This window comes from Streptomyces sp. NPDC002889, from assembly GCF_042888425.1.
Classification (GTDB): Bacteria; Actinomycetota; Actinomycetes; order Streptomycetales; family Streptomycetaceae; genus Streptomyces.
Genome location: NZ_JBIAPT010000003.1, coordinates 110,433 through 168,103, shown reverse-complemented (window position 1 = coordinate 168,103; position 57,671 = coordinate 110,433). Strand labels below are relative to the sequence as shown.

49 protein-coding genes (2 of these 49 cut by a window edge) are annotated in these 57,671 nt (G+C 70.4%); 32 read left to right on the top strand and 17 right to left on the bottom strand.

All coding sequences use genetic code 11. The features are described from left to right. A protein-coding gene (locus ACFYWI_RS05765) for a winged helix-turn-helix transcriptional regulator (protein ID WP_389225656.1) crosses the window boundary here: on the top strand, window positions 1-558 show its 3' portion. Its footprint begins 81 nt before the window's first position; the window shows 558 of its 639 coding nt (coding positions 82-639); the start codon falls outside the window, past its left edge; its stop codon occupies window positions 556-558. A gap of 103 nt (window positions 559-661) precedes the next feature. Continuing rightward, window positions 662-1,300 carry a uridine kinase gene (locus ACFYWI_RS05760; RefSeq protein ID WP_389225653.1) on the top strand — a complete coding sequence of 213 codons (639 nt, stop codon included), beginning with the start codon at window positions 662-664 and terminating at the stop codon, window positions 1,298-1,300. Window positions 1,301-1,310: 10 nt separating this feature from the next. Here ACFYWI_RS05760 and ACFYWI_RS05755 read toward each other — a convergent pair whose 3' ends face one another. From ACFYWI_RS05755 to ACFYWI_RS05735, 5 genes are all read right to left on the bottom strand, one after another. Continuing rightward, on the bottom strand, window positions 1,311-2,195 hold the full coding sequence (locus ACFYWI_RS05755) for a carbohydrate kinase family protein (RefSeq protein WP_389225650.1): 885 nt from the start codon (window positions 2,193-2,195) through the stop codon (window positions 1,311-1,313). Further along, entirely contained in the window at window positions 2,192-3,097 is a 906-nt protein-coding gene (locus ACFYWI_RS05750) for a pseudouridine-5'-phosphate glycosidase (protein ID WP_389225647.1), read from the bottom strand. Before ACFYWI_RS05750 ends, ACFYWI_RS05755 begins: the two co-directional genes overlap by 4 nt. 296 nt (window positions 3,098-3,393) lie before the next feature. Further along, window positions 3,394-4,668 carry an MFS transporter gene (locus tag ACFYWI_RS05745; protein WP_389225644.1) on the bottom strand — a complete coding sequence of 425 codons (1,275 nt, stop codon included), beginning with the start codon at window positions 4,666-4,668 and terminating at the stop codon, window positions 3,394-3,396. 89 nt (window positions 4,669-4,757) lie between these two features. Beyond that, window positions 4,758-5,288, bottom strand: a complete 531-nt coding sequence (locus ACFYWI_RS05740; RefSeq protein ID WP_389225641.1) for a methylated-DNA--[protein]-cysteine S-methyltransferase — start codon at window positions 5,286-5,288, stop codon at window positions 4,758-4,760. Continuing rightward, window positions 5,285-6,247: a glycerophosphodiester phosphodiesterase gene (locus tag ACFYWI_RS05735; protein WP_389225638.1), complete on the bottom strand. Its 963-nt coding sequence runs from the start codon at window positions 6,245-6,247 to the stop codon at window positions 5,285-5,287. Before ACFYWI_RS05735 ends, ACFYWI_RS05740 begins: the two co-directional genes overlap by 4 nt. A gap of 261 nt (window positions 6,248-6,508) precedes the next feature. Between ACFYWI_RS05735 and ACFYWI_RS05730 the strand changes: the two genes are divergently transcribed. The 6 genes from ACFYWI_RS05730 to ACFYWI_RS05705 all read left to right on the top strand — a co-directional run bounded on the left by ACFYWI_RS05730 (window position 6,509) and on the right by ACFYWI_RS05705 (window position 14,855). Beyond that, on the top strand, window positions 6,509-7,384 hold the full coding sequence (locus ACFYWI_RS05730; RefSeq protein WP_389225635.1) for an MHYT domain-containing protein: 876 nt from the start codon (window positions 6,509-6,511) through the stop codon (window positions 7,382-7,384). Window positions 7,385-7,465: 81 nt separating this feature from the next. Further along, window positions 7,466-9,583 (top strand): excinuclease ABC subunit UvrB, encoded by a 2,118-nt coding sequence (gene uvrB, locus ACFYWI_RS05725; protein WP_389225632.1) that lies wholly within the window; start codon window positions 7,466-7,468, stop codon window positions 9,581-9,583. Between the two features lie 132 nt (window positions 9,584-9,715). Beyond that, window positions 9,716-10,294, top strand: a complete 579-nt coding sequence (locus tag ACFYWI_RS05720; RefSeq protein WP_389225629.1) for a TerD family protein — start codon at window positions 9,716-9,718, stop codon at window positions 10,292-10,294. 155 nt (window positions 10,295-10,449) lie between these two features. Continuing rightward, window positions 10,450-12,444, top strand: coding sequence for a TerD family protein (locus ACFYWI_RS05715; RefSeq protein WP_389225626.1), 1,995 nt, complete (start codon window positions 10,450-10,452; stop codon window positions 12,442-12,444). Window positions 12,445-12,700: 256 nt separating this feature from the next. Next, the gene (locus ACFYWI_RS05710; RefSeq protein WP_389225623.1) at window positions 12,701-13,714 is read left to right on the top strand and encodes a TerC family protein; all 1,014 of its coding nucleotides are present in this window, start codon (window positions 12,701-12,703) and stop codon (window positions 13,712-13,714) included. Window positions 13,715-14,138: 424 nt separating this feature from the next. Then, window positions 14,139-14,855 carry an alpha/beta hydrolase gene (locus ACFYWI_RS05705; RefSeq protein ID WP_389225620.1) on the top strand — a complete coding sequence of 239 codons (717 nt, stop codon included), beginning with the start codon at window positions 14,139-14,141 and terminating at the stop codon, window positions 14,853-14,855. Between the two features lie 27 nt (window positions 14,856-14,882). Here ACFYWI_RS05705 and ACFYWI_RS05700 read toward each other — a convergent pair whose 3' ends face one another. Next, window positions 14,883-15,539 carry an MBL fold metallo-hydrolase gene (locus ACFYWI_RS05700; protein ID WP_389225617.1) on the bottom strand — a complete coding sequence of 219 codons (657 nt, stop codon included), beginning with the start codon at window positions 15,537-15,539 and terminating at the stop codon, window positions 14,883-14,885. A 9-nt stretch (window positions 15,540-15,548) separates the two neighbouring features. Continuing rightward, entirely contained in the window at window positions 15,549-16,238 is a 690-nt protein-coding gene (locus tag ACFYWI_RS05695; protein WP_389225614.1) for a maleylpyruvate isomerase family mycothiol-dependent enzyme, read from the bottom strand. Between the two features lie 194 nt (window positions 16,239-16,432). Between ACFYWI_RS05695 and uvrA the strand changes: the two genes are divergently transcribed. After that, window positions 16,433-19,429 carry an excinuclease ABC subunit UvrA gene (uvrA, locus tag ACFYWI_RS05690; protein ID WP_389225611.1) on the top strand — a complete coding sequence of 999 codons (2,997 nt, stop codon included), beginning with the start codon at window positions 16,433-16,435 and terminating at the stop codon, window positions 19,427-19,429. Between the two features lie 186 nt (window positions 19,430-19,615). On the opposite strand, the gene ACFYWI_RS05685 is transcribed toward uvrA, so the two are convergent. Further along, complete coding sequence (locus ACFYWI_RS05685; protein WP_389225607.1) at window positions 19,616-20,521, bottom strand: carbohydrate kinase; 906 nt, start codon at window positions 20,519-20,521, stop codon at window positions 19,616-19,618. 184 nt (window positions 20,522-20,705) lie between these two features. On the opposite strand from ACFYWI_RS05685, the gene ACFYWI_RS05680 reads away from it, so the two are divergent. Continuing rightward, on the top strand, window positions 20,706-21,134 hold the full coding sequence (locus ACFYWI_RS05680) for a Rieske (2Fe-2S) protein (protein ID WP_389225604.1): 429 nt from the start codon (window positions 20,706-20,708) through the stop codon (window positions 21,132-21,134). 94 nt (window positions 21,135-21,228) lie between these two features. Here the strand turns inward: ACFYWI_RS05680 and ACFYWI_RS05675 are convergent, their stop codons facing one another. Beyond that, window positions 21,229-22,161, bottom strand: a complete 933-nt coding sequence (locus tag ACFYWI_RS05675) for a hypothetical protein (protein WP_389225601.1) — start codon at window positions 22,159-22,161, stop codon at window positions 21,229-21,231. 253 nt (window positions 22,162-22,414) lie between these two features. On the opposite strand from ACFYWI_RS05675, the gene uvrC reads away from it, so the two are divergent. The 15 genes from uvrC to ACFYWI_RS05600 all read left to right on the top strand — a co-directional run bounded on the left by uvrC (window position 22,415) and on the right by ACFYWI_RS05600 (window position 40,717). Beyond that, window positions 22,415-24,394: an excinuclease ABC subunit UvrC gene (gene uvrC / locus ACFYWI_RS05670; protein WP_389225598.1), complete on the top strand. Its 1,980-nt coding sequence runs from the start codon at window positions 22,415-22,417 to the stop codon at window positions 24,392-24,394. Further along, window positions 24,391-25,332 carry an RNase adapter RapZ gene (gene rapZ, locus ACFYWI_RS05665; RefSeq protein WP_389225595.1) on the top strand — a complete coding sequence of 314 codons (942 nt, stop codon included), beginning with the start codon at window positions 24,391-24,393 and terminating at the stop codon, window positions 25,330-25,332. Before uvrC ends, rapZ begins: the two co-directional genes overlap by 4 nt. Then, window positions 25,329-26,390 carry a uridine diphosphate-N-acetylglucosamine-binding protein YvcK gene (gene yvcK, locus ACFYWI_RS05660; RefSeq protein WP_389225593.1) on the top strand — a complete coding sequence of 354 codons (1,062 nt, stop codon included), beginning with the start codon at window positions 25,329-25,331 and terminating at the stop codon, window positions 26,388-26,390. The genes rapZ and yvcK overlap by 4 nt, the downstream gene beginning before the upstream one ends. Then, on the top strand, window positions 26,381-27,370 hold the full coding sequence (gene whiA, locus ACFYWI_RS05655; RefSeq protein WP_389225590.1) for a DNA-binding protein WhiA: 990 nt from the start codon (window positions 26,381-26,383) through the stop codon (window positions 27,368-27,370). The genes yvcK and whiA overlap by 10 nt, the downstream gene beginning before the upstream one ends. Window positions 27,371-27,526: 156 nt before the next feature. Then, window positions 27,527-30,475: a M14 family zinc carboxypeptidase gene (locus ACFYWI_RS05650; RefSeq protein WP_389225587.1), complete on the top strand. Its 2,949-nt coding sequence runs from the start codon at window positions 27,527-27,529 to the stop codon at window positions 30,473-30,475. A 220-nt stretch (window positions 30,476-30,695) separates the two neighbouring features. Beyond that, window positions 30,696-31,700, top strand: coding sequence for a type I glyceraldehyde-3-phosphate dehydrogenase (gap, locus tag ACFYWI_RS05645; RefSeq protein WP_389225584.1), 1,005 nt, complete (start codon window positions 30,696-30,698; stop codon window positions 31,698-31,700). Window positions 31,701-31,817: 117 nt separating this feature from the next. Beyond that, window positions 31,818-33,029 carry a phosphoglycerate kinase gene (locus ACFYWI_RS05640; protein WP_389225581.1) on the top strand — a complete coding sequence of 404 codons (1,212 nt, stop codon included), beginning with the start codon at window positions 31,818-31,820 and terminating at the stop codon, window positions 33,027-33,029. Between the two features lie 7 nt (window positions 33,030-33,036). Then, entirely contained in the window at window positions 33,037-33,813 is a 777-nt protein-coding gene (gene tpiA / locus ACFYWI_RS05635; RefSeq protein WP_389225578.1) for a triose-phosphate isomerase, read from the top strand. A gap of 161 nt (window positions 33,814-33,974) precedes the next feature. After that, window positions 33,975-34,211, top strand: a complete 237-nt coding sequence (gene secG / locus ACFYWI_RS05630; protein ID WP_389225575.1) for a preprotein translocase subunit SecG — start codon at window positions 33,975-33,977, stop codon at window positions 34,209-34,211. A gap of 135 nt (window positions 34,212-34,346) precedes the next feature. Further along, the gene (locus ACFYWI_RS05625; protein WP_003976875.1) at window positions 34,347-34,682 is read left to right on the top strand and encodes an RNA polymerase-binding protein RbpA; all 336 of its coding nucleotides are present in this window, start codon (window positions 34,347-34,349) and stop codon (window positions 34,680-34,682) included. 124 nt (window positions 34,683-34,806) lie between these two features. Next, window positions 34,807-36,018: an MFS transporter gene (locus ACFYWI_RS05620; protein WP_389225572.1), complete on the top strand. Its 1,212-nt coding sequence runs from the start codon at window positions 34,807-34,809 to the stop codon at window positions 36,016-36,018. A gap of 55 nt (window positions 36,019-36,073) precedes the next feature. Then, on the top strand, window positions 36,074-37,747 hold the full coding sequence (gene pgi / locus ACFYWI_RS05615) for a glucose-6-phosphate isomerase (protein ID WP_389226289.1): 1,674 nt from the start codon (window positions 36,074-36,076) through the stop codon (window positions 37,745-37,747). A 14-nt stretch (window positions 37,748-37,761) separates the two neighbouring features. Then, complete coding sequence (locus tag ACFYWI_RS05610) at window positions 37,762-38,277, top strand: PH domain-containing protein (protein ID WP_389225569.1); 516 nt, start codon at window positions 37,762-37,764, stop codon at window positions 38,275-38,277. Further along, window positions 38,274-39,818 carry a PH domain-containing protein gene (locus ACFYWI_RS05605; protein ID WP_389225566.1) on the top strand — a complete coding sequence of 515 codons (1,545 nt, stop codon included), beginning with the start codon at window positions 38,274-38,276 and terminating at the stop codon, window positions 39,816-39,818. Before ACFYWI_RS05610 ends, ACFYWI_RS05605 begins: the two co-directional genes overlap by 4 nt. Window positions 39,819-39,874: 56 nt before the next feature. Further along, on the top strand, window positions 39,875-40,717 hold the full coding sequence (locus tag ACFYWI_RS05600; RefSeq protein ID WP_389225563.1) for a poly-gamma-glutamate hydrolase family protein: 843 nt from the start codon (window positions 39,875-39,877) through the stop codon (window positions 40,715-40,717). Between the two features lie 82 nt (window positions 40,718-40,799). On the opposite strand, the gene pgl is transcribed toward ACFYWI_RS05600, so the two are convergent. From pgl to tkt, 5 genes are read right to left on the bottom strand one after another with little or no spacing between them, the layout of a single operon-like run. Next, complete coding sequence (gene pgl, locus ACFYWI_RS05595) at window positions 40,800-41,582, bottom strand: 6-phosphogluconolactonase (RefSeq protein WP_389225560.1); 783 nt, start codon at window positions 41,580-41,582, stop codon at window positions 40,800-40,802. Further along, window positions 41,579-42,613, bottom strand: a complete 1,035-nt coding sequence (gene opcA / locus ACFYWI_RS05590; RefSeq protein ID WP_389225557.1) for a glucose-6-phosphate dehydrogenase assembly protein OpcA — start codon at window positions 42,611-42,613, stop codon at window positions 41,579-41,581. Before opcA ends, pgl begins: the two co-directional genes overlap by 4 nt. Beyond that, complete coding sequence (gene zwf / locus ACFYWI_RS05585) at window positions 42,610-44,142, bottom strand: glucose-6-phosphate dehydrogenase (RefSeq protein ID WP_389225554.1); 1,533 nt, start codon at window positions 44,140-44,142, stop codon at window positions 42,610-42,612. Before zwf ends, opcA begins: the two co-directional genes overlap by 4 nt. A gap of 5 nt (window positions 44,143-44,147) precedes the next feature. After that, window positions 44,148-45,266 carry a transaldolase gene (tal, locus tag ACFYWI_RS05580; protein ID WP_389225551.1) on the bottom strand — a complete coding sequence of 373 codons (1,119 nt, stop codon included), beginning with the start codon at window positions 45,264-45,266 and terminating at the stop codon, window positions 44,148-44,150. Window positions 45,267-45,300: 34 nt separating this feature from the next. Then, window positions 45,301-47,403, bottom strand: a complete 2,103-nt coding sequence (gene tkt, locus ACFYWI_RS05575) for a transketolase (protein WP_389225548.1) — start codon at window positions 47,401-47,403, stop codon at window positions 45,301-45,303. Between the two features lie 406 nt (window positions 47,404-47,809). Here tkt and ACFYWI_RS05570 point away from each other — a divergent pair, with 406 nt between their 5' ends. The 3 genes from ACFYWI_RS05570 to ACFYWI_RS05560 all read left to right on the top strand — a co-directional run bounded on the left by ACFYWI_RS05570 (window position 47,810) and on the right by ACFYWI_RS05560 (window position 50,367). Beyond that, entirely contained in the window at window positions 47,810-48,757 is a 948-nt protein-coding gene (locus ACFYWI_RS05570) for a heme o synthase (protein ID WP_389225545.1), read from the top strand. 73 nt (window positions 48,758-48,830) lie between these two features. Continuing rightward, window positions 48,831-49,175, top strand: coding sequence for a hypothetical protein (locus ACFYWI_RS05565; RefSeq protein ID WP_389225542.1), 345 nt, complete (start codon window positions 48,831-48,833; stop codon window positions 49,173-49,175). Between the two features lie 67 nt (window positions 49,176-49,242). Continuing rightward, window positions 49,243-50,367 (top strand): amidohydrolase family protein, encoded by a 1,125-nt coding sequence (locus ACFYWI_RS05560; RefSeq protein WP_389225539.1) that lies wholly within the window; start codon window positions 49,243-49,245, stop codon window positions 50,365-50,367. A gap of 58 nt (window positions 50,368-50,425) precedes the next feature. Here the strand turns inward: ACFYWI_RS05560 and ACFYWI_RS05555 are convergent, their stop codons facing one another. From ACFYWI_RS05555 to ACFYWI_RS05545, 3 genes are all read right to left on the bottom strand, one after another. Continuing rightward, window positions 50,426-51,415, bottom strand: coding sequence for a heme A synthase (locus tag ACFYWI_RS05555; protein WP_389225537.1), 990 nt, complete (start codon window positions 51,413-51,415; stop codon window positions 50,426-50,428). Window positions 51,416-51,724: 309 nt separating this feature from the next. Beyond that, window positions 51,725-52,507, bottom strand: a complete 783-nt coding sequence (locus ACFYWI_RS05550) for an ABC transporter permease (RefSeq protein WP_389225534.1) — start codon at window positions 52,505-52,507, stop codon at window positions 51,725-51,727. Next, window positions 52,507-53,430, bottom strand: a complete 924-nt coding sequence (locus ACFYWI_RS05545) for an ABC transporter ATP-binding protein (RefSeq protein WP_389225531.1) — start codon at window positions 53,428-53,430, stop codon at window positions 52,507-52,509. The genes ACFYWI_RS05550 and ACFYWI_RS05545 overlap by 1 nt, the downstream gene beginning before the upstream one ends. 639 nt (window positions 53,431-54,069) lie before the next feature. Between ACFYWI_RS05545 and ACFYWI_RS05540 the strand changes: the two genes are divergently transcribed. From ACFYWI_RS05540 to ACFYWI_RS05525, 4 genes are all read left to right on the top strand, one after another. Beyond that, entirely contained in the window at window positions 54,070-54,795 is a 726-nt protein-coding gene (locus ACFYWI_RS05540) for a helix-turn-helix transcriptional regulator (protein WP_389225528.1), read from the top strand. After that, window positions 54,792-56,213 carry a Fe-S cluster assembly protein SufB gene (gene sufB / locus ACFYWI_RS05535; RefSeq protein WP_389225525.1) on the top strand — a complete coding sequence of 474 codons (1,422 nt, stop codon included), beginning with the start codon at window positions 54,792-54,794 and terminating at the stop codon, window positions 56,211-56,213. Before ACFYWI_RS05540 ends, sufB begins: the two co-directional genes overlap by 4 nt. A 155-nt stretch (window positions 56,214-56,368) precedes the next feature. Next, entirely contained in the window at window positions 56,369-57,550 is a 1,182-nt protein-coding gene (sufD, locus tag ACFYWI_RS05530; protein WP_389225522.1) for a Fe-S cluster assembly protein SufD, read from the top strand. Beyond that, window positions 57,550-57,671, top strand: partial view of a bifunctional 3-phenylpropionate/cinnamic acid dioxygenase ferredoxin subunit gene (locus ACFYWI_RS05525; RefSeq protein ID WP_389225519.1) — the 5' portion only. Its footprint extends 196 nt past the window's final position; the window shows 122 of its 318 coding nt (coding positions 1-122); its start codon is at window positions 57,550-57,552; its stop codon lies off the right edge, out of view. The genes sufD and ACFYWI_RS05525 overlap by 1 nt, the downstream gene beginning before the upstream one ends.

Here is a 57,671-nt window from a genome sequence, read left to right as displayed (position 1 = left end):
ACACTGCTTGTCGTCCGCGAGCTGCTGGCCGGCCCCCGCCGTTACACCGACCTCCACGCCGACCTGCCCGGCGTCAGCACGGACGTCCTGGCGTCGCGGCTGAAGGACATGGAACGGGACGGGCTGGCCACGCGCCGCCGGCTCCCGCCGCCCTCGGCCGCCACCGTGTACGAACTCACCCGACGGGGAGCCCGGTTGCTGCCCGTGCTCGCGGCACTGGCGGACTGGGGCGCGCCCGAGCTCGCCGAGCGCCGGCCCACCGACGCCGTGCGGGCGCACTGGTTCGCGATCCCGCTGCTGCGCGCACTGGACGCACCGCAGCGCACGGGCGTGGTGGAGGTGCGGCTCGACGAAGGCGTCTTCCACGTACGGCTGGGAAGCCCCGGCTACGGCGAGGGACCCGACTACGGCGACGGTCCGGCCGCCGCTCCGGACGCCTGCCTCACCCTCGACGCCGACACCTGTATCGCTCTGGGCAGCGGCGAGTTGGCGCTGGCCGACGGGGTGCGGGCCGGGCGCGTCAAGGTGGAGGGGGACGCGACCGTCCTCGGCCTCTGAGCGCTCCCCTGCGACTGCGGGTGCCTGACGGCACGAGGCGGGCCGGCCGGCCTCGCCGGTGACGACGAGGACGGCCCGGGGCCGGTCGGGCGATGATGGGCGTGTGCGACTCGAAGCGATCACCTGGGAGCGGCTGACCGAAGCCCTGGCCGACCGGGTCCTTCGGACCGAGGCCGAGGACGGCAGCCCCTGGCTGCGCATCGGAATCGACGGCGCACCCGCCGCTCGGCCCGGAGAGCTCGCCGACCGGGTCGCGGACGCGCTGCGGCTGCGCGGGCGCGGGGCGCTGGTGGCCGGTACGGAGGGGTTTCTGCGGCCCGCGTCGCTGCGGTACGAGTACGGGCGCGAGGACCCGGACTCGTACTACAGCGGCTGGTTCGACACGGGCGCGCTGTGGCGGGAGGTCTTCGCCCCGCTGGAGGCGGGAGGTACGGGGCGGGTGCTGCCCGACCTGTGGGACCCGGCGAGCGACCGCGCGACCCGTTCCCCGCACGTCGGACTCCCGCCCGGCGGAGCGCTGTTGCTGCACGGGCCGTTTCTGCTGGGGCACTGGTTCCCCTTCGACCTGACCGTGCATCTGCGCCTGTCACCCGACGCACTCGAGCGCCGCACGGACGAGCGGGAACGCTGGACGCTCCCCGCCTTCGCCCGCTACGAGCAGGAGGTCGGCCCGCAGGATGCGGCGGATGTGCTCGTACGGGCCGAGGATCCCCGCCACCCCGCATGGGGCGGCCTGCGCTGACCTGTGCCCCTCACGGCCGGCCGCCGATCACCGTCACCGCCTGCGCTCCGGCCAGGCAGCCCTCCTGCGCCGCCGTACGGGCGTCCGCCCCCGCCAGGCGGGCGGCGAGGAACGCCCCCGTGAACGCGTCGCCCGCGCCGGTCGTGTCCACCGCGTCGGTCGGGTGCGGCGCAATGCGCGCCGTGACCTGGCCGGACTCGGCCACCAGGGCGCCCTGGCCGCCGAGTGTCACCACGGTCAGCGGCACATGGCGGCTCAGCTTGGCCGCCGCGTCGGCCGGGTCCGGCAGTCCGGTGAGGAGCCGGGCCTCGTCCGCGTTGGGGAAGAGGGTGTCCGCACCCTCGAGGGCCGACAGCATGCGCTCGGTGCCCAGTTCGGCGATGAAGCCCGCCGAGGCGGGGTCCACGCTGACCGGGATGTTCCTCTCCCGCGCAGACTCCCTCGCCAGTGCGGCCACCGCCCGGCTGGTGTCCGAGAACAGGAGATAGCCGGACAGATGCAGTGCGCCGACTCCGTCCAGCAGCGAGGCGGACCAGTCGTCGGCTCCCAGGCGCAGCACCGCGCCGCTGTCGGTGAGAAACGTCCGCTCGGCGGTCGCGTCGACGAGCGCGATGACCGTGCCTGTGGGGGCGCCGTCGTCGGGCACGAGATGCGGGCGCACCCCGGCCTCCCGTAGCTGTTGCGCGTGCCAGGCCAGGTCGCCGTCACCGACCCGGGCGAGCAGCCGCACGTCCCGGCAGCCGTGATGGGCCGCCCAGCAGCCCACGTTGGCGCCGGCGCCGCCGGGCAGGATGCGGATACGGGCCGCAGTGTCCGTACCCCGCACGAGCGGTGTGCGGTGTCGCGCCACCACATCGGTGACGACGTCCCCGACGATGAGAAGGCCGCCCGTCATCCGTACGCCGCCGCGATCTGCGCCGCCAGCCGCACATTGCCGCGCACCGCCGCCAGATTTGCCTCCAGGGAGGCGCCTTCGGTGTGCCGCATCAGATGGTCGAGGAGGAAGGGGGTGACCGCCTGGCCGGTGATGCCCCGCTCCCGGCACGCGGCGAGGGCCTCGCCGAGGACCCGGTCGTGCAGTTGCGGATCCAACTGCTCCTCCCGCGGTACCGGGTTGGCGATGATCAGCGCGGACTCCGGGCCGCCCAGCGCCTCCTGGGCCCGGATCACCGCCGCCGCCTCCTGGGGCGTGCGGACCGTCCAGTCGACCGGCTCGCCGGACGAGGTCAGATAGAAGCCGGGGAAGCGGTCGGTGCCGTACCCGAGGACGCCGACTCCGAGCGTTTCGAGACGCTGCAAGGTGGCCGGTACGTCCAGGATCGACTTCACGCCCGCGCACACCACCGCGATCCGGGTCTGTGCGAGCAGCCCCAGATCCGCCGACTCGTCCTGCGTCTGGGTCCATTCGCGGTGCACACCGCCGAGCCCGCCGGTGGCGAACACCCGGATCCCGGCGCGCGCCGCCAAGAACGCCGTCGCCGACACGGTCGTCGCCCCGCTCACCCCGGCCGCAAGCGCCGGCGCAAGGTCGCGGTGACCGAGCTTGCGTATGTCGTCGTCCCCGGCGATCCGCTCCAACTGGCCTTTGTCCAGGCCGATATGGGCCTGTCCGTCCAGTACGGCGATGGTCGCGGGCACGGCGCCCCCGTCCCGTACCAGCGCCTGAAGCTCTTCGGCGACGGCCAGATTGCGCGGGCGCGGCAGCCCGTGCGCGATGATCGTCGACTCCAGGGCGACGACTGGGCGGCGTGCGGCCAGTGCTTCTCGTACTTCGTCGGTGATGTGGGTCAGCAGCATGTCCCCATCCCTGGCACGGGACCGGCGTGCCCAAACGTCCGCCGGACACCGCCAGGTCCGGACGCGGGCGGCCTCGCGGGGGAGGGCGGGCGGCACAGCACACCGCCGGGGCCCCTGTCGCGTCCTCGCCGGTCCTGGTCCGCCGGCGGCGAGAGCGGCCATGCGGTCCTCGTCGGCACGTGGCCGGGCGCGCCGGAGATCGGCACCGGGCGACAGATCACCGAATGCCTCATGCGGCCGGCTTCGGGGCCGCCGACGACAGACGCACGCAGCTGGGCGGGGCGCGGCTCCCCGTCTCAGTCCCGCTTCAGCGCCCGGCGGACCGTGAGCGCCGCCATCGGGATCAGCAGGCACGCGCCGATCAGGTTCAGCCGGCCGTAGCTCGCCTGGGCGACGATGAGGCCGGCCGCCGCGCCGCCGAGGCCCGCCGCGGTGTTGCTCGTCAGGTCCGACAGGCCCTGGACCGCCGCCCGGGCCGGCTGAGGCACGGAGTCGGTGAGCAGCGTCGAGCCGGCCACCAGGCCCGCCGACCAGCCCAGGCCCAGCAGGAACAGGCCGAACGCGGTCCGGGCGTGGCTCGGCCCGGCCGTGCCGGCCAGTACCGCGGCCGCGCAGAGCAGGCCCGCGGCCAGACCGATCACCGACAGTCGCCCGACGCGGTCCGCAAGCCAGCCCATCAGCGGCGAGAACGCGTACATGCCCGCGATATGGCCGCTGATCACCAGGCCGATCAGCTGGATGTCCGCGCCGTGGTGACTGAGTGCCACCGGGGTCATCGACATGATCGACACCATCGCGGTGTGCGAGACGGCGACCGTGACCAGAGCGAGCCGGGCCAGGGGCGAGTCGCGCACGGCCTTGACTCCGGCCCGCAGCGAGCGCCCCTGCGAGGAGCCGTCGGCCGGGGACAGGGCCCGGGCCGTCAGCAGCGGGTCGGGGCGCAGCAGGATCTGGACCAGTACCGCCGAGACGACGAATACCCCGGCCGCCCACAGGAACGGGCCCGCGGCCGCCGGAATGCCGAGACCGGACACGCTGCGGCCCGCGGGCGCCGCGATGTTGGGGCCGAGCACCGCTCCGATCGTGGTCGCCCAGACCACGGTGGAGATGGCCCGGCCGCGCCGTTCGGGCTCGGCGAGGTCGGCGGCGGCGAAGCGGGCCTGGAGGTTCGCCGACGAGGCTCCGCCGAACGCGGCCATGCCCACCAGCAGGAGCGGGAAACTGCCGACGACGGCGGCCACGACGACCACGCCCGCACCCAGCGCCCCGATCAGGTACGCGAGGACCAGCCCGGGGCGCCGGCCGCGGGCCGTCATCAGCGCGGCCAGCGGCATCGACAGCAGCGCGGTGCCGGCCACGGTCGCGGTCGGGGCCAGACCGGACAGCGCCTCGGTGCCGCTCACCTCCTGGGCCAGCACCGTGGCGAGCGCGACCCCGGTCGCGACACCGAGTCCGCCGAGGATCTGGCTCGCGATCAGAACGGCGTTGATCCGTCGGCGCAGCGCGGGCAGCCCGGTGGCCGTCACCGCAACGGCGCCGGGTATGTCAGGTGCGTCAGGGCTGATGGTCACTGGCGAAGTGTGCCAGCCCGTACTCCCGTACGAAACCGGCTTACGGGCGCATCGGACCGCCCCTCTGAGGTGGCGGCCGGGACCGTCCCTCAGAAGAGCGGCTGGGGCAGCACGCCTTCCAGTGCCAGCAGCTGCCGCTTGGTCTCCAGGCCGCCGCCGAACCCGCCGAGCCCCCCGGCCGTCTCCACCACCCGGTGGCACGGCACCACGACCGGCAGCGGATTGGACCCCATCGCCGCGCCCACCGCCTGCGCCGCACGCGGCTGGCCCACGCGGGCCGCCAGGTCCCCGTACCCGACCACCGTCCCGTAGGGCACGGTCTCCCGCAGCTCCCGCAGCACCTGGCGGTTGAAGCCGCCGGACAGCGACCAGTCCAGGACCAGGTCGAAATCCCGTCGGCCGCCCGCGAAGTACGCCGTGAGCTGGCGTATCGGTTCGGCCAGCAGCCCCGCCGGGTCCTCGGACCCCGCCCCGCCGAGACGGCCCGAAATCCGCTCGAGCGCCTTGTTCCGCACCGCCGCGTCGGCATGGAAGACCACGCTCACCAGACCCTCGTCGGTCGCGGCGAGCAGCAGCGGCCCGATGTCCGTGCCGATCGTGGTCCACTCGAAGCTGTTCATGCGGACCACGGTACGACCGGCCGCTGACAGTCCAGGGCCGGCCCCGGGGCCGGCCGGGCCGGTACCGGGACCGCGCAGCACCCGCCCAGTGCGTCCTGCACGACATCCGGGTTGTTGGTGATGATCCCGTCCACCCCGAACCCCGCCACGCGCACCGCGCCCGCCGCGTCGTTCACCGTCCAGGTGCTGACCCGCAGCGGCGTGCCGTGCGGGCTCTTGAGCGCGTGCACCGCGGCCACGTACTCGGCGTTCAGCGAGGTGTGCGACGGGTTGATCTGGTCCGTGAACGCCGCGTACGACGTCAGGTCCGCGACCGGCGGTGTACCGAGGAACCCGGTGATGATGTCGGGCCGCCGCGCGTGCACCGCCCGCACGCTGTGCGCGTCGAAGCTCTGGACGACCAGCCGCTGCCTGACATGCCACGGATCGAGCCAGCCCGCCTCGCCCAGCACCCGCAGGGTGTCCTGCTCGATGCCCGGGTAGAGCTCGGGCTTCTTGATCTCCAGGAGCAGCTTCTGGCCGTTGTCGTCGACCCGGTTCAGATACTCCTTGAGCGTCGGCACCCGGGCGCCCGCCCACTGGGCCCCGCGCCAGCTGCCCGCGTCGAGGGTCGTGATCTCCGCGGCGGTGAAGTTCCCGACCTTCCACGGGGCACGGTCGGGGAAGAGCTGTTCCACGTCGGTCGTCCGTGCGAGTGAATCGTCGTGCACGACGACGAGCTCGCCGTCCCTGGTGCGCTGGACGTCGTTCTCGACCCAGACGAAGCCCATCTCGTGGGCGAGGTCGACCGCCGCGAGGGTGTTCTCCGGGGCATAGGCGGACGCGCCGCGGTGGGCGATGACCTGCGGGCCGCAGAGCCGTGCGGCGGCCCGCTCGGTGCCCGTGGCGCCGCCGGGCACGAGCAGCGCGCTGCATCCGAGGGCGGTGGCGGCCAACGCTGCGACGGGGCGTGGGTACACGGGGATTCCTCACGTCGGCGGATCACGGACGGGCCGAGGGTGACAGCTGTCGGTCAACGAGTGACGGGGGAAGTATGGCCATAGCGTGAACGCACCCGCCCGGAACGCGATTCGTGTCAGACTCCGTGTCGACAAATCTCTGCTCAGACGTTTGCGTGGACCCTTGCGGGCCGTAGCCTCGCCCCGAACCGGACGTTCCATCAGGAGCCGCAAGGGATTACAGGGATCGCAGGGGATCACCCGGGACGAAGGGCATGGGTCATGCAGGGCACTGTGGACGGATTCAGCTACGGGCTGGTCACGCCCGTGGCGGCGTTTCTCATGGCATGCCTCGGCGGGGCGCTCGGCCTGCGCTGCACCACCAGGTCGCTGCGCAACGGAAACTCCTTCAAGCCGGGGTGGCTCGCCCTCGGCGCGACCGCCATAGGCTCCGGCATCTGGACGATGCATTTCATCGCGATGATGGGGTTCAGCGTCGAGGAGGCGGCGGTCGGCTACGACGGACCCACCACCTTCGCCAGCCTCGCCGTCGCCGTGGTCATGGTCGGCATCGGGATCTTCATCGTCGGATACCGGGGCGCGACCGGCATGGCACTCGTCACGGGCGGCACGATCACCGGACTCGGCGTCGCCTCCATGCACTACCTGGGGATGGCCGGCATGCGGCTGCAGGGGCGTCTCGAGTACGACACCCCGACCGTCGCGCTCTCCGTGGTGATCGCCGTCGTCGCCGCCACCCTGGCGCTGTGGGCCGCCGTATCGGTGCACGGCTTCCTGGCGAGCCTCGGCGCCAGCCTGGTCATGGGCGTCGCGGTCAGTGGCATGCACTACACGGGCATGGCCGCCGTCAGCGTCCATCTGCACGGTGCGGCCGGCTCCGGCCAGGGCGGTGACTCGGCCGCCGCGATCCTCGCGCCCGTGCTCGTCGGCCCCGCCGTCTTCCTGCTCCTCGCCGCGGTCGTGCTGATGTTCGACCCCCTGCTGGTCCTGGGCGAGCCCGACCGGCTGCGGCCGGGGGACCGTGCCCGGCCCGGGGTGCCCGCGCAACGGGAAAGGACGGCGTCGTACCCGAGGGCCGCCGCCTGGGCGGCCGGCCGCGGCCCGCGCCCCGGAAGCCGGGGCTCCGGCGACGCGTGAGCCCACCCCCGGCAGGCCCCGGGCACGGTTGTCCGAAGCCGTTCACCCCCGGTTGTCAGTGGTGGGTCGTACGGTTGTTGCATGCGGCCCGTTTCCAAGATCGAACGTACGGTGGCGCCCTTCGAGGTCGTCAGTCACTACCAGCCCAGCGGCGACCAGCCGACAGCCATCGCCGACCTGGAGCGGCGTATCCGCGCAGGTGAGAAGGATGTCGTCCTGCTCGGCGCGACCGGCACCGGCAAGTCGGCGACCACCGCCTGGATGATCGAGAAGCTTCAGCGACCCACCCTGGTGATGGCGCCGAACAAGACCCTGGCCGCCCAGCTGGCGAACGAATTCCGCGAGCTGCTGCCGAACAACGCGGTCGAGTACTTCGTCTCGTACTACGACTACTACCAGCCCGAGGCGTACGTCCCGCAGTCCGACACCTACATCGAGAAGGACTCCTCGATCAACGAGGAGGTGGAGCGCCTGCGCCACTCGGCGACGAACTCCCTGCTGACACGGCGGGACGTCGTCGTGGTCGCCTCCGTCTCGTGCATCTACGGTCTGGGCACGCCGCAGGAGTACGTCGACCGGATGACCCAGCTCAACGTCGGCGACGAGATCGACCGCGACCAGCTGCTGCGCCGCTTCGTCGACATGCAGTACACGCGCAACGACATGGCGTTCCAGCGCGGCACCTTCCGGGTCCGCGGCGACACCATCGAGATCATCCCGGTCTACGAGGAGCTCGCCGTCCGCATCGAGATGTTCGGCGACGAGATCGAGGCGCTGTCCACCCTCCACCCGCTCACCGGCGAGATCCTCAGCGAGGACCAGTCGCTGTACGTCTTCCCGGCCAGCCACTATGTGGCGGGCCCGGAGCGCATGGAGCGGGCGGTCAACGGCATCGAGACCGAGCTCGAGCAGCGTCTCGCCGAGCTGGACAAGCAGGGCAAGCTCCTGGAGTCCCAGCGGCTGCGCATGCGCACCACGTACGACATCGAGATGATGCGCCAGATCGGCTCGTGCTCCGGCATCGAGAACTACTCGATGCACTTCGACGACCGCCTGCCCGGCTCGCCGCCCAACACCCTCCTCGACTACTTCCCCGAGGACTTCCTGCTCGTCATCGACGAGTCCCACGTCACCGTGCCGCAGATCGGCGCGATGTACGAGGGCGACGCCTCCCGCAAGCGAACCCTGGTCGACCACGGCTTCCGGCTGCCTTCGGCGCTCGACAACCGCCCGCTGAAGTGGGAGGAGTTCCAGAAGCGGATCGGTCAGACCGTCTATCTGTCCGCCACTCCCGGCACCTACGAGCTCTCCCGCGGGGACGGCTTCGTGGAACAGATCATCCGTCCCACCGGCCTGATCGACCCCGAGGTCGTGGTCAAGCCCACCGAGGGCCAGATCGACGACCTCGTGCACGAGATCCGTCTGCGCGCGGAGAAGGACGAACGCGTCCTGGTCACCACCCTCACCAAGAAGATGGCCGAGGACCTGACGGACTACTTCCTGGAACTGGGCATCCAGGTCCGCTACTTGCACAGCGACGTCGACACCCTGCGGCGGGTCGAGCTGCTGCGCGAACTGCGCGCCGGCGAGTACGACGTCCTGGTCGGCATCAACCTGCTGCGCGAGGGCCTCGACCTGCCCGAGGTGTCGCTGGTGGCCATCCTCGACGCCGACAAGGAAGGCTTCCTGCGGTCCGGCACCTCGCTGATCCAGACGATCGGCCGCGCGGCGCGCAATGTCTCCGGCCAGGTCCATATGTACGCGGACAAGATCACCGCGGCGATGGAGAAGGCCATCGAGGAGACCAACCGCCGCCGCGAGAAGCAGATCGCCTACAACACCGAGAAGGGCATCGACCCTCAGCCGCTCCGTAAGAAGATCAACGACATCGTCGCCACCATCGCGCGCGAGGAGATCGACACCGAGGAGCTGCTCGGCTCCGGCTACCGCCAGGTCAGGGAGGGCAAGCCCGGCAAGGGCGCCAAGGCCCCGGTCCCGGCCCTGGGCGGCGCCGGCAAGAAGGGCGAGGTGCTGAGCAACCGTCCAGCGGCCGAACTGGCCGGGATCATCGAAGAGATGACAGAGCGGATGCGGGCCGCGGCCGCGGAGCTCCAGTTCGAGGTGGCCGCACGGCTGCGCGACGAGGTGAGCGAATTGAAGAAGGAACTGCGGCAGATGAAGGAGGCGGGGCTTGCCTGAGCACCGTGCACCTGGTGTGTTGCAAGACCGACACAAAAAACTGCCAACTCTGCTGCTCCGTTCGTGGGACTGCGTAGGGTGCTGAGCAACCGCACATATGGGCGGCAGCACATTCGAAGAAGGGGACAGCGCGTGACCGTCAACATGACCAAGGGTCAGGCCATCAGCCTGCAGAAGAGCGACGGGGGCACCCTCACCGCGGTGCGGATGGGGCTCGGCTGGCAGGCGGCCGCGCGCCGCGGTCTGTTCGGCTCGCGCACCCGCGAGATCGACCTCGACGCGTCGGCGGTGCTGTTCGCCGACAAGCAGCCGGTGGACGTGGTTTTCTTCCGCCACCTCGTCAGTGACGACGGCTCGGTCAAGCACACCGGTGACAACCTGGTCGGCGGTGCCGGCTCCGGCGGCGACGACGAGGCGATCCTCGTCGACCTGCAGCGGGTTCCGGTCCACATCGACCAGATCGTCTTCACGGTGAACTCCTTCACCGGCCAGACGTTCCAGGAGGTGCAGAACGCCTTCTGCCGCATCGTCGACGAGACCAACGGCCAGGAGCTCGCCCGCTACACGCTGGACGGCGGCGGCCAGTACACCGCGCAGATCATGGCGAAGGTGCACCGTGCCGGCGGTGGCTGGCAGATGACGGCCCTCGGCAACCCGGCCAACGGCCGTACGTTCCAGGACCTGATGCCGGCGATCCTGCCGCACCTGTAGGCACGGCCCGCACGGACGGACACGCAGCTCCCGGGGGCACGGCCGCCGGGAGCTGCACCGTGTACCACGCACTCGCACCACCGCGCACCGCCGTACCACGCACCACGCACCGCCAACGACGCACCGCAAGCGCACAGCACCGAGGGGACAGAGCGATGACGGCCGAGCTGGTCCAGGGGCAGAACCACCCCCTGCCCGACACCCGCCTGCAGATCCGGGTTTCGGCGGGCCATCCAGTCGTGGCCTGCGCCACCTGCTCCGACGCCGAGGGGGCCGTACGCGACGACGCGATCGCCCACCCCGGTGCGACCTCGCTCCCGGGGATCGACGTGCCCGGACAGGCCACGGAAGCGCCGCGGTTCACCGTCGACCTGGACGCGGTGCCCGATGCCGTTCACCAGCTGAATGTGCTGCTCGCGCTCCCCGAGGGAACCGGTGGACCGGTCCACTTCGGCGCCACCGCCGCACCCTTCGTCGCCGTCATGGGCCCGGACGGCGCCGAGCTGGCCAGCTTCACGATCACCGGACTGGACACCGAGACCGCGGTGGTGGCGGTCGAGCTGTACCGCCGCCAGGGCGCATGGAAGGTGCGGGCCGTAGGACAGGGATACGCGGGCGGACTCGCCGCGCTGCTGAGGGACCAGGGCATGGCCCAGGCCGACCTGATCGCGGCCGCCGTCCAGGAGACGGCAGCGCCCCGCGCGACCCGCACCGAACCGGCCAGGCTGCGTACGAGCGCCGGCGACGGCGCCCATGCCGGCCCCGCCGCCACGCCAGGGCCCGACCACTCGGCGCCGGACGCCACACTCGCCGACGGCCGCACGCTCCCGGAGGGCCTTTCGGTCGCCGGAGCGCAGGCCGCCACCGTCGGCGGCGCCACCGGGCCCCAGCAGAGCCCCACCCCGGACGCCCCGCAGACGCCCAGCGGCCCCATCAACTACGCGCACCCGCGCCGGCAGTCCGCCGCACCCCCGCCGCCGCCCCCGGTCCCGCAGCCCGGTGAAGGCGGCCGCCCGCCCGTGCCCGTGGCCGGCGACGCCACCGGCTGGTCCATGGAAGAGCGCCTGTACAACCAGGTCTGGGGCATGTTCGAGGACCTGGCCCGTAGCGTCGCGGCGTACCGCAGCGCCGTCGAATTCGCCGAGTCCCGCATGGAGCAGGAGCTCGACACGGTCCTGTCCGACCCGCGCAGCCGGATCGGCGGCGCGGGGGACGCCGCCCGCGAGGCCGCTCGCGCCAAGTGCGAGCAGCTGACCGACCAGGCGCGTCAGGTACTCGACCGCGATCTGGCCCAGCTCACCGCCGAGTCCGAGGTCGTCGAGCCCGCGCTGCCGCCCGCCTTCGCCCGCTGGGACAACCCCGCCTGGCACGCCTACCGGGTTCCCATGGAGACCCCCATGGCGCTGCGCATCGGTGACGTCCATCTGCCCGAGAGCCCCGAGCTGCGCATTCCCTGCCTGGTCCGGCTCCCGCTGGAACGCGGGCTGTGGGTCGACAGCGGACGGGGCGGTTCGGACGCCGCGATCACGATGGACGAGGCGCAACTGCGCCGGCTGGCCGTCGACAGCGCGGTCGCGCACGCGGCCAGGCTGCTCGCGGTGTACCCGCCCGGCGAGTTCTCGGTGCATGTCATCGACCCGGCGGGCTCGGCGGCCGCCTCGTTCGCCCCGTTGGTCGAGTCCGGGGTGCTCGCCGCGCCGCCGGCCGTCGGTGCCCAGGGCGTCACCGACGTACTGGGCAGGCTCACCCAGCGCGTGGACCTGGTGTCGATGGCGGTGCGCGGCGGCGCGGCCGACTCGCTGCCGCCCGGGTTCGACACCGGTGAGCACCTGTTGATCGTCAATGACTTCCCGCACGGCTTCGACGACCGCGCGGTCACGCAGCTGCGCTATCTCGCCGACGAGGGCCCGGCCGTCGGTGTCCATCTCCTGATGGTCGCCGACCGCGAGGACGCGAGCGCGTACGGCCCGGTGCTCGACCCGCTGTGGCGCTCCCTGCTGCGCCTCACTCCGGTTCCCGACGACCACCTGGCCGACCCCTGGGTGCGGCACGCCTGGACGTACGAGCCGCCGGCCGTGCCGCCGGGCAGTGCGGTGCTGCGTCAGGTTCTGAACCAGGTGACCGCCGCCCGCCGGTCCTGGGACCGTTGAGCCCCGCCCTTCCCCATCTCTCCGCTGACCTGCACATTTGAGGAGCGCTTTACCTCTACCTTTACCTTTCATGGGACTTCCCTGTATTGTCCTTTGCACGGAGGGGAGTACTCCCGACTCGCGACGTGCCCGTCAGTACGGACGACAGAGAAGTCCCGGGGCGTCGGCCCGTGGTGCGGCTGTGCGGCTGCCCGGGTGGAAGAGACCTCCGGCAGCGGCGACGCTGATCCAGTAGCCGTACGACGCCGGAGGCGCAGTGGACGTTTCATGGACCCTGTGGGTACTGACCATTCTCGGTCTGAGTGCCCTGATCGCGGTCGACTTCTTCATCGGGCGCAAGCCGCATGACGTGTCGATGAAGGAAGCCGGTATCTGGTCCGTCGTCTGGATCGTGCTGGCCGCGCTCTTCGGCCTCGGCCTGCTGTTCTTCGGCGAGAGCCAGGCATCGGGCGAATTCTTCGCGGGCTTCATCACCGAGAAGTCGCTGAGCGTCGACAACCTCTTCGTCTTCGTCCTGATCATGGCGAAGTTCGCGGTGCCCTCCCACCTCCAGCAGCGGGTGCTGCTGATCGGCGTGCTGATCGCCCTCGTTCTGCGTGCGATCTTCATCGCCGCGGGCGCCGCGGTCCTCGCCAACTTCTCCTGGGTCTTCTACATCTTCGGCGCGTTCCTCATCTACACCGCCTGGAAGCTCATCCAGGACGCGCGCTCGGACGACGAGGAGGAGGAGTTCGAGGAGAACAGGCTCCTCAAGTCCGTCGAGAAGAGGTTCGGCGTCGCCGACCGGTACCACGGCACCAAACTCTTCATCCGCAGCAACGGCAAGCGCGTCATGACTCCGTTGATGGTGGTCATGCTCGCGATCGGCACCACCGATGTGCTCTTCGCGCTGGACTCCATTCCGGCGATCTTCGGCCTGACCCAGGACCCGTACATCGTCTTCACCGCCAACGCCTTCGCGCTCATGGGGCTGCGGCAGCTGTACTTCCTCATCGGCGGACTGCTCAAGAAGCTGGTCCACCTCAGCTACGGCCTGTCGGTGATTCTCGGATTCATCGGAGTGAAGCTCGTGCTGCACGCTCTGCACGAGAGCGGGGTGCACGTCCCCGAGATCTCCATCCCGTTCTCGCTGGCGTTCATCTGCGGCGTGCTGGTCATCACGACGATCACCAGCCTGATCGCCTCCAGGAAGCAGGCCGATCGGGAAGCGGCCGAGCAGGCCCGCAAGGCCGCCGGGGTGGCCGAGGGGAAGGACAGCGTCGGCGCCTGACCGGGCGTCATGGCAGAGCATGCCCGACCGGCGGGTGCGCAACGGCAGGTCCGTTGCGCACCCGACGGTGCGTTTTGCGCCATGGTTCCGTGAACGACTCCGTGGACCGCCGACGCCGACAGCGCGGTGTCGGCGTCGATGGCCCAAGAACACCACCTGCCGACGAACACCGCTTCGGGTTCTCCCGCCGGGACTGCCGTCCGGCAGCGGCAGTACGGGCGTCCCCTCGCCGCCGTCGACCGACGGCCCCCTCGCGCACCGACGGAGCGGACTCCTCCTCCGACCGGGCGCGGGGCATCCCCCGCGGCGCATATCGGGCGCCCTGCACCGGGACCGGCCAAGCGGCCTCCCGCACCGTCTACCGTTGCGTCCGTACCACGCAGCACCCACAGCCCCCACCCGAGCGAGGACGGCACCCCTACGCATGAGTCGGCAACATCCCGGGCCCGCCGCCCCCGCCCTGCACATCGACCGGACCGCCCAGCCGCCGCGCGCCGCGATCCTGCTGCTGCACGGCGGCCGCGCCGACGCCGTCGAGCCGCCCTCGGCCCTGAACCTGCCCGGTGTGCGGATGCGCCCCTTCGCACGGGCCATCACCCGCGCCACGGCAGGCCACGACATCGTCATCGGCCGGGTCCGCTACGGTCACCGGGGCTGGAACGGCGAACGTGCCGACGCCGGCCGTGACGCGCTGCGCGCCCTGGACGAACTGGCCCTGGTGACCGGTCCCGTGCCCACACTCCTGGTCGGCCACTCGATGGGTGGCAGGGCCGCCCTGCATGCCGCGGGTCATCCGCTGGTGACCGGCGCGGTGGGGCTCGCACCCTGGTGTCCCGCCGAGGAACCGGTGGAGCATCTGACGGGCCGGCGCCTCGTGCTGCTGCACGGCGACCGGGACCGGGTGACCGACCCTCGCGAGACCTGGGCGTTCGCCGCCCGGGCACGTACCGTCGGCGCCGAGGTGTGCGCGCTGCGGATGTCCGGCGGTGATCACGCCATGCTGCGTCGCGCCGCCCAGTGGCACACGATCACCACCCAGGTGGTGACGGGACTGCTGGGGTTGGGGCCGCTGCCGCCGACGGTGGCGAAGAGCTTCGCCGCACAGGCCGGGGCGGGAGTCACGGACGCCGCGGGCGGCTGAGACCGCGGCGTCCGTCCGGGCTGTTGCCTACCAGCCGCGTTCGCGCCACTGCGGCAGATGCGGGCGCTCCTCGCCCAGCGTGGTGTCCTTGCCGTGGCCCGGGTAGACCCAGGTCTCGTCCGGAAGCACGTCGAAGAGCTTCTTCTCGACCCCGTCGATGAGGCTGGCGAAGGCCTCCGCGTCCTTACGGGTGTTGCCGACGCCGCCGGGGAACAGGCAGTCGCCGGTGAAGACATGCGGGTGACCGTGGGGGTCGTCGTAGACGAGCGCGATCGACCCCGGGGTGTGGCCGACCAGATGACGGGCGGTCAGTTCGACCCGCCCCACCGTGATCGTGTCCCCGTCCTCGACCGGGACATCGGTCGGAACGGGGATCCCCTCGGCGTCGTAACGCCCGGCGTACGTACGCGCACCCGTCGCCCGGACCACCTCGGCAAGCGCCTGCCAGTGGTCGGCGTGCCGGTGCGTGGTGACCACGGATGCGATGGAGTCGTCGCCGATGAGCCGCAGCAGCGTTTCGGGCTCGGCCGCCGCATCGATCAGCAGCTGCTCACCGGTGGCCCGGCAGCGCAGCAGATAGGCGTTGTTGTCCATCGGTCCGACCGCGACCTTGGAGACCATCAGGTCCGTCAGTTCGTGTACGTCCGCAGCGCCGCCGACCTTCACCACTCCGCTGTACGTCATGGGCTCAGCCTATAGCGGGGGCAGCGCGGGCAACGGGCCTCCCGTGACCTCCAGAGCCGAGCCGTCGCGGCGGCCGGCGAGCCAGCCGAGGAGCTCGGACGCTGTGCCCGTGACCACGACCGCCGCGCCGTCGGCGCCGCCTCCCGTGGTCCAGAACTGCCCGTCGTCGGTGGCCAGGCCGGTCGAGGGGACGTCCTTGTGCCCGCCGAACCGCTCGGCGAGGAAGTCGATCTCGCGCTCGGTGAACTCCTTCGGCAGGTCCTCCAGCTCGTAGCCGATGTCCAGGTCCACGTGGTGCAGCTCGACCTCGACGAGGCGGCGGAAGGGGATGCGGGCCGCCGCGTCCTTAACGCCGTTGCGGAGCTCGACCGTCCGTGACCAGTCGGCGGCCTCGGCGCCGGCCGCCTGGAAGCGGGCGGCGGACTCGCGTACGTCGGAGAGCTGGTCGGCGAGGGGCCGGGGGGCGTCGCGCTCGATGTCGGCGTCGCGGGCCTCGGCGCTCTCGTACATCGGGCGCCCCCCGAGAATATTGACGACGGCGTCAGCGTTACGGGCTAGGTGGGCAAGGACATGGCCTCGGCTCCAGCCCGGCAGCCGTGACGGTCCGCCGATGGCGGCGTTGTCCAGTCGGGCGGCTGCGGAGAGCAGTCGGTCGGTGGCTTCGCGTACGGTTTCAAGGTCGCGCTGGGGATCGATCATGGCGCCGAGGTTAGCTTCGCCACTCGATCGGGTGAAGGTGGCAGCGCACATCCGCAATTCGAATGTGCGTGCTATACGCTCGGTGGAGGCATCCTTGAAAGTCAGACACTCATCGTCTGGCGGCCCCCCATAGGCAGGAACTGTCCGGGACGGGGGCTGTGCCCCCGCTTCTCTGAAGAAAGGTGCGGACCGGCGTGGCCGACCGTCTCATCGTTCGTGGCGCTCGAGAGCACAATCTGAAAAACATCTCGCTCGACCTCCCCCGCGACTCGCTCATCGTGTTCACGGGGCTCTCGGGGTCGGGCAAGTCCTCGCTCGCCTTCGACACGATCTTCGCCGAGGGTCAGCGCCGGTACGTCGAGTCCCTGTCCTCGTACGCCAGGCAGTTCCTGGGCCAGATGGACAAGCCCGACGTGGACTTCATCGAGGGTCTGTCCCCGGCTGTCTCCATCGACCAGAAGTCGACCTCGCGCAACCCGCGCTCGACGGTCGGCACCATCACCGAGGTCTACGACTACCTCCGTCTGCTGTTCGCCCGTATCGGCAAGCCGCACTGCCCCGAGTGCGCCCGGCCGATCTCGCGCCAGTCGCCGCAGGCCATCGTCGACAAGGTGCTCGAGCTGCCCGAGGGCAGCCGCTTCCAGGTGCTCTCACCGCTCGTGCGCGAGCGCAAGGGCGAGTTCGTCGACCTCTTCGCCGATCTGCAGACCAAGGGCTACAGCCGGGCGCGGGTCGACGGACAGACCGTCCAGCTCGCCGAGGCGCCGCGGCTGAAGAAGCAGGAGAAGCACACCATCGACGTGGTCGTCGACCGCCTCACCGTCAAGGACGGCGCCAAGCGCCGGCTGACCGACTCGGTCGAGACCGCCCTCGGCCTCTCTGGCGGCATGGTCGTGCTCGACTTCGTCGACCTCCCCGAGGACGATCCCGAGCGCGAGCGGATGTACTCGGAGCATCTGTACTGCCCGTACGACGACCTGTCCTTCGAGGAGCTGGAGCCGCGCTCCTTCTCCTTCAATTCGCCCTTCGGCGCCTGTCCCGACTGCACCGGCATCGGCACGCGGATGGAGGTGGACCCCGAGCTGATCGTCCCGGACGAGCAGAGGTCCCTCGACGAGGGCGCGATCCACCCCTGGTCGCACGGCCACACCAAGGAATACTTCGGGCGGCTGATCGGCGGGCTCGCCCAGGCGCTCGGGTTCAGTACCGACATGCCGTGGGCGGGACTGCCGCAGCGTGCCAAGAAGGCCCTGTTGCACGGGCACAAGACCCAGGTCGAGGTCCGCTACCGCAATCGGTACGGGCGGGAGCGTGCCTACACCACCCCGGCCTTCGAAGGGGCCGTGCAGTTCGTCAAGCGGCGGCACTCCGAGGCCGAGAGCGACTCCAGCAGGGAGCGCTTCGAGGGCTATATGCGCGAGGTGCCCTGCCCGACCTGTCAGGGCACCCGGCTGAAGCCGATCGTGCTCGCGGTCACCGTGATGGAGAGGTCCATCGCCGATGTCGCCGCAATGTCGATCAGCGAATGCGCGGACTTCCTCGGCCGCCTCAAGCTCAACGCCCGCGACAAGAAGATCGCCGAGCGCGTGCTCAAGGAGGTCAACGAGCGCCTGAGGTTCCTGGTCGACGTAGGCCTGGACTATCTCTCGCTGAACCGTGCGGCCGGCACCCTCTCCGGAGGCGAGGCACAGCGCATCCGGCTCGCCACCCAGATCGGCTCCGGCCTGGTCGGTGTGCTGTACGTGCTCGACGAGCCGTCCATCGGCCTGCACCAGCGCGACAACCACCGGCTCATCGAGACCCTCGTGCGACTGCGTGACATGGGCAACACGCTCATCGTCGTCGAGCACGACGAGGACACCATCAAGGTCGCCGACTGGGTCGTCGACATCGGCCCCGGCGCGGGTGAGCACGGCGGCAAGGTCGTCCATTCCGGGCCCCTGAAGCAGTTGCTGACCAACAAGGAGTCGTTGACCGGGCAGTACCTGTCCGGCAAGAAGGCGATCCCGACGCCGGACCTCCGCAGGCCCGTGGACCCCTCGCGGCAGCTCACCGTCCACGGCGCCCGTGAGAACAACCTGCGGGACATCGACGTGTCCTTCCCGCTCGGTGTGCTCACCGCGGTCACCGGTGTCTCCGGCTCCGGAAAGTCGACGCTGGTCAACGACATCCTCTACACCCACCTGGCGCGCGAGCTCAACGGCGCCAAGTCGGTGCCGGGCCGCCACACCCGGGTCGACGGCGACGACCTCGTCGACAAGGTGGTCCACGTCGACCAGTCGCCCATCGGCCGTACGCCCCGGTCCAACCCCGCGACGTACACCGGAGTCTTCGATCATGTCCGCAAGCTGTTCGCGGAGACGATGGAGGCCAAGGTCCGCGGCTATATGCCCGGCCGGTTCTCCTTCAACGTCAAGGGCGGCCGCTGTGAGAACTGCTCCGGCGACGGCACCATCAAGATCGAGATGAACTTCCTGCCGGACGTGTACGTCCCCTGCGAGGTCTGCCACGGGGCGCGCTACAACCGGGAGACCCTGGAGGTCCACTACAAGGGCAAGTCCATCGCAGAGGTGCTGGACATGCCGATCGAGGAGGCGCTGCACTTCTTCGAGGCCGTGCCGACGATCTCCCGCCATCTGCGGACGCTCAACGAAGTGGGGCTCGGCTATGTCAGGCTCGGCCAGTCCGCGCCGACGCTGTCCGGCGGTGAGGCCCAGCGGGTGAAGCTGGCCTCGGAGCTCCAGAAGCGCTCCACGGGCCGTACGGTCTACGTCCTGGACGAGCCGACCACCGGTCTGCACTTCGAGGACATCAGCAAGCTGATCACGGTGCTGTCCAACCTGGTCGACAAGGGCAACACGGTGATCGTGATCGAGCACAACCTGGACGTCATCAAGACGGCGGACTGGGTCGTGGACATGGGCCCGGAGGGCGGCAGCGGCGGTGGCCTGGTCATCGCCGAAGGCAGCCCCGAGCAGGTCGCGGGCGTCCCGGCCAGCCACACCGGCAAGTTCCTCCGGGACATCCTGGACACGGACCGCATCAGTGACTCGGTCGCGGTCCCCGCGGCCCGGAAGCCGGTGAAGAAGGCCGCGGCCAAGAAGACGGTCGCGGCGAACGCGACGGCGTCGAAGAAGACGGCGACGGCCCGCGCGGGGACGGCCCGCACGACGAGGGCCCGCAAGGCCTGACCGGCGGGTCGGCCCGGCCCTGCTTCTCGTACGCCCGTGCGCACCATGGGACTCCCGCGGCGCGCACGGGCGCTCGGCATCCTCGGCCGGTTGGCGGTCCTGGTCCGCCGGCCGACCGGCGAGCAGGCCGGCGCCTCGCAGCGGACGGGCATCGCTCTCCCACGCCGGCAGGATCCGGACCGGGCGTTAAGCCAGCTCCGCCGCGTACGGCGGTTCCGCTCCCGTACGGGAGCAGGTCACGGCCGCCGCGCGGGCGGCGAAGTCCAGGACCTGGGTCCAGGCCGCCGCGTCCAGTGATGACAGGGCGGCCGGGGACAGGGCGTCCCGCGCCGCGAGGCCGTACAGCAGGGCCGCGTTCACCGTGTCGCCCGCGCCTATCGTGTCCGCGACCGTCACCGGGGTCGCCGGGACCGAGACCTCCAGGCCGGCCCGCGTCCGTACGGTCAGTCCGGCGCCGCCCCGCGTCAGCACCACCGCGGCCGGTCCGTCGGGAACGCCGCCGAGCCAGGTGGCGTCGTCCTCGGACAGCTTCAGCAGCGACACATACGGCAGCCAGCCCGTGAACCGCGCCCGATAGGCCTCCGGGTCCTGGATCAGACCGGCCCTGATGTTCGGGTCGAGCAGGGTGAAGACCCCACGCCCGGCCTCCCGCCGCAGCAGCGCCTCGTACGCGCTCGCGCCCGGCTCCAGCACCAGCGAACAGGTGCCGAGTGCCAGCGCCCGTGCCGAGTCCGGCAGTGCGTCCGGCAACTGGAAGAGACGATCCGCGCTGCCCTGCGCGTAGAAGCCGTACCCGGCGGAGCCGTCCGAGCCGATCGCGGCGACCGCCAGCGTTGTCGGCTCCGGGCCGCGCTGTACCAGGGAGGTATCGACGCCCACCGCACGCAGCCCGGCCAGCAGCGCCTCGCCGAAGCCGTCCGTGGAGACCCGCGAGCAGAAGGCGACATCCGCACCCAGCCTGCCCAGCGCGAGCGCCGTGTTGTACGGGCCCCCGCCCCGGCGCGGCAGCAGCAACGCCAGCGGCGCGCCCCCCTCGGGGACCGCCCCCTGCGGGACCAGGTCGATCAAGGATTCTCCGGCGACGACGAACACGGCCCGAAAGTAACCCATGGCCTGGTGAGGTGTAACCCACGGCCCCGGGGGCGAAGGGGAGCCCGCCCGGAGGGCCGCCGATCTCCGCCGGTATCGTCAGATCTGTCACCGACACGTGCACGCGACACGCACCCCGACGCACCGCGACACGCACCGCCCCCGACGCCTGAACCGTGGAGTTTCCATGCCCGGCCAGCCAGCCGCCCGCCGTACCGTGCTGAAAGGCGCCGCGCTCGCCGGGGCCGCCGGTCTGGGCGTGGCGGCCTGCTCCACCGAGTCCAAGGTGGGTCACGCCCGGATCCCCACCCCGACCGCGCCCGTGGACCTCGGCGCGGCCGACGCCGTCCCGGTCGGCGGGGCCAGGCTCTACCGCGAACAGCGCCTGGTCGTGAGCTGCCCGGCCAAGGGCCGGTACAAGGCGTTCAGCGCGCAGTGCACCCACGCCGGCTGCGTGCTCGACAAGATCGAGGGCAACGAGGGCAACTGCCCCTGCCACGGCAGCCGCTTCGATGTGACGACTGGCAAGGCACTCAAGGGCCCGGCGACCGTGCCGCTGCCCGAGGTGCCGATCAAGGCGGAGGGCGGCAGGCTCGTGGCGGGCCCGGATGCGTAGGACCGGCCCGGATGCTTGAAGCCGCCGGCCGGGATGCGTGAGGCGGCCGAGATCGCATGGGGCCAGGGCACCACCTGAGGGCCGGTCCGGAGCGTCAGTCCCAGTCCCAGTCGATCCCGACAATCCCCGGCCGCACCCCCTGCTCCACCAGATGCACCGTGCGATGCCGCCCGCTGAGTGTCAGATCCGTACGGGCACCCCGCGGCACACCCGTGGTCGCCCGGGCGAACCGCCGGCAGCGCGCGGGCAGCGCCTCCTCGTCGAAACGCACCTGCAGTACGTACTGCCCGCCGGCGAAGCCGAAGCCGCGTACGTACTCGGTGCTCGGCCCACCGGTCCCGTCCTCGAAGCCGTAGCCGAAGACGTACGTCTCACCCGCGCGCAGCCGGGTGTCGAACAGCAGCTCCGCGATCACCACCCCGGTCTCCCCGTGCCACCGGACTCGTCCCGTACGGCAGTTCTCCAGCGCGTTCACCTCCACCCGCGCCGGATCACAGCCGGGATCGCCGTGGTGAACGGCCAGGTAGCGGTCGACACCGTCCCGGTGGGCGCGCACCACATGATGTGACTGCCGCCCGACCAGCTCGCGCCGGGGCCCTATCCGCACCCGCTCCTGGTGCCCGACCGTGTGCAGCCCGTCGTCCGCCGGTGACTGAAGATCGGCGAGCAGCGCCTCCGCCGCGCCCGACGCCTGGACCAGTGCGCGGTACGAGCGTCCCGCGGGACGCTCGTCCTCGGCGCGGGTGTGCTCCTCGCCGGCGCAGAGCAGCCTGATCAGGGAGTCCCCCGGCAGCTCCAGCACCTCCTCCAGCGCCCGCACCGCCCGCAGCGACTCGGGCCGCTGCGGGCGGCGTGCGCCCTGCTGCCAGTAACTGAGGCTGGTCACGCCGACCTTGATCCCGCGATGGGCGAGATGGTGCTGGACGCGCTGGAGCGGCAGCCCGCGCACCGCGAGGGCGGCGCGCAGCGCCAGATGGAACGGGCCGGTGTTCAGCACCTGCGCCAGATCGGCTTCGGTGTGGCCCATGGATTCCTCCGGGGACTTTCGGGGTTCGGTGAAGGTTCACGACGTCAAACCGGCCGCTGTGGGTGGGCGGCAGCGGCGCTCCGGGTGGGGCGGGACGGAGGTGTTCACATCCGGACCACACCGTTCACAGCGCCGCGTTACCCCGCATTGAAGCGTGTTGACCTGCCGCCGACAAGGACTGTGCTCGCCGCACTGTCCGGATGGGCTCCTGGACATGACCGCTCTGTCACCGCCCGACAGTAGGGTGGGCGGCATGGCAGACCCCTCCAGCTATCGCCCCAAGCCGGGAGAGATCCCCGACTCTCCGGGGGTCTACAGATTCCGTGACGAGCACCGCCGGGTGATCTACGTCGGGAAGGCCAAAAGCCTGCGCCAGCGCGTTGCCAGCTACTTCCAGGACCTGGCCAATCTTCACCCGCGCACCCGCACCATGGTCACCACTGCCGCGTCGGTCGAGTGGACCGTCGTCTCCACCGAGGTCGAGGCGCTGCAGCTGGAGTACTCCTGGATCAAGGAGTTCGATCCCCGGTTCAACGTCAAGTACCGGGACGACAAGAGTTACCCGTATCTCGCGGTGACCCTGAACGAGGAGTTCCCGAGGGTCCAGGTCATGCGCGGCGCCAAGCGCAAGGGTGTGCGCTACTTCGGTCCCTACGGCCACGCGTGGGCGATCCGCGAGACCGTCGACCTGATGCTCCGCGTCTTCCCCGTACGCACCTGCTCGGCAGGGGTGTTCAGGAACCATGTGCAAAAGGGCCGGCCCTGTCTGCTCGGCTACATCGGCAAGTGCTCCGCGCCCTGTGTCGGCCGCGTGACTCCCGAGGAACACCGCGAACTGGCCGAGGAGTTCTGCGACTTCATGGCCGGCCGCACCGGCACGTACATCCGTAGGCTCGAGAAGCAGATGATGGCGGCCGCCGAGGAGATGGAGTTCGAGAAGGCGGCCCGGCTGCGTGACGACATAGGGGCGCTCAAGCGGGCCCTCGAGAAGAACGCGGTGGTTCTCGCCGACGCCACCGACGCCGATCTGATCGCTCTCGCCGAGGACGAGCTGGAAGCCGCGGTGCAGATCTTCCACGTCCGCGGGGGCCGGGTGCGCGGCCAGCGCGGATGGGTCACCGACAAGGTCGAGAACGTCGACACCGCGGGCCTGGTCGAGCACGCCCTGCAGCAGCTGTACGGCGAGGAGAGCGGCGACGCCGTCCCCAAGGAGGTCCTCGTCCCGGCGCTGCCCGAGGACACGGACGCCGTCACCCAGTGGCTGAGCGGGCGCCGCGGGGCGAACGTGTCCCTGCGCATTCCGCAGCGCGGCGACAAGAAGGACCTGATGGAGACGGTCCAGCGCAACGCCCTGCAGGCGCTCGCGCTGCACAAGACCAAGCGCGCCAGCGATCTGACCACCCGCTCCCGTGCCCTGGAGGAGATCGCCGAGGCGCTCGGCCTGGACTCTGCTCCGCTGCGCATCGAGTGCTTCGACATCTCCCATCTCCAGGGCGAGGACGTCGTGGCGTCCATGGTCGTCTTCGAGGACGGTCTGGCCCGCAAGAGCGAGTACCGCCGCTTCCAGATCAAGGGCTTCGAGGGGCAGGACGACGTCCGGTCCATGCACGAGGTGGTCACCCGCCGCTTCAAGCGCTATCTGGCCGAGAAGGACAGGACGGGGGAGTGGATCGGCGACGATGTCCCGGACGAAGCGCCTGACGACGGCAGGCCCAGGAAATTCGCCTACCCGCCCCAGCTCGTCGTCGTCGACGGCGGGGCGCCGCAGGTCGCGGCCGCCCAGCGGGCCCTGGACGAGCTCGGCATCGACGACGTCGCCGTCTGTGGTCTGGCCAAGCGCCTGGAGGAGGTGTGGCTGCCGCACGACGCCGACCCCGTCGTGCTGCCCCGCTCCAGCGAAGGGCTGTACCTCCTCCAGCGGGTCCGTGACACAGCTCACGATTTCGCCATCCGCTATCAGCGCTCCAAGCGCACCACGCGCATCCGGACCGGTCCGCTGGATGCGGTCGCAGGGCTCGGGCAGGCCCGGAAACAGGCTCTGATCAAGCATTTCGGCTCGGTGAAGCGCTTGCGGCAGGCGACAATCGAGCAGATCTGCGAGGTGCCCGGCATGGGCCGCAAGACCGCGGAGTCCGTGGTGGCGGCCCTGGCGCAGGCGGCTCCGGCCGCCCCTGCCGTGAATACGGCAACTGGAGAGATCATTGAAGAGAACGACGGGGGCAGCGCGACATGACTGAGCACGATGGAGACGGAGCAGCAGACGTGAGTACGGGCAACGCAACCGAGCCCGGCGAGGCCGCGGCGGACGCCGCCATCCCCGAGCTGGTGATCATCTCCGGAATGTCGGGTGCCGGACGCAGTACGGCGGCGAAGTGCCTGGAGGACCTCGGCTGGTTCGTCGTGGACAACCTGCCGCCCGCGCTGATCCCCACCATGGTGGAGCTCGGCGCCCGCTCGCAGGGCAACGTCGCGCGGATCGCCGTCGTCGTCGACGTGCGCGGCCGGCGGTTCTTCGACAACCTCCGCGAATCCCTGGCCGACCTCGACGCCAAGCAGGTCACCCGGCGGATCGTGTTCCTCGAATCGTCCGACGACGCCCTGGTGCGCCGTTTCGAGTCGGTCCGCCGCCCGCACCCGCTCCAGGGCGACGGCCGGATCGTCGACGGCATCGCCGCCGAGCGCGATCTGCTGCGTGAGCTGCGGGGCGACGCCGACCTGGTGATCGACACCTCCAGCCTGAACGTGCACGAGCTGCGCGCCAAGATGGACGCCCAGTTCGCGGGCGACGAGGAGCCCGAGCTGCGGGCCACCGTGATGTCGTTCGGGTTCAAGTACGGCCTGCCCGTCGACGCGGACCTCGTCGTCGACATGCGCTTCCTGCCGAACCCGCACTGGGTGCCGGAGCTGCGCCCCTTCACGGGCCTCAACGAAGAGGTCTCGAACTATGTCTTCAACCAGCCCGGCGCGAAGGAGTTCCTGGACAGCTACACCGAGCTGCTCCAGCTGATCGCGGCGGGCTACCGGCGCGAGGGCAAGCGGTACGTCACGATCGCCGTCGGCTGCACCGGCGGCAAGCACCGCTCCGTCGCGACCTCCGAGAAGCTGGCGGCCCGGCTCACGGGCGCCGGGGTCGAGACCGTCGTGGTCCACCGGGACATGGGGCGCGAGTGACCGGACGCAACCTCCGTCTGCGGCGGCTGCGCAGATCCACCCACGTGCTGTCGTCGCGCAAGCGCGGCGCACAGCCCAAGGTGGTCGCCCTGGGCGGCGGCATGGGCCTGTCGGCCTCGCTCGCGGCCCTGCGCCGCATCACCGGCGACCTCACCGCGGTCGTCACCGTCGCCGACGACGGCGGCTCCAGCGGGCGACTGCGCGAGGAACTGGGTGTACTGCCGCCCGGCGACCTGCGCAAGGCGCTCGCGGCGCTGTGCGGCGACGACGACTGGGGCCAGACCTGGGCCCGGGTCATCCAGCACCGCTTCCAGTCCAAGGGCGACCTGCATGAACACGCGGTCGGCAATCTGCTGATCGTGGCCCTGTGGGAGCAGTTCGGCGATCATGTCCAGGCCCTGGACCTGGTCGGCAAGCTGCTGGGCGCGCATGGCCGGGTGCTGCCCATGTCGGCGGTGCCGCTGGAGCTCCAGGCGCTGGTACGGGGGCACGATCCGGCGCGCCCGGACGATGTGGACACGGTCCGCGGCCAGGCCACCGTCGCGCTCACCCCGGGCGAGGTGCAGTCCGTGCATCTCGTCCCGAACGACCCGCCGGCCGTGCCCGAGGCCGTCGAGGCGGTCCTGGACGCCGACTGGGTGGTTCTCGGCCCCGGCTCCTGGTTCTCCTCGGTGATCCCGCATCTGCTGGTGCCGGAGTTGCTCGACGCGCTGGTCGCGACCAAGGCGCGCCGGGTCCTCTCCCTCAACCTCGCGCCTCAGCCGGGAGAAACAGATGGCTTCTCCCCGCAGCGTCATTTGGAGGTTTTGGGGCGACACGCCCCTAAACTCGCCCTGGACGTGGTGCTGGCCGATGAGGCCGCGGTGCCCGACCGAGAGTCCCTCGCCGTGGCGGCCAGTCGGCTGGGCGCCACGGTCGAGCTGGCTCCAGTGGCCTCGCCCGGGAGCCCCTCCCAGGGCGAAGCCTCTGGCGGAGCTTCGAAGCACGACCCGGAGCTGCTGGCCGCCGCGTACGACCGTATTTTTCGGATGCATGGAAGGATCGGCCCATGGCGATGACGGCTGCGGTGAAGGACGAAATTTCCCGGCTCCCCGTCACCCGGACCTGCTGCAGAAAGGCGGAGGTCTCGTCGATCCTGCGGTTCGCGGGCGGGCTGCACCTGGTGAGCGGGCGCATTGTGATCGAGGCGGAGCTGGACACCGGGATCGCGGCGCGCCGGCTCAAGCGCGACATCCTGGAGATCTTCGGGCACAGCTCAGAGCTGATGGTGATGGCTCCCGGCGGGCTTCGCCGTGGCTCGCGCTTCGTCGTTCGGGTGGTGGCGGGCGGTGACCAGCTGGCCCGCCAGACCGGTCTGGTCGACGGCCGCGGCCGTCCGATCCGCGGGCTGCCGCCGCAGGTCGTCTCCGGCGCCACCTGTGACGCGGAGGCTGCCTGGCGCGGCGCGTTCCTGGCCCACGGCTCGCTGACCGAGCCCGGCCGCTCCTCCTCGCTCGAGGTCACCTGCCCCGGCCCGGAGGCCGCCCTCGCCCTGGTGGGTGCCGCCCGCAGGCTCTCCATCGCCGCCAAGGCGCGCGAGGTGCGGGGCGTGGACCGGGTGGTCGTACGCGACGGTGACGCGATCGGTGCGCTGCTGACCCGGCTGGGCGCCCATGAGTCGGTGCTGGCCTGGGAGGAGCGCCGGATGCGGCGCGAGGTGCGGGCCACCGCCAACCGCCTCGCCAACTTCGACGACGCCAATCTGCGCCGTTCGGCCCGGGCCGCGGTCGCCGCGGGCGCGCGGGTCCAGCGTGCCCTGGAGATCCTCGGCGAGGAGGTGCCCGAGCACCTCGCCGCCGCGGGCCGGCTGCGTATGGAGCACAAGCAGGCCTCCCTGGAGGAACTGGGCGCGCTCGCCGACCCGCCGCTGACCAAGGACGCGGTCGCGGGCCGTATCCGCCGGCTGCTGGCCATGGCCGACAAGCGGGCCCAGGACCTCGGTATTCCGGGTACTGAGTCCAACCTGTCCGAGGAGCTGGCGGACGGTCTCGTCGGCTGAGTCCGACCGGCATGCAGCTCAACAGCTTTGCTGCCGACGCCTGTTGAGGCGTCGGCAGCCGTGTTTCCGGCCTGTTCGACCCTATTGACATGATCATGGAGAGTCATGAGCCTGGCGCTTGTTCACTTTCGTGGCAGACAACAGCAAGGGGGGCTGATGAGACGCAGAGCGAGATCGATCCTCGCTGCGGCTTCACTGCTGATTGCCGGACTCTCGGCGGCGCCGATCGCGCAGGCCGAGCCCGGTGGCGGCAACGGTGAAGAACTCTCCGTATGGCATGCGAAAGTCACCAGGGCACAGGTGCCGCTGATCCTCGCGGCAGGTGCCGACGGCCATGAGCTGACCGAACAGGTGCCCGCCAAGGGAACCGCCACCGTCGAGCTCTATCTGACGAAGCGACAGGCCGGTGAGCTGCGTGAGCAGGGCGTCGGCATCACGGAGCACTCCGTCCCCGCCGCGGCCGAACGGCGCGCCGCCGCGGCGGGTGACGGTGTCTTCCGCCCGTACAGCGGCGAAGGCGGCCTCAAGAGCGAGATCCTCGCCACCGCCAAGGCCAACCCCGCCCTCACCAAGGTCGTCAGCATCGGCAGGACGGTCAAGGGCCAGGACATCCTGGCGCTCAAGATCTCCAAGGGCGCCAAGAAGCAAAAGGACGGCTCCAGACCGGCCACGCTGTACATGTCCAACCAGCACGCCCGTGAGTGGATCACCCCGGAGATGACCCGGCGGCTGATGCACCACTACCTGGCGGGCTACGGCAAGGACCCGCAGATCACCAGGATCGTGGACTCCACCGAGCTGTGGTTCGTGCTCTCCGCCAACCCCGACGGCTACGACTACACCTTCACCGGCACCGCCCAGCGGCAGTGGCGCAAGAACCTGCGTGACAACAACGGCGACGGCACCGTCGCCGTCGGCGACGGCGTCGACCTCAACCGCAACTTCACCTACAAGTGGGGCTACGACAACGAGGGTTCGTCGCCCGATCCGTTCGACGAGACCTATCGCGGCACCGGCCCGGCGTCCGAGCCCGAGACCAAGGCCATCGACGCCTTCCAGAAGCGCATCGGGTTCGCCTACGGAATCAACTACCACTCCGCGGCCGAACTGCTGCTCTACGGCGTCGGCTGGCAGGTCGCCACCCCTACACCGGACGACGTGCTGTACGAGTCACTGGCGGGCACGCCGGCCAACTCGGCGATCCCCGGCTACCGGCCCCAGGTCTCCTCCGAGCTCTACACCACCAACGGCGAGGCCGACGGCCACGCGGCCAACGTCAACGGGATGATGATGTACACCCCGGAGATGTCGACCTGCGCCACCGTTTCCCGGATCGACCCCGACGATCCCTGGAACGCGGCCGACTGCGCATCCGTCTTCACGTTCCCCGACGACGAGAAGCTGATCCAGCAGGAGTTCGCCAAGAACATCCCGTTCGCGCTCTCCGTCGCCGAGACCGCCGCCCACCCCGACCAGCCGTCCTCCGTGCTGGGCCTCGAGGCCGCGGACTTCACCCCCGACCCCTTCACCCTCTCCTACGCCCGTGACGGCGACCAGGAGGTGTCCGTCACCGCCCGCAGATCGGTGCGCGACAAGGAGCTCAGGTACCGCGTCAACGGCGGGCCCGTCCACGACCAGGCGCTCAGGCCGTGGAAGGGGGGCGAGAGATTCGGCGGCGACGACAACATCCGCTTCGACGAGTACCGCGCCAAGGTGCAGGACGGTGACGTCGGCGACAAGATCGAGGTCTGGTTCACCGGTGAGACCAAGGCCGGAAAGCCCACTGCCAGCGAGCACTTCACGTACACGATCGCCGAACGTCCGCGTGGTGACACGCTGGTGATCGCCGAGGAGGGCGGCACCGAACCGGCCCGGCACACAGCTGTGTACACGAAGGCACTGGCCGACAACAAGCGGCGCAGTGCCGTCTGGGACGTCGCCACCCAGGGCGCCCCGCATCCGCTCGGTGTGCTCGGCCACTTCACATCCGTCGTCTGGTACACAGGCGCGGCAGCCCCCTCCTGGCCCACCACCCAGGCCGTACGCGCCTATCTCAACGAGGGCGGCAAGCTGGTCACCGCGGGTGAGCGCGCCGGCGGCAACGCCAATCTCGGCGGTGCGCTGAGCGACGACTTCGCCCAGTACTACCTCGGCGCCTCGGGACGTGCCTCGCTCGCCGGGGTCACGGGCTTCCTGGGCACCGGACGCCTGGCCGGCCGCTCCGGAGCACTGGCCGGCGCGCCCGGCAACCCACTGGACGCCGCGGGCGCGTACACGATCACCTCGGACACACTGCCGCCCTCGCAGTTCCCGCAGTTCCGCAGCACGGCCGCGGGCGGCTATCCGGGCGTGCGGATGCCCTTCTCGCCGTACGAGGGCGACTGGTACGCGGCAGCCACCCACCTCAACGGGTCCTGGATGCGGCTGTCCCGCACGATCGACCTCAGCGGCACGGCCACGGCCGACAAGCCCGCGCTCGCGATGGCCCTGAGCTTCAACACCGAGCCCGGCTACGACAACGCGGTCCTCGAGGTGCATACGGTCGGCCAGGACGACTGGACGACCCTGCCGGACACCGGCGGCGGCACCAGCACCACGGTGCCGACCCAGTGCGACGGGGGCTTCTACGTCAATCAGCATCCGTTCCTGCGGCATTACCTCACCGTCGGTGCGGACGGCTGCACGGCGAGCGGCACCACCGGCAGCTGGAACTCCTTCACCGGAGCCTCCAACGGCTGGCGGGCCACCTCGTTCGATCTGAGCGCCTACGCGGGCAAGCAGATCGAGGTCTCCCTGTCGTACATCACCGACCCCGGCGACGGCGGCCGCGGCGTCTTCGTCGACGACACCATGCTGGTGACCGGGGGTGGCGAGCAGGTCACCGACGGCTTCGAGGCCTCGCTCGGCCCGTGGGCGGCGGCCGGCCCCGCGCAGGGCAGCCCGGCCCTGCGCGGCAACTGGGAGCGCAGCCAGGACCTGTATCCGTCCGCGGCAGCGATCACCACGGGTGACAGCGTGCTGCTCGGTTTCGGCCTGGAGCATGTGCCGGCGGCTGCCGACCGCCGGCGGATCGTCGCCGGAGCCCTGAGCGCCCTGAAGCCCTAGCGTCCGCACATCCCGCCAGGTCCGGGGCCGGACCAGGCCCCGGACCCCGGCGTACGACGCGGCGGCTTGCACCTACTGACGGGTACAAGCCGCCGCGGCGTGCACGGGCCCTCTCGATGTCACTCCGGGGCTTCTTGGGGGGTAGGGTCATAGGCGGTCGGGGACATCCCATACAGCTCGCCGGCGTCGAAACCCGGCGTACCAACGAGGAGATCGGTTCGTGACGATCCGCGTAGGCATCAACGGCTTTGGCCGCATCGGTCGTAACTACTTCCGCGCGCTGCTGGAGCAGGGTGCAGACATCGAGATCGTGGCTGTCAACGACCTGGGTGACACTGCGACCACGGCGCACTTGCTGAAGTACGACACCATCCTGGGCCGCCTCAAGGCAGAGGTGAGCCACACCGCCGACACCATCACGGTCGACGGTCACACCATCAAGGTGCTCTCCGAGCGCAACCCCGCCGACATCCCGTGGGGTGAGCTGGGCGTCGACATCGTCATCGAGTCGACCGGCATCTTCACCAAGAAGGCCGACGCCGAGAAGCACATCGCCGGCGGCGCCAAGAAGGTCCTCATCTCGGCTCCGGCCAAGGACGAGGACATCACCATCGTGATGGGCGTCAACCAGGAGAAGTACGACGCGGCCAACCACCACGTCATCTCCAACGCCTCCTGCACCACCAACTGTGTGGCGCCGATGGCCAAGGTTCTGGACGAGAACTTCGGCATCGTCAAGGGCATGATGACCACGGTCCACGCGTACACGAACGACCAGCGCATCCTGGACTTCCCGCACTCCGACCTGCGTCGCGCCCGCGCCGCCGCGGAGAACATCATCCCGACCTCGACGGGTGCCGCCAAGGCCACCGCCCTGGTCCTTCCGCAGCTCAAGGGCAAGCTGGACGGCATCGCGATGCGCGTCCCGGTCCCGACCGGCTCGGTCACCGACCTGGTCCTGGAGCTCGACCGCGAGGTCACCAAGGACGAGATCAACACCGCGTTCCAGAAGGCCGCGGAGGGCCAGCTCCAGGGCATCCTGGACTACACCGAGGACCCGATCGTCTCCTCGGACATCGTGAACTGGCCGGCCTCCTGCACCTTCGACTCCGGCCTGACCATGGTCCAGGGCAAGCAGGTCAAGGTCGTCGGCTGGTACGACAACGAGTGGGGCTACTCCAACCGTCTCGTGGACCTCACGGTCTTCGTCGGCGGTCAGCTCTGATCTGCACCGTCTGATCTGCAACGAGAGCACCACGATGTGAGCGACAGGGCTTGGGCAGCGCAATGCGGCGCCGTTCGAGCCCTGTCGCATGTCCAGCCCTCCGAGGAGCCGTAATTCATGAAGACGATCGACCAACTCCTGGCCGACGGGGTCGCGGGCAAGCGGGTATTCGTCCGCGCCGACCTCAATGTGCCGCTCGACGGCACCACCATCACCGACGACGGCCGCATCCGCGCGGTGCTGCCGACCGTCACCAAGCTTGCGGAGGCGGGGGCGCGTGTCGTCGTCGCCTCGCACCTGGGACGCCCCAAGGGGGCCCCGGACCCCGCGTTCTCGCTCGCCCCGGCCGCCGCGCGGCTCGGTGAACTGCTCGGCACCGATGTCGCCTTCGCGACCGACACGGTCGGCGAGTCCGCGACCTCCGTCGTCGCGTCTCTCGCCGACGGGCAGGTCGCCGTCCTCGAGAACCTCCGCTTCAACCCCGGCGAGACGTCCAAGGACGACGCCGAGCGCGGCGCCTTCGCCGACCAGCTCGCCGCCCTCGCCGATCTGTACGTCGGCGACGGCTTCGGCGCCGTGCATCGCAAGCACGCCTCCGTGTACGACCTCCCGGCCCGCCTGCCGCACGCTGCCGGCTACCTCATCCAGGCCGAGGTCGCTGTGCTGAAGAAGCTCACGGAGGACGTCACACGTCCGTACGTGGTCGTCCTCGGCGGCGCCAAGGTCTCCGACAAGCTCGCCGTCATCGACGCGCTGCTCTCCAAGGCCGACCGGCTGCTGATCGGCGGCGGCATGGCGTACACGTTCCTCAAGGCCAAGGGCTACGAGGTCGGCATCTCCCTCCTCCAGGAGGACCAGATCCCGACCGTGACCGAGTACATGGAGCGCGCCGAGAAGAACGGCGTCGAGCTCGTGCTGCCGGTCGACATCCTGGCCTCGGGCGAGTTCCCGGACCTGAAGACCAAGGCCCCGGCCGAATTCGTCATCGTCGATGCGGACGCCATCCCCGCCGACATGGAGGGCCTGGACATCGGCCCGAGGACGCGTGAGCTGTACGCTTCGAAGGTCGCCGATGCCGAGACCGTCTTCTGGAACGGTCCGCTGGGCGTCTTCGAGCACCCCGACTACGCCGGCGGCACCCGCGCGATCGCCCAGGCGCTCGTCGACAGCTCCGCCTTCACCGTCGTCGGCGGTGGCGACTCGGCCGCCGCCGTGCGCACGCTCGGTTTCGACGAGAACGCATTCGGCCATATTTCGACCGGTGGCGGCGCCAGCCTCGAGTACCTCGAGGGCAAGACGCTTCCCGGCCTCGCCGCACTGGAGGACTGATCCCCTGATGAGCACCCGTACCCCGCTGATGGCGGGCAACTGGAAGATGAACCTCAACCACCTCGAGGCCATCGCGCACGTCCAGAAGCTCGCGTTCGCCCTCACGGACAAGGACTACGACGCCGCCGAGGTCGCCGTACTGCCGCCGTTCACCGCCCTGCGGTCAGTCCAGACCCTGGTCGACGCCGACAAGCTCAAGATCAAGTACGGCGCCCAGGACCTCTCGGCGCACGACTCCGGTGCCTACACCGGCGAGATCTCGGGCTCCATGCTGTCCAAGCTGAACTGCACCTACGTGGCCGTGGGCCACTCCGAGCGCCGTCAGTACCACGCCGAGACGGACGAGATCTGCAACGCCAAGGTGAAGGCCGCCTTCCGGCACGGCCTGACCCCGATCCTGTGCGTCGGCGAGGGCCTGGAGATCCGCAAGGCGGGCGACCAGGTTCCGTACACGCTCGCCCAGATCGACGGCGGCCTGAAGGACATCCCGGCCGAGCAGGCCGAGTCCATCGTCATCGCCTATGAGCCGGTGTGGGCCATCGGCACCGGCGAGGTCGCCACGCCCGAGGACGCCCAGGAGGTCTGCGGGGCGATCCGCGGTCGCCTCGCCGAGCTGTACTCGCAGGAGCTGGCCGACAAGGTCCGCATCCAGTACGGCGGCTCGGTGAAGGCCGGGAACATCGCCGCGATCATGTCGCAGCCCGATGTGGACGGCGCGCTGGTGGGCGGTGCGTCGCTGGACGCGGACGAGTTCGTCAAGATCGTCCGGTTCCGCGACCAGTAAGAGGCGCCGGCGTGGTCCCCTGCTCCCGCCTGCGGCGAGCAGGGGGACCGAACCCGGGACGTGGGTCGTCGGAATGGGCCTTCACGTCGTAGTCTTGCGGGGGCCGAGCTCACCGAGCCGGCCCCCGTCGTCCATATCAGTCCTAGGAAGTTGGTCCAGCCGTGGTTTTGGGGTTCTCGATCGCCCTGATCGTCTTCAGTTCGCTGCTGATGCTGCTGGTGCTGATGCACAAGGGCAAGGGCGGCGGTCTCTCCGACATGTTCGGTGGCGGAATGCAGTCCTCCGTCGGCGGCTCCTCGGTCGCCGAGCGCAACCTCGACCGCATCACCGTCGTGGTCGGTCTGCTGTGGTTCGCGTGCATTGTCGTACTTGGTCTGCTGATGAAGCTCGACAGCTGACCTGGAGTCTTTCCCGTCCCGAGCTTGGTGTAACTCCAATCACTGGACGAGCGTTGGGCCTTACGTAGACTGGGGCACTCGCGGCGCAGCCGCTGTGAGACGCTGTGCAGCACCATCACGCAGGGAGTTACGACCGTGGCAAGTGGCAACGCGATCCGGGGAAGCCGGGTCGGAGCGGGGCCGATGGGCGAGGCTGAGCGAGGCGAGTCCGCGCCGCGCCTGCGCATCTCCTTCTGGTGCTCGAACGGGCACGAGACGCAGCCGAGCTTCGCCAGTGACGCACAGGTCCCGGAGACGTGGGACTGCCCGCGCTGCGGGTTCCCGGCCGGTCAGGACCGGGACAACCCCCCGGACCCGCCGCGCACCGAGCCGTACAAGACGCACCTCGCCTATGTACGGGAGCGGCGCAGCGACGCGGACGGCGAAGCGATCCTCGCCGAGGCGCTCGCCAAACTGCGGGGCGAGATCTAGAGCTTGAGGTCCGGTCGACACCTGAGGGTGACGGCCGGACTTTCGCGTTGGCGCCCGGCCGGCCCCCGGCCGTTGTCGGTGGCACCCCGTACGGTCTGCATCATCGGACCGGAAGGGGGGCCTTGTGGCGGCCACCGAAGTGGCACGGACAGGAACTCCCGCGTGGCGCGGGGGATTCGGCCGGCTGTGGACGGCCGCGGTGGTGTCCCGGTTCGGCGACGCGCTGCGGACCGCCGCGCTGCCGCTGCTCGCCGCCGCGCTGACCGACGACCCAATGCTGATCGCCTCCGTGACCGCGTTCGGCTATCTGCCCTGGCTGCTGTTCGGGCTGCTCGGCGGCGCGGTGGCCGACCGGGTGGACCAGCGGCGGGCGATGTGGGCCGTCGATCTGCTCAGGGGCGCCCTGATGGCCGCCTTCGCACTGGCCGTATGGCTGGACAGCGCGTCGATCGCCCTGCTGCTCGGCCTCGCCTTCGCGCTCACCACCTTCCAGACCCTCTTCGACAACGCCGCCACGGCCCTGCTGCCGTCCCTGGTTCCCGAGGGATCCCTGGGCAGCGCCAACGCCCGGCTGATGACCGCACAGCAGATCGCGGGCGGCTTCCTGGCCGCCCCGGCGGTTCCTGTGCTGCTGGTCGCCGGCGCCGCCGTGCCGTACGCGGCGGACGCGGCGACCTATGTGCTGGCCGCGGCCCTGATCGCCTCCCTGCGGGCGGCCGCGCCCGAGCAGGCGCCCCGAGCGGGCGGCAGCACCCTGCGCGGCGAGATCGCCGAAGGCCTGCGCCATCTGTGGCGGGACCGTGCACTGCGGGGGCTCTGCACGGCCACCACGCTGTGCAACATCGGCATGGGGGCACTCATCGCCACGCTCGTGGTGCACGTGACGGTCTGGCTGGATGCGGGGCACGCCGGGTACGCGGCGGTGATCACCGCCTTCGGGGCGGGCAGTGTCGCAGGCGGGCTGCTGGCCCGCAGGCTGTCCGAGAGGTTCGGGCGAATACGGAGCGTCTTCGCCGCCGGGGTCGTACAGACCGGATGCCTGGTCGCGATGGGATCCGTGCGCGCGCTGTGGGCGACCATCGCCGCGATGGCGGTGTTCGCCGTCATGGGCATGGTGTGGAACGTCAACCAGACCACGCTGACGCAGGAGCGCAGCCCGGCGGCGATGCTCGGCCGCATCAGCTCCGCGTTTCGCACCCTCGCGGTGGCCGGGGCTCCGCTCGGCGCCCTCGCGGGCGGTGCGGCGGCCGCCGCCTGGGGAGCGAACACCCCCGCCCTGCTCGCCGCGGGGCTCTTCGTCCCGGCTGTCGCCTCACTGACCGGGCTGATCAATTAGGTTTGGAACCGCAGCGGGGCATGCAGGTACGAGAAGAAGTGGGCTGATGTCCGAGATGAACGCAGAAGGCCGTACCAGGCTCAACCAGACCTCCGAATGGATCGCCCTCGGCAAGCACCGCGAACAGCTGGGGGAGACGCATCTGCGGGAGCTGTTCGCCGCCGGCGCGGCGCGCGGCAGCGAGTACACCCTCCAGGTCGGCGATCTGTACCTCGACTACTCCAAGCAGCTGGTCACCGACGAGACCCTGACGCTCCTGCGCGAACTGGCCGCGGCCACCGGCGTCGCGGAGCTGCGGGACGCGATGTTCCGGGGCGAGAAGATCAACACCACCGAGGACCGCGCCGTACTGCACGTCGCGTTGCGCGCCCCGCGCGACGCGGTGATCGAGGTCGACGGCGAGAACGTGGTGCCCGCCGTCCACGCGGTGCTCGACAAGATGACCGCTTTCTCGCACAGGGTCCGCTCGGGCGAGTGGACCGGCCATACCGGCAAGCGCATCAAGAACGTGGTGAACATCGGCATCGGCGGCTCGGACCTCGGGCCGGCGATGGCCTACGAGGTGCTGCGCTCCTACACCGCCCGCGACCTGACGTTCCGTTTCGTGTCGAACGTCGACGGAGCCGATCTGCACGAGGCGCTACAGGACCTGGACCCGGCCGAGACGCTGTTCATCATCGCCTCCAAGACCTTCACCACCATCGAGACCATCACCAACGCCACCTCCGCGCGGGACTGGCTGCTCACCGGTCTCGGTGCCGGACAGGACGCTGTCGCCAAGCACTTCGTGGCCCTGTCGACCAACGCCGCCAAGGTCGCCGACTTCGGGATCGACACGGCCAACATGTTCGAGTTCTGGGACTGGGTCGGCGGCCGCTACTCGTACGATTCGGCGATCGGCCTCTCCCTCATGATCGCGATCGGCCCGGACCGGTTCCGCGAGATGCTGGACGGCTTCCACCTGGTCGACGAGCACTTCCGCACGGCACCGGCCGAGGCCAACGCGCCCATGGTGATGGGCCTGTTGGGTGTGTGGTACAACGAGTTCTTCGATGCCCAGTCGCACGCGGTGCTGCCCTACTCGCACTACCTGTCGAAGTTCACCGCGTATCTCCAGCAGCTGGACATGGAGTCCAACGGCAAGTCGGTCGACCGGGACGGCAACCGCGTCGAGTGGCAGACCGGTCCGGTCGTGTGGGGCACGCCCGGCACCAACGGGCAGCATGCCTACTACCAGTTGCTCCACCAGGGCACCAAGGTCATTCCGGCGGACTTCATCGGCTTCGCGAAGCCGGTCGACGAACTGCCGCCCGGTCTGGCCGCCCAGCACGACCTGCTGATGGCCAACTTCTTCGCCCAGACCCAGGCCCTGGCCTTCGGCAGGACGCCCGAGGAGGTCCGTGCGGAGGGCGTGCCCGAGAAGCTGGTCCCGCACAAGACCTTCCCGGGCAACCACCCGACCACGACGATCCTCGCGGACGAGCTCAGCCCCTCCGTGCTGGGCCAGTTGGTCGCACTGTACGAGCACAAGGTGTTCGTCCAGGGCGCGATCTGGAACATCGACTCCTTCGACCAGTGGGGCGTCGAGCTCGGAAAGGTACTCGCCAAGAAGATCGAGCCGGTGCTGACCGGGGGCGAGGGCGGCGAGGAGTTGGACAGTTCCACCTCGGCACTCGTGGGCAGGTACCGCGCCCTGCGTGCGGGGTCCACCCACGCCCGCAAGGCGTAGGGGGAGCCGATCCCATGAGGGGGGAGACGGGGGAGGCGGCGGCCGCGGTGCGGCTGCGGCCGCCGAACAACGCGCCGGCCCGGCGGGTCGTCGGCCTGTGGCGGGTGCAGTGGCTGCTGCTGACCGCGGTCCCGGTGGCCGTACTGGCCGTGCCGGGTGCTCTCATCACGCCCGCACGGCCGTGGCTGCTGCTGTCGGCGGGGGTGCTCGCGGTACTGGGACTGGCTTGTACCGCGTTCTTCCCCGCCTGGTGGTACCGGGTGCACCGCTGGGAGGTCACCGACGAGGCGGTGTACGTCCGCACGGGCGCGTTCTGGCAGGAGTGGCGGATCGCGCCCATGTCCCGGATCCAGACGGTGGACACCGTCCGGGGGCCCGTGGAACAGCTCTTCAGGCTGGCCACGGTCATCGTCACGACCGCCTCCTCCAAGGGGGCGATCAAGATAGAGGGCCTTGATCACGAGCTCGCGGCGCGGCTCGCCGAGCAGCTGACCCGCATCACCCAGGCCACGCCCGGGGACGCCACATGAGTGCCTCACCGCAGGATCCGGTGGAGCCCGGGACTCCGTGGCAGCGTCTCGACAGACGCACGGTGCTGGTCACCGCGTGTGTCACGGTCGGCGTGGCGGGCGGCGCGGGGCTGCCCACCCTGCTCGGCCTCGCCGGAGGCATGCCGCTCGGGCAGGCACTCGGCTGGGTGCTGGCCGGGGCCGCCCTGGTCATCGCCGCCGGCACAGGTGCCGACTATGTGCGCTGGCGCCGGACCCGCTATCGCATAGGCCCCGAGCGCGCCGAACTCCACACCGGCCTGCTGTTGGTCAAGCAGCGCTCCCTGGCCCGTGAGCGCATCCGCAGCGTCGATCTCACCGCCAATGTGCTGCTGCGCGTCCTCGGCCTCGTCCAGGTGCGCATCGGCACCGGCGAACAGACCGGAGGCGGCGAGTCCACCCTGGAACTCGACGCGGTCACCAGGGCCGAGGGGGAGCGGCTGCGTACGGCCCTGCTGTCCCGGGCCGCCGCCGGGCCGCCCGGGACCCACCGCGAGGGCCTGCTGGCCTCCCTCGACCCGGGCTGGATCCGGTATGCGCCGGTGTCGTTCGTCGCCCCTGTGCTGGGTGGTACGGCGGTCGGCAGTGTGATGCAGGTCAGCGAGTGGTTCGGGGCCCAGGGCGAGGTCATCGACTGGGTCGGGGACCGCTTTCGTGACACTCCTGTCGTGTGGATGATCGTGGTGTCGGCCGCCGCGGCGCTCGCCGCGGGCGTGATCGGCGCGCTCGGGCTCTGGATCGAGATGTGGTGGAACTACCGGCTGGAGCGGGAGCCGGGCGGGACCCTGCGGGTGCGCAGGGGCCTGTTCACCGCACGGTCGACCTCCATCGAGGAACGGCGACTGCGCGGCGTCGAGCTCGTCGAGCCGCTGGGCGTGCGGCTGTTCGGCGCGGCACGTGTGGACGCCGTCGCCACCGGACTCGTGGGGGACGGCGAGGACGAGGGCGCCGCCCACAGGACGCTGTTGCCCGCCGTGCCCCGGGAGGTGGCGAGCGAGGTCGCGGCCCAGGTGCTGCGCGAGGCCACCGCCCCGACCGTCGCGGCCCGGCTGACCGCCCACCCGAGGGCCGCGCGCGGCCGCAGGCTGCGCTGGGCGCTCGTGACGGCGCTGCTTCCGGTGGCGGTCCTGGCGCTGCTGGGCACGCTGCTCACCCCCGTACTGCTGTACATCGCGGCGGCGTGTGCGGTGGTGGCGGTTCCGGCGGCGGTGCTCCTGGCGCTGGATGCCTATCGCAGCCTGGGGCACGGCATCAGCGGCGACTACCTGGTGGCCCGCTCGGGCACGATGCGCCGCACCACGGTGGCGTTGCAGCGGAGCGGGGTGATCGGATGGACGGTCAAGCAGTCGTTCTTCCAGCGCCGGGTCGGCCTGTCCACGCTGACGGCCACGACAGCGGCGGGTACGGGGGCGTACGACGTGTACGACGCGGCCGAGGGCGAGGTCCTGGCGTTCGCGGCCGACGCGGTGCCGGGGGTGCTCGAGCCGTTCCTGGAAGGTGGCGGCCGCCCCGGGAGAAGGTGACCGACACCACAACTCCCGTTGCTCGGAAGGTCTTTCCATCGATGATCATGAGGGCCATGACATCCACCAGCCGTCGTACGGTTCTCACCGCACTCGGCGCCGCCACCGTGGGCGGCCCGTTGCTCGCCGGCGTGGCCGCCACCCCCGCCCACGCCACAGGCGACCTGGACCTCTACACGTCCAACACCGACCTCTACACCAAGCTCGCCGGCAAGGAGGGCACCGACTTCGCCCGCCGCTACAAGAGACACGAGTACGCCGACCACGCACTCGACCAGAGATACTCCTACAACCGCACCACGGTCCTGGCGCTGCACGGCGGCGGCATCGAGACTGGTACGTCCGAACTCTGCCTCGCCATAGCCGGTTACCACCCGGCCACGCTCGCGCCGCTCCAGGACGGCCACGGGCCGCACGACTACTGGTTGTTCGAGGGGCTGCGCTCATCCGACAACCGTGAGCTGCATGTCACGGCCAAGAACTGCGACGACCATGTCGCCGTCTCCATGGCCGCCGGCAGTCTCAACGTCCTGAGCCTGCACGGCTGTACGGCGGAGCAGGCCGGCACGGCCATCCCGCAGGCGGTCGTCATCGGCGGTCTGAACACGCAGTTCAAGAGCTGTCTGAAGAGCGAGTTCACCAAGGCGGGCATCGTGTGGCGGGACGGCAGCGAAGTGCCCGACCTCGCGGGCGTCAACACGGACAACCCGTGCAACCGCACCATGCTCGCCAAGGGCGGGCAGCTGGAGCTCACCACCGAACTGCGTGCCGCCATGTTCACCGTCAACACCCGCGCGGGGCGGGCGGGCAGCACCACGCCGGTCTTCGACCGCTTCGTCGGCGCCTGCCGGGCGGCGATCGCGAAGCTGGAGACCGGTCCGGACCAGACCATCCTCTGATCCGGGTCCGAAGCCGGCGCGTACGCCGAAGGCCCGGTCCGCCTGGCAGGCGGACCGGGCCGGGGTGCACAGCGGTCGTGGCTCAGGCCGATGCCGGCGGGTACAGCTCCCGCGGCAGTTGTGACGCCGCCGCCGAGTCCAGCAGCCACAGCGTCCGCGCCCGGCCGTACGCGCCGGCCGCCGGGGCCTGGATCTCCCCCGCGCCCGAAAGGGCGATCTGGACCGCCTTCGCCTTGTCCTCGCCCGCCGCGAGCAGCCAGACCTCGCGGGCCGCCCGGATCGCCGGCAGCGTCATGGTGACACGGGTCGGGGGCGGCTTGGGGGCGCCATGGACGCCGACCACCGTCCGCTCCGTCTCGCGCACCGCCGGGAACTCGGGAAAGAGCGACGCCACATGTGTGTCGGGGCCGACGCCCAGCAGCATCACGTCGAACGTCGGCACCGGGCCGTGGTCCTCCGGGCCTGCCGCGGCGGCGAGTTCGGCCGCGTACGCGGCGGCCGCGGCGTCCGCATCGGAGCCGTACGAACCGTCCGACGCGGGCATCGGATGGACCCGGGCCGGGTCCAGCGGCACGCTGTCCAGCAGGGCCGCGCGGGCCTGCGTGACATTGCGCTCCGGATCGCCCTCGGGCAGGAACCGTTCGTCGCCCCACCACAGATCGAGCCGCGACCAGTCGATCGCGTCCCTGGCAGGGGCCGAACTCAGCGCTGCCAGCAGGCCGTTGCCGTTGCGGCCGCCGGTGAGCACCACCGAGGCCGAGCCGCGGGCGGCCTGGGCGTCCACGACCTTGGTGATGAGTCGGGCCGCGGCGGCCTGGGCCATCAGTTCCTTGTCGCGGTGGACGACCAGCTGTGCGGCACTCATTGCGCCGCCTTCGCGGCCGGGGCCTGCTTCTTCGCCGGGTCGGCGGGCTTGGGCGCGGCCGGAGGCTTCCCCTCGGGCCCGGCCTGCGCCGACGCCGCCGCGGTGGCCTCGCCGAGCCGGTCCACGCCGTAGCGCAACGCCGACGCGTAGGTGTCGTCCGGGTCCAGCCGCCGCAGCTCCTCCGCGATCAGCTCGGCCGTCTCACGCCGCTTCAGCGCCACCCCCCGGTCCGGCTGGCCGTGGATGGACAGGGTCGCCAGCGACCCGTCCGGGCGGTCCAGGACGATGGGTCCGGAGCTGGACTCCATCCGTACGGAGGTGAGGCCGGGGCCTGCCGAGGCCGACCGCTTCACGGGTACGTTCAGCCGGTCCGCGAGCCACATGGCGAGCAGCTCGCAGCTCGGGTTGAACTCCTCGCCCTCCACCTCGACCGAGGTGACCTCGCAGGTGACCTGGTCCAGTGCGGCCGCGAGCATCGAGCGCCACGGCGTTATCCGGGTCCAGGACAGATCGGTGTCGCCCGGGGTGTAGGCCTCGGCACGCGCGGTCAGCTCGCGCACGGGCTGTTCGGCGGCGTAGGTGTCGGTCACCCGTCGCTGGGCCAGCGCCCCCAGGGGGTCCTGGGCCGGATCGGTCGGCGAGTTCACCGGCCACCAGACGACGACCGGGGCATCGGGCAGCAGCAGCGGGAGCACCACCGACTGGGCTTGGTTGACGACCTCGCCGTACAGCCGCAAAACGACCGTCTCGCCGGTGCCCGCGTCCGCGCCCACCCGCACCTCGGCGTCCAGCCGAGCCGTCGCGCGGTCCCGCGGCGAGCGCGAGATCCGCCTGATGACGACGAGGGTGCGCGAGGGGTGCTCGTGGGAAGCGTCGTTGGCGGCCCTCAGGGCGTCGTAGGCGTTCTCCTCGTCGGTGACGATGACGAGGGTGAGCACCATGCCCACGGCCGGGGTGCCGATGGCGCGGCGGCCCTGGACCAGCGCCTTGTTGATCTTGCTGGCTGTCGTGTCCGTCAGGTCGATCTTCATGGCCGGCGCCAGCTCCGTCCGTCTCGTGCGAGCATTTCGTCCGCCTCGGCCGGCCCCCAGGTGCCCGCCGGATACTGCGCCGGCCTGCCGTTGCGGTCCCAGAACTGCTCGATCGGGTCGAGGATCTTCCAGGACAGCTCGACCTCCTCCACGCGCGGGAAGAGGTTGGAGTCGCCGAGCAGCACATCGAGGATGAGCCGTTCGTACGCCTCCGGGCTGGACTCCGTGAAGGACTCGCCGTACGCGAAGTCCATCGAGACGTCCCGGACCTCCATCGAGGTGCCCGGCACCTTGGAGCCGAACCGCATGGTCACGCCCTCGTCCGGCTGCACCCGGATGACCAGGGCGTTGTGTCCCAGTTCCTCGGTGGCCGTCGAGTCGAAGGGCGAGTGCGGGGCGCGCTGGAAGACGACCGCGATCTCGGTGACGCGGCGGCCCAGCCGCTTGCCGGTGCGCAGATAGAACGGGACGCCCGCCCAGCGGCGGTTGTCGATCTCCAGCTTGACCGCGGCGTAGGTGTCGGTCTTCGACTGGGGGTCGATGCCCTCTTCCTGGAGATAGCCGACGGCCTTCTCGCCGCCCTGCCAGCCCGCCGCGTACTGCGCCCGCACCGTGCTCTTGGACAGGTCCTTGGGCAGCTTCACCGCACCGAGGACCTTGGTCTTCTCCGCGGCGAGCGCGTCCGCGTCGAAGGAGGCGGGCTCCTCCATGGCGGTCAGCGCGAGCAGTTGGAGGAGGTGGTTCTGGATGACGTCGCGGGCGGCGCCGATGCCGTCGTAGTAGCCGGCGCGGCCGCCGATGCCGATGTCCTCGGCCATGGTGATCTGCACATGGTCGACGTACGACCGGTTCCAGATCGGCTCGAAGAGCGTGTTCGCGAAGCGGAGCGCCAGGATGTTCTGGACGGTCTCCTTGCCGAGGTAGTGGTCGATACGGAAGACCTCGTTCGACGGGAACACCTCGTGCACCACCTGATTGAGCTCCTTGGCGGAGACCAGGTCGTGCCCGAACGGCTTCTCGATGACCGCGCGGCGCCAGGAGCCTTCCTTCTGGTCGGCCAGGCCGTGCTTCTTGAGCTGCTGGACAACCTTGGGGAAGAACTTCGGCGGCACGGACAAGTAGAACGCGAAGTTCCCGCCGGTGCCCTGCGCCTTGTCGAGCTCCTCGATCGTGGACCTCAGCTGCTCGAAGGCGTCGTCGTCGTCGAAGGTGCCCGGGACGAACCGCATGCCCTGGATGAGCTGCTGCCAGACCTCCTCGCGAAACGGTGTCCGTGCGTGCTGCTTGACCGCGTCGTGGACCTCCTGCGCGAAGTCCTCGTCCTGCCACTCGCGACGGGCGAAGCCGACGAGCGAGAAGCCCGGCGGCAGCAGCCCCCGGTTGGCCAGGTCGTACACGGCGGGCATCAGCTTCTTGCGCGACAGATCGCCCGTGACACCGAAGATGACCAGGCCCGACGGCCCCGCGATACGCGGGAGCCGTCGGTCGGCAGGATCACGGAGCGGGTTGGCTCCGCCATTACCGGACAAGGTCGTCAGCCCTCCGAGGGAGCGAGGCGCTTGAGCTCGGCCTCGGTCGACTTGAGCAGGTCGTTCCAGGAGGCCTCGAACTTCTCCACGCCCTCGTCCTCCAGCAGCTCGACGACATCGTCGTAGGAGATCCCGAGCTTCTCGATCGCGGCGAGCTCGGCACGTGCCTGCTCGTAGCTGCCGCGCACCGTGTCACCGGTGATCCCGCCGTGGTCGGCGACGGCCTCCAAGGTGGCCTCCGGCATGGTGTTGACCGTGCCCGGGGCGACGAGATCCTCGACGTACATGGTGTCCTTGTACGCCGGGTCCTTGACGCCCGTCGACGCCCACAGCGGACGCTGCTTGTTGGCCTGCGCCTTGTCGAGTGCGGCCCAGCGCTCGGAGGAGAAGACCTCCTCGTACGCCTCGTACGCCAGCCGGGCGTTGGCGATGGCCGCCTTGCCGCGGGCCGCCTTGGCCTCGGGCGTGCCCAGGGCGTCCAGACGCTTGTCGATCTCGGTGTCCACACGGGACACGAAGAAGGACGCCACGGACTGGATCCTGGAGAGGTCCAGGCCGGCGGCCTTTGCCTTCTCCAGGCCGGACAGGTAGGCGTCCATGACCTCGCGGTAGCGCTCCAGCGAGAAGATCAGCGTGACATTGACGCTGATGCCCTTGCCGATGACCTCGGTGATCGCCGGCAGGCCGGCCTTGGTCGCCGGGATCTTGATCAGGGTGTTCGGGCGGTCCACCAGCCAGGCGAGCTGCTTGGCCTCGGCGATGGTGGCCGGGGTGTTGTGCGCCAGGCGCGGGTCGACCTCGATGGAGACCCGGCCGTCCTGGCCGCCGGTGGTGTCGAAGACCGGCCGCAGGATGTCGGCGGCGTCACGGACGTCCGCCGTCGTGATCATCCGGACGGCTTCCTCCACGGTCACCTTGCGCACGGCGAGGTCGGCGAGCTGCTGCTCGTAACCGTCACCGTGCGAGATCGCCTTCTGGAAGATCGAAGGGTTGGTGGTGACGCCCACGACGTGCTGCTGGTCGATGAGTTCGGCGAGATTGCCGGACGTGATCCTCTTGCGGGACAGGTCGTCGAGCCAGATCGCGACGCCTTCGTCGGAGAGGCGCTTGAGTGCGTCTGTCATGAGAATTGCATCTCCTACTAGTCGTGTACCGGCGTCAGCGCGCGGCGGCTTCGATGGATTCCCGCGCGGCGGCGACCACGTTCTCGGGAGTGAAGCCGAACTCGCGGAACAGCACCTTGCCGTCTGCCGATGCGCCGAAGTGCTCGAGTGAGACGATGCGTCCGGCGTCACCGACGAAGCGGTGCCAGGTCAGACCGATGCCGGTCTCGACCGCGACACGCGCCTTGACGGACGGCGGAAGCACCGAGTCCCGGTACCCCTGGTCCTGCTCCTCGAACCATTCGACGGACGGCATCGAGACCACCCGGGTCGGGACGCCGGAGGCCTGGAGCTGCTCGCGGGCCTCGACGGCCAGCTGCACCTCGGAGCCGGTGCCGATCAGCACGACCTGGGGGTCCGCGCTCTGCCCGTCGGGCTTCTCGGCATCGAAGAGGACGTAACCGCCCTTCGCCGCATCCTCGTTGCGCTCGTACGTCGGCACACCCTGGCGGGTCAGCGCCAGGCCGTGCGGGGCGCCCACGCCGAACTTCTTGGTGTAGCGCTTGAGGATCTCGCGCCAGGCGACCGCCGTCTCGTTCGCGTCGGCCGGGCGGACGATGTTCAGGCCCGGGATGGCGCGCAGCGAGGCCAGGTGCTCCACCGGCTGGTGGGTCGGGCCGTCCTCGCCGAGACCGATCGAGTCGTGCGTCCACACATACGTGACCGGCAGGTGCATCAGCGCCGAGAGCCGGACCGCGTTGCGCATGTAGTCGGAGAACACCAGGAAGGTGCCGCCGTAGATACGGGTGTTGCCGTGCAGCGCGATGCCGTTCATGATCGCGGCCATCGCGTGCTCGCGGATGCCGAAGTGGATCGTGCGGCCGTGCGGGTCGGCTCCCGGCAGCGGGTTGTCCTCGGGCAGGAACGACGAGGTCTTGTCGATCGTCGTGTTGTTCGAGCCCGCGAGGTCGGCGGAGCCGCCCCACAGCTCGGGAATGACCGCGCCCAGCGCCTGCAGGATCTTGCCGGAGGCGGCCCGGGTCGCGACGCCCTTGCCGGGCTCGAACTCGGGGAGCTTCTCCTCCCAGCCCGCGGGCAGCTCGGTGGAGCGGATCCGGTCGAACTCGGCGGCGCGCTCCGCGTCGGCGGTGCGCCAGGCGGCGAACGCCTTCTCCCACTCGCCACGGGCCTCACGGCCGCGGTCGAGCGCATCGCGGGTGTGCGCGAGGACCTCGTCGGAGACCTCGAAGGACTTCTCCGGGTCGAAGCCGAGGATGCGCTTGGTGGCCGCGACCTCCTCGTCGCCCAGCGCCGAGCCGTGCGCGGCCTCGGTGTTCTGCGCGTGCGGGGCGGGCCAGGCGATGATCGTGCGGAGAGCGATGAAGGACGGGCGCTCGGTCTCGGCCTGCGCCGCCTTCAGGGCCCTGTACAGGGCGGCCACGTCGATGTCACCGTTCGGCTGCTGCCCGACGCTCTGGACGTGCCAGCCGTACGCCTCGTACCGCTTGAGGGTGTCCTCGGAGACGGCCGTCTGGGTGTCGCCCTCGATGGAGATGTGGTTGTCGTCCCACAGCAGGACCAGGTTGCCCAGCTTCTGGTGGCCGGCCAGCGACGACGCCTCGTGGGAGATGCCCTCCTGGAGGCAGCCGTCACCGGCGACCGCGAAGATGGTGTGGTCGAACGGAGAGGTGCCGGGGGCGGCGTCCGGGTCGAACAGACCACGCTCGTAGCGGGAGGCCATCGCCATGCCCACCGCGTTGGCGACACCCTGCCCGAGCGGACCGGTCGTCGTCTCGACACCGGCAGTGTGCCCGTACTCGGGGTGCCCGGGAGTCTTGGAGCCCCAGGTGCGGAACGCCTTGAGGTCGTCGAGCTCCAGGCCGTGCCCGGCCAGGTAGAGCTGGATGTAGAGCGTGAGCGACGAGTGGCCCGCGGACAGTACGAACCGGTCACGGCCGGTCCAGTCGGGGTCGGCGGGGTCGTGCCGCATCAGCTTCTGGAAGAGCACATATGCGGCGGGGGCCAGGCTCATGGCCGTACCCGGATGGCCGTTGCCGACCTTCTGTACGGCATCCATGGCCAGGACGCGGGCGGTGTCGACTGCCCGCTGGTCCAGTGCGGTCCACTCGAGGTCTGTGGTGGTCGGCTTGGTGCTCACCCTGAGTCAGGGCTCCTCTCCACATGTCGAATCCCGGTGCCTGAGGGGTGTACCGGGCTTGTGGCCACCCGATCCCAGGACCCGCGGCAGCCGATGTCGAGCCTACCCTCGCAGCCACGTGCATTCTTTCGAGCGCACGTCTCTCCCATCGGACACTGCCAGAGTGCGGGCACGAGGGGTTCTTCGCCTGTCGGGAACGACGTCGCGAAACGGCGTCGCGCATGTATACGCACGGCTGCCGGGCGCTGCTCAACACGACCCCACCCCGGCGAAGATCGGTGTATGGGCAACGTCTAGAGTGGCGTGGTACGCGCAAGTCCTCACGGGTATTTCAGTCCCCCACAGCCCCTTCCGGCATGGGAGGTACCCCCACAGGCTTGCTGGGATTTCTCTGTCAGGGGTGTGCGTGACGGCCGTCGAGTCCCGACCCGCAGGGGTCGTCTTGACTCCCAGCCCGGGGGGCCATCGGCCGTTCGGGGCCCGCGTCAAGGCATTCGTGGCGCTGACCAAGCCGCGGATCATCGAGCTGCTGCTGATCACGACGGTACCGGTGATGTTCCTGGCCGAACAGGGTGTTCCCGACCTGTGGCTGGTGCTCACCACGTGCGTCGGCGGCTATCTGTCCGCGGGCGGCGCCAACGCGCTCAACATGTACATCGACCGGGACATCGATGCCCTGATGGACCGCACCTCGCAGCGGCCCCTGGTCACCGGCATGGTCTCGCCGCGCGAGGGACTCGTCTTCGGTCTCGCGCTCGCTGTGGTCTCCACCCTCTGGTTCGGGCTGTTCGTCAACTGGCTGTCCGCCGCACTCTCCCTCGGGGCGCTGCTGTTCTACGTCATCGTCTACACGATGATCCTCAAGCGGCGCACCGCGCAGAACATCGTCTGGGGCGGTATCGCCGGCTGCATGCCCGTCCTCATCGGCTGGTCCGCCGTGACCAACTCGATGTCATGGGCCGCGGTCATCCTCTTCCTCGTCATCTTCTTCTGGACGCCGCCGCACTACTGGCCGCTGTCGATGAAGGTGAAGGAGGACTACGCGCGCGTCGGCGTGCCCATGCTCCCTGTGGTCGCCTCCAACAAGGTCGTCGCACGCCAGATCGTCCTCTACAGCTGGGTGATGGTCGCCGTCTCGCTGCTGCTGACGCCGCTCGGCTACACCGGCTGGTTCTACACCGCGGTGGCGCTGGTCACCGGCGGCTGGTGGCTGTGGGAGGCGCACGCCCTGCAGCACCGGGCCAGGAGCGGGGCGAGCGGCGCCAAGCTCAAGGAGATGCGGCTGTTCCACTGGTCCATCACCTATGTGTCGCTGCTCTTCGTGGCCGTGGCCGTGGACCCCTTCCTGCGCTGACATCAGGCGGGGTGGCCGAGGCCACTCCGCGCAGGCGTCGCCGAATGATCTACTCGCGAGTAGCATGCGGCGCATGGCAGAAAAAAAGGTTGAAGAGACCGCTTCCGACGCCCGCGCCGAGCGCACCGCGGCCAAGCTCGCCAAGCAGATCGGCGCCTTCGCCAAGAAGCACGGCGGCGCCGAGGGTCAGCTCGCGTACATCGGCCAGATGGGCACCCGCATCGTCCTCGTCGGCGAGGACGGCACCTGGGGCGACCTCGTCGCACCGACCCACGCCATCGCGGTGAGCGCCGCCGGGAAGTCCGGGATCACGCTGCACGAGTCCTTCGACGGAGAGTTCGCGGCCAAGGTCCGCACTGGTCCGTACGAGTGGACCCGGATGGCCGGCATCCAGGTCGGCGGCCCGTCCAACGGCTGAGCAACACCTCGCGCGGGGGTCACCCGTTAGGACTGTGGAAGCACGGTCCTAGACAGGGAGCCCCCCGATGATCGACGCTGCGTCCTCGGTGCACCTCGTCGACCAGTACTGCCAGGGGGTGCTCCGCACGGAACTGGGCCTCGGCACCTTCGAGGCGCGTCTGGGCCCGGCTGCCGCCCCGGCCGCGCCCGGCACCACCTTCTTCGACACCCAGACCGGCTTCGCGGTGCGGCGCTGGTGCCCGCCGCTGCTCGGGCTCGAGCCGCACTGCCCGCCCGCCCGCTATCTGGCCCGCCGCCGCGAGCTGGGGGTTCTGGAGGCGGGCAGACGGCTGCTGAGGGGCACCGGGATCGCCACGTATCTGGTGGACACCGGGCCGCCGGGAGATCTCGCCGGGCCGCCCGAGATGGCCGCCGCCGGAGCCGCGGATGCCCGGGAGATCGTCCGTCTCGAACTCCTCGCCGAGCAGGTCGCGGACACCTCCGGCACGGTGGAGGCCCTGCTGGCCAACCTTGCCGAGGCCGTCCACGGGGTGGCCGCGTCGGCCGTCGCCTTCACCTCCGTGGCCGCTGTGAACGAGGGCCTGGCGCAGGCTCCCGAGGCGCCGGGGCCGGGGGAGGTGCGCGGCGCGGCCGGGCGCTGGCTGGCCGCGCGACGCGTCGGCGGACCGCTCGACGATCCCGTACTCCTGCGGCACCTGCTGTGGGTCGCGGTCGCCTCCGGGCTGCCGCTGCAACTGCACGTCGGCGTCCGGGACCCGATGCTGCTCGCCCCCTTCGCCGAGGCCACGGCCGCGCTCGGCACCGATCTGGTGCTGCTGCACGGCTACCCGTACCACCGCAACGCCGCGCATCTGGCGAGCGCGTACCCGCATGTGTACGCCGACCTGGGGCCGGCCATCGCCCGGACGGGGGCGCGGGCGGCCGCGGTGCTCGCGGAGATCCTGGAGCTCGCGCCGTTCGGGAAACTGCTGTTCTCCAGCGGCGCGCGCGGACTGCCCGAGCTGCATGTGGTGGGCGCCCGGACCTTCCGCGAGGCGGTCGGCCAGGTGCTGGGCGGGTGGGTCGCAGACGGCGCCTGGTCACGGCCGGACGCGGAACGCGTCGCCGCGATGCTGGCGTCGGGCAATGCGCGCCGCGTCTACGGTCTGTCGGAACGGCGTCTCCCTCAGCCGCGGCTGCCGGTGGCGTGAGCGGCGGCGTCGGACGTGAGCAGCGTCGTGTGGAGCGTGAGCGGGGCGGGGCGGGGCGTCAGACGTTGGAGAGCGCGCCGTCCGTCCGGGAGGCGACCGTAGATCCGGTCTGCTCCCGTTCGCGCAGGCTCAGTGCCAGACGCAGTACCGCGATCCACATCAGCGCCGAGCCGAGCATATGGGCGCCGACCAGGATCTCCGGGACGTGTGTGAAGTACTGGAAGTAGCCGATCCCGCCCTGCGCGAGGAGCACGATCAGCAGGTCGCGGGCCCGTGCCCGGATGTCGTCGGGGGCGTCCACCACGCGCAGCACCAGCCACATCGCGACCGCCAGGGCGCAGACCACCCAGGCCGCGGCCGCATGGACGTGAGCGGCGTCGCTCCAGTCCCACGGCATACGCGGCACATTGCTGCTGTCACCCGCGTGCTTGCCCGAACCGGTCACCGACGTGCCCAGCACGATCAGCAGCCCCGAGGTCACGATGATCGCCCAGGACAGCCTGCGGACCGGGCGCGGTACGCGCGGGCGCGGGGCGCCGTCACCCTCACGGGTGCGCAGCCAGGTGACGGTGGTGACCGTGAGCAGGGCGTTGGCGAGCAGGAAGTGCCCGGCCACCGTCCACGGGTTGAGGCCCGCGAACACCGTGATACCGCCGACGACCGCATTGCCCATGACGATCCAGAACTGCGACCAGGCGATCCGGGTCAGCCCGCGGCGCCGCGGCTTGACGGCAGTGGTGGCGATGATCGCCCAGCCGACCGCGGCCGACAGGACGTACGTCAGCATCCGGTTGCCGAACTCGATCGCGCCGTGCAGGCCCTGCTCGGGCGTGGCGAAGAGGCTGTCGTCCGTGCACTTGGGCCAGGTGTCGCAGCCGAGGCCCGAGCCGGTCAGCCGGACCGCGCCGCCGGTGACGATGATGAACACGCTCATCACGACGGCGCTGAGCGCGGCCCGCCGGAGCGTTCTGGGGGACGGTGTCCACCGCTGGGCGATATAGGCGAGGGGGGTCTGCACGGGCCCTATCGTAAGCGGGGGCTTGTGCATGCTTTCACGAGGGGTCGGGCGGGGCGCGAGCGTCATCCGTACCTGCGACCGGTCCGCCCTCCAGTCCGTGAGGACGTCCGTGCCCCTCCACGGGCCGGGCCTCAGGGGGCCATGACCCGCCGGTCTGACGCCCGTCGAATCGTCACACCGCAGGCGAGGACCGGGACCGCGGAATCCCGGCGACGGCCGGCGCGAGCCCGGAAGCGCGGTCCGTGCCCGGTCGGTCCGCGCGGCGACCACCCCGAGCGGCAGCAGGCGGGCCGGCAGCGGTTCCCGTTCGGTCCCGGCGGGCTCGTCCCGGCCCGTGCGTCACTCCCAGCGGAAGAGGCGGGCAGCCGCGCCCAGGCCGAGCACCGCCCAGACCGCGAGGATGCCGAGATCGCCCCACGGCATGCCCGCCCCGTGCTGGAGCACATCGCGCAACCCGTCCGACAGGGCGGAGATCGGCAGCAGTGCGAGTGCCGAGGCCACACCGTCGGGGAACCTGTCCAGCGGCACGATCACCCCGCCGCCCACCAGAAGCAGGAGGAAGACGAGGTTCGCGGCGGCGAGCGTCGCCTCGGCCCTGAGCGTGCCCGCCATCAGCAGACCGAGGCCCGAGAACGCGGCGGTGCCGAGGACGAGCAGCAGTGCTGCGGCCACCGGACTGCCGTGCGGGGACCAGCCGAGTGCGAAGGCGATCACGGTCAGCAGGGCGATCTGGAGGATCTCGGTGACCAGGACGGAGATGGTCTTCGCGGTCATCAGCGCCCAGCGGGGGATCGGCGAGGCGCCGAGCCGCTTGAGCACTCCGTAGCGCCGCTCGAAACCGGTGGCGATGGCCTGGCCGGTGAAAGCGGTGGACATCACGGCGAGCGCGAGGATGCCAGGGGCCAGGAAGTCGACGGACTTCCCGCCGCCTGTCGTCCCGGTGGGCAGGGCAAGGATGTCGACGGTGGAGAACAGCACCAGCAGCAGCGACGGGATGATCACTGTGAGCAGCAGCTGCTCCCCGTTGCGCAGCAGCATCTTCGTCTCGAAGGCGGCCTGCGACGTGATCATGCGCGTCAGCGGCGCGGCACCCGGCTTCGGCGCGTACGTACCGGCGCTCATCAGCGCAGCTCCTTGCCCGTCAGCTCGAGGAAGACGTCCTCGAGGGTGTGGCGTTCGACCGAGATGCCGTCCGGCATCACCCCGTGCTGGGCGCACCAGGACGTGACGGTCGCCAGCAGCTGTGGATCGACCTGGCCGGTGATCCGGTACGAGCCCAGGGTGAGCTCGGCCGCGAGCGTGCCGTCCGGCAGCGCCTTGAGCAGTGAGCCGAGATCGAGGCCGGGCCGGCCGGTGAAGCGCAACGTGTTCTCCGCCCCGCCGCGGCACAGCTCCTCGGTCGTGCCCCGGGCGATGACCAGGCCCGCGTCGACGATGACGACATCGTCGGCGAGCTCCTCGGCCTCGTCCATGAAGTGCGTGGTCAGGACGGTGGTCACACCGTCGGCGCGCAGTTCGCGGACGAGCTCCCAGGTGGATCGGCGGGCCTGCGGGTCGAGGCCGGCGGTCGGCTCGTCGAGGAAGACCAGTTCGGGGCGGCCGACGACGGCCATCGCCAGGGAGAGCCGCTGCTGCTGGCCGCCCGAGAGCCGGCGGTAGGTGGTGCGGCCGCAGCTTCCGAGGCCCAGCCGCTCGATCAGGGCGTCCACGTCCAGCGGGTGGGCGTGCAGCGTGGCCATGTGCCGGAGCATCTCGTCGGCGCGGGCGCCGGAGTAGATCCCGCCGGACTGGAGCATCACGCCGATCCGCGGGCGCAGTTCAGCGGCGTCGGCCACCGGGTCGAGACCCAGTACGCGTACGGTCCCTGCGTCGGCGCGGCGGTAGCCCTCGCAGGTCTCGATGGTGGTGGTCTTGCCCGCGCCGTTGGGGCCGAGGACGGCGGTCACGGATCCGGTGGTGACATCGAGGTCGAGGCCGGCCACGGCCGTCTTGGATCCGTACCGCTTGACCAGGCCCCGGATCAGGACGGCAGGCTCGCTACGCATGCCGGGAAGTCTAGGCGGCCTCTTCAGGCCGCCGGGGCGCGGGTCCCCCTGGCCCCTCGTGCTTTGTGCCCGGCCTGGCCCGGACGCCCCGGCCCCTCTCCTGCGGAAGCCCGAATCCGGGTGACCGGAAGAATCGCGACGCGCCGCGAGGGCAGCGCACTCGGTGGGCGAGAAGGCGGATGTCCCGGCTCGGACCGCTGCCGCCGAGGGGAACGATCGCCGCCTGCGGGACCGTGTATCGCCGCCTGCGAGCCCGCGTGCAGGGTCCCGCTCCCCTTCGACACCGACCGGAGTAGTTCCCGGCACCGTTCTCGGGTGCCACTCGGACGGCTGAACGTCGGAACAGCGCCGGCGGCCGTGCCCCGGTCGTCGAGATCCTGGTCAACGGGGTCGTACCGGCCCATCGGACGGCGCCGGACAGGGGCAGGGGAGGGCCCGGACGTCCGTCACCGTGCGGTAGGGGATGACCAGCGCTGATTCCCCCGCGGGAAAGGCTTCGGCCGCTGCCCTCCTGGGCCGCGAGGGGTCCATATGATCATTTCCGCAGGTCAGCTTAGGTATGCCTAAGTGATGTACTGCACCGTCCGGTGATCGGGACGCGGCTTGTCACTCTCTGAGGAATTACGCAACAATGGTGTTGTGAAAAACGTTGGCGCGGCTCCGCAGGAGGAACTCGCGACCGGTGAGCGCTCCACGCGCAACCGGGTCGCGCGGTCCATCCTGGACCACGGTCCGTCCACTGTGGCCGACCTCGCCGGCCGCCTCGGGCTCACCCAGGCCGCAGTCCGGCGCCATCTCGACTCGCTCGCCGCGGAGAACGTGGTGGAGGCCCGCGAGCAGCGGGTCTACGGCGCCCGCACCCGCGGCCGTCCCGCGAAGGCCTTCGCCCTCACCGACTGCGGCCGGGACGCCTTCGACCAGTCGTACGACACGCTGGCCGTCGATGCCCTGCGCTGGATCGAGCGGACCGGGGGGGAAGCGGCCGTCGCCGCCTTCGCCCGTGAGCGGATCGAGGAGCAGGCCAAGGCGTACCAGGCGGCGATCGACGCCGCCGCACCCGAAGAGCGCACCGAAGCACTGGCCAAGGCCTTGAGTGTCGACGGGTACGCTGCTACGGCGCGTAACGCACCGGTCGGTGAGCAGCTCTGCCAGCACCACTGCCCGGTCGCTCACGCCGCCGAGCAGTATCCGCAGCTGTGCGAGGCGGAGACCGAAGTCTTCTCGCGGCTGCTCGGAACACATGTGCAGCGTCTGGCCACCATCGCCCACGGCGACGGGGTGTGCACGACGTTCATTCCGCGCAGCACCCCACAGACCACCACACCATCAGCATCTGCAAGCACGGCCGGGAGGAACCCCGCATGACTCTCCCCACGGAGACTGCCCACCCCGAACTCGAGGGCCTGGGTACGTACGAATTCGGCTGGGCCGACTCCGACACGGCCGGCGCCAGTGCCAGGCGCGGTCTGTCCGAGGAGGTCGTCCGCGACATCTCCGCGAAGAAGAACGAGCCGGAGTGGATGCTGAAGCTGCGGCTCAAGGGTCTGCGACTGTTCGACAAGAAGCCGATGCCGAGCTGGGGATCGGACCTGTCGGGCATCGACTTCGACAACATCAAGTACTTCGTGCGTTCCACCGAGAAGCAGGCGGAGTCCTGGGAGGACCTGCCCGAGGACATCAAGAACACCTACGACAAGCTGGGCATCCCCGAGGCGGAGAAGCAGCGCCTGGTCGCCGGTGTCGCCGCGCAGTACGAGTCCGAGGTCGTCTACCACCAGATCCGTGAGGACCTGGAGGAGCAGGGCGTCATCTTCCTCGACACCGACACCGCGCTGAAGGAGCACCCGGAGCTCTTCCAGGAGTACTTCGGCACCGTCATCCCGGTCGGCGACAACAAGTTCGCCTCGCTGAACACGGCCGTGTGGTCCGGTGGATCGTTCATCTACGTCCCCAAGGGTGTCCACGTGGACATCCCGCTGCAGGCCTACTTCCGTATCAACACGGAGAACATGGGCCAGTTCGAGCGGACGCTGATCATCGTCGACGAGGACGCCTACGTCCACTACGTCGAGGGCTGCACCGCCCCGATCTACTCCTCGGACTCGCTGCACAGCGCCGTGGTCGAGATCATCGTGAAGAAGGGCGGCCGCTGCCGCTACACGACCATCCAGAACTGGTCGAACAACGTCTACAACCTGGTCACCAAGCGCGCCGTGGCCTACGAGGGCGCGACCATGGAGTGGGTCGACGGCAACATCGGCTCCAAGGTCACGATGAAGTACCCGGCCGTCTACCTGATGGGCGAGCACGCCAAGGGCGAGACCCTGTCCATCGCCTTCGCGGGCGAGGGCCAGCACCAGGACGCCGGCGCCAAGATGGTCCACATGGCCCCGAACACCTCGTCCAACATCGTCTCCAAGTCGGTGGCGCGAGGCGGCGGCCGCACCTCCTACCGCGGTCTGATCGAGATCGGCGAGGGCGCGCCCGGCGCGAAGTCCAACGTGCTCTGTGACGCGCTGCTGGTGGACACCATCTCCCGTTCGGACACCTACCCGTACGTCGACGTCCGCGAGGACGACGTCTCCATGGGTCACGAGGCCACCGTCTCCAAGGTCTCCGAGGACCAGCTCTTCTATCTGATGAGCCGCGGCCTGACCGAGTTCGAGGCGATGGCGATGATCGTTCGCGGCTTCGTCGAGCCGATCGCCAAGGAACTCCCCATGGAGTACGCACTGGAGCTCAACCGGCTGATCGAGCTGCAGATGGAAGGCGCGGTCGGCTGACGCGCCCGGCCGCCCCGATCACGTCCCCCGGGCTCACACGGTGAGCCCTGTGAGCGAACCCCAGGGCCGGCCGGCCGGAGTCCACGACTCCGGCCGGCGGCGGCCCCGCAGGCGAGCGAACGTACCGAATGCAGAAAGCGAGCAGACCGACAGCCATGGCTGAGGCTCAGAACATCCCGGTGGGCTCCACCACCGCAGGCTCGATCGCGGTGGCCGCCGAGTCGACCGTCGCCACCCGTATGAGTGCGCCCCCGTCGTTCGACGTGGCGGACTTCCCGGTCCCGCACGGCCGCGAGGAGGAGTGGCGCTTCACTCCGCTGGAGCGCCTGCGCGGTCTGCACGACGGCACCGCCGTCGCGAGCGGCACCGGTGTCAAGGTCGCCATCGAGGCCCCCGAGGGCGTCACCGTCGAGACCGTCGGACGGGACGACGAGCGCCTCGGCAAGGCCGGCATCCCGGTGGACCGGGTCGCCGCCCAGGCTTACTCCTCCTTCGAGAAGGCCTCGGTCGTCACCGTGGCCAAGGAGGCCGTGCTCACCGAGCCGATCCGGATCACGGTGCACGGCGAGGGCGGCACCGCCTTCGGCCACCAGGTCATCGAGCTCGGCGCGTTCGCCGAGGCCCTCGTGGTCATCGACCACACCGGCGACGCGGTCCTCGCAGCCAATGTCGACTTCGTCCTCGGCGACGGCGCCAAGCTGACCGTCGTCTCCGTCCAGGACTGGGACGAGAAGGCCGTCCACGTCGCCCAGCACAACGCGCTGGTCGGCCGGGACGCCTACTTCAAGTCCGTCGTGGTCACCTTCGGCGGCGACCTCGTTCGCCTGCACCCGCGCGTCGCCTACCGGGGCACCGGCGGCGAGGCCGAGCTGCTCGGTCTGTACTTCACCGACCGGGGCCAGCACCAGGAGCACCGCCTCCTCGTCGACCACAACACCCCGCACTGCAAGTCCAACGCGGCATACAAGGGCGCCCTCCAGGGCGACGACGCCCACGCGGTGTGGATCGGCGACGTCCTCATCCAGGCCAGGGCCGAGGGCACGGACACCTACGAGATGAACCGCAACCTCGTCCTCACGGACGGCGCGCGCGTCGACTCGGTGCCGAACCTGGAGATCGAGACCGGCGAGATCGCCGGAGCCGGCCACGCCTCCGCCACCGGCCGCTTCGACGACGAGCAGCTCTTCTACCTGATGGCCCGCGGTATTCCCCAGGCCGAGGCCCGCCGCCTTGTCGTCCGCGGGTTCTTCGCCGAGCTGGTCCAGAAGATCGGGCTGCCGGACGTCGAGGAGCGCCTGCTCGCCAAGATCGACGCCGAGCTGGAGGCATCCGTCTGATGGCCTTCGTCAAAGCCTGTGCGCTGAGCGAGCTGGAGGAGGGCACCCCCAAGCGGGTGGAACTCGACGGCACGCCGGTGTCCGTGGTGCGCACCGAGGGGGAGGTATTCGCGATCAACGA

Coding starts and splice junctions, on each gene's coding strand:
- ACFYWI_RS05555 (WP_389225537.1), bottom strand. CDS start 51,415: ATGCACAAGCCCCCGCTTACGATAGGGCCCGTGCAGACCCCCCTCGCC.
- ACFYWI_RS05640 (WP_389225581.1), top strand. CDS start 31,818: ATGAAGACGATCGACCAACTCCTGGCCGACGGGGTCGCGGGCAAGCGG.
- ACFYWI_RS05730 (WP_389225635.1), top strand. CDS start 6,509: ATGCAGGGCACTGTGGACGGATTCAGCTACGGGCTGGTCACGCCCGTG.
- ACFYWI_RS05610 (WP_389225569.1), top strand. CDS start 37,762: ATGAGGGGGGAGACGGGGGAGGCGGCGGCCGCGGTGCGGCTGCGGCCG.
- pgl (WP_389225560.1), bottom strand. CDS start 41,582: ATGAGTGCCGCACAGCTGGTCGTCCACCGCGACAAGGAACTGATGGCC.
- tpiA (WP_389225578.1), top strand. CDS start 33,037: ATGAGCACCCGTACCCCGCTGATGGCGGGCAACTGGAAGATGAACCTC.
- sufB (WP_389225525.1), top strand. CDS start 54,792: ATGACTCTCCCCACGGAGACTGCCCACCCCGAACTCGAGGGCCTGGGT.
- ACFYWI_RS05600 (WP_389225563.1), top strand. CDS start 39,875: ATGACATCCACCAGCCGTCGTACGGTTCTCACCGCACTCGGCGCCGCC.
- whiA (WP_389225590.1), top strand. CDS start 26,381: ATGGCGATGACGGCTGCGGTGAAGGACGAAATTTCCCGGCTCCCCGTC.
- ACFYWI_RS05550 (WP_389225534.1), bottom strand. CDS start 52,507: ATGAGCGCCGGTACGTACGCGCCGAAGCCGGGTGCCGCGCCGCTGACG.
- ACFYWI_RS05565 (WP_389225542.1), top strand. CDS start 48,831: ATGGCAGAAAAAAAGGTTGAAGAGACCGCTTCCGACGCCCGCGCCGAG.
- ACFYWI_RS05650 (WP_389225587.1), top strand. CDS start 27,527: ATGAGACGCAGAGCGAGATCGATCCTCGCTGCGGCTTCACTGCTGATT.
- ACFYWI_RS05680 (WP_389225604.1), top strand. CDS start 20,706: ATGCCCGGCCAGCCAGCCGCCCGCCGTACCGTGCTGAAAGGCGCCGCG.
- rapZ (WP_389225595.1), top strand. CDS start 24,391: ATGACTGAGCACGATGGAGACGGAGCAGCAGACGTGAGTACGGGCAAC.
- pgi (WP_389226289.1), top strand. CDS start 36,074: ATGAACGCAGAAGGCCGTACCAGGCTCAACCAGACCTCCGAATGGATC.
- opcA (WP_389225557.1), bottom strand. CDS start 42,613: ATGAAGATCGACCTGACGGACACGACAGCCAGCAAGATCAACAAGGCG.
- ACFYWI_RS05705 (WP_389225620.1), top strand. CDS start 14,139: ATGAGTCGGCAACATCCCGGGCCCGCCGCCCCCGCCCTGCACATCGAC.
- ACFYWI_RS05750 (WP_389225647.1), bottom strand. CDS start 3,097: ATGCTGCTGACCCACATCACCGACGAAGTACGAGAAGCACTGGCCGCA.
- ACFYWI_RS05675 (WP_389225601.1), bottom strand. CDS start 22,161: ATGGGCCACACCGAAGCCGATCTGGCGCAGGTGCTGAACACCGGCCCG.
- ACFYWI_RS05755 (WP_389225650.1), bottom strand. CDS start 2,195: ATGACGGGCGGCCTTCTCATCGTCGGGGACGTCGTCACCGATGTGGTG.
- uvrC (WP_389225598.1), top strand. CDS start 22,415: ATGGCAGACCCCTCCAGCTATCGCCCCAAGCCGGGAGAGATCCCCGAC.
- ACFYWI_RS05560 (WP_389225539.1), top strand. CDS start 49,243: ATGATCGACGCTGCGTCCTCGGTGCACCTCGTCGACCAGTACTGCCAG.
- ACFYWI_RS05605 (WP_389225566.1), top strand. CDS start 38,274: ATGAGTGCCTCACCGCAGGATCCGGTGGAGCCCGGGACTCCGTGGCAG.
- ACFYWI_RS05740 (WP_389225641.1), bottom strand. CDS start 5,288: ATGAACAGCTTCGAGTGGACCACGATCGGCACGGACATCGGGCCGCTG.
- uvrB (WP_389225632.1), top strand. CDS start 7,466: ATGCGGCCCGTTTCCAAGATCGAACGTACGGTGGCGCCCTTCGAGGTC.
- ACFYWI_RS05545 (WP_389225531.1), bottom strand. CDS start 53,430: ATGCGTAGCGAGCCTGCCGTCCTGATCCGGGGCCTGGTCAAGCGGTAC.
- sufD (WP_389225522.1), top strand. CDS start 56,369: ATGGCTGAGGCTCAGAACATCCCGGTGGGCTCCACCACCGCAGGCTCG.
- ACFYWI_RS05715 (WP_389225626.1), top strand. CDS start 10,450: ATGACGGCCGAGCTGGTCCAGGGGCAGAACCACCCCCTGCCCGACACC.
- ACFYWI_RS05700 (WP_389225617.1), bottom strand. CDS start 15,539: ATGACGTACAGCGGAGTGGTGAAGGTCGGCGGCGCTGCGGACGTACAC.
- ACFYWI_RS05695 (WP_389225614.1), bottom strand. CDS start 16,238: ATGATCGATCCCCAGCGCGACCTTGAAACCGTACGCGAAGCCACCGAC.
- tal (WP_389225551.1), bottom strand. CDS start 45,266: ATGACAGACGCACTCAAGCGCCTCTCCGACGAAGGCGTCGCGATCTGG.